A 57,671-nucleotide genomic window follows, 5' to 3' on the forward strand; every position below is an offset into this window, starting at 1 on the left:
GTCGCGCAGTTCCTGCAGCGCCTGGCGGGCTTCGGGCTTGACGCTGTCGGCGAGCAACAGCCAGGCGACGAATTGCCCCTTCAGCGCCAGCCCGGCAATCGGGCCGTCGTGGTCAGGAACAGGCGTCGCGACGATACCCAATTGCTCGAACAACTCCGGACGCCCCAGCGCCGCCTCGCCCTGTTCGGTCTGTGCCACCACGCCCAGGCCCTGGCGCTCGCGGATATCGCTGAGCGCCAGCCGTTGCTCCGGCGTCGCCAGCCCCGCCAACGCGCGGCTGACCTGGTGGCTGCTGGCCGAGCCGAGGCTGGCCGCCAGGTTGAGCAGCGCCTGGCGATCCGTCGATGCGCTCTCGATGGACTGCAAGCGCAAGGTGCCAAAGGTCAGGGTGCCGGTCTTGTCGACCACCAGCGAGGTCAGGTCCGCCAACTCTTCGAGGAAGGCCGAGCTGCGAATCAGAATCCCATGCCGTGCCGCCACGGCAATTCCGGCAATCGCCGTGGCCGGGGCCGACAACACCAACGCACACGGGCACGCCGCCACCAGCACAGCCAACATCGCCTGGGCGTCATTGGTCACAAACCAGGTCACCGCCGCCAGCAACAGCACCAGCACCATGTAGCTGCCGGCGTAACGCTCCAGCAGCCGCGTGATCGGTGGCTTGGAACGCTCGGCGTTCTGCATCAGCGCAATCACCTTGCCCAGCGTCGACTCATTGCCGGTGCGGGTCACTTGCAAACGCAACAGGCCGTCGAGGTTGATCGCGCCACCAAACACTTGGACGCCGACATGGGCCTCCAGCGGCACCGACTCACCAGTGATCGGCGCCGTGTCCAGGCTGGCCTGGCCCGACAGCACTACGCCATCGGCCGGCACGCGGTCACCGGCGCGCACTTCAACGATATCGCCGGGGTTCAGCGTGCCGTTATCCACCTCATGGATGCTGCCATCGGCGTGCACCCGACGGGCATGGCTGCGCGTCAGTTTACCCAGGGCGTGGATCGCCTCCTGGGAGCCGATGACACTGCGCTCCTCCAGCACATGCCCGAAAATCATGATGATCGGCAGCAGTGCGGCGGTCAGCAGGTCACCGGTGGCCCACGCCCCCATCATCGCGAGGGCGATCAACTGGTCGGTGATGCCATGCAGGCTGGGGAAGCGCAGGCTGTACCAGGCCGAACGCATTACCGGCACAGCGACCAGCAAGGACGCCGCGCCGAGCAGCAATTGACTGACGCCACTCTGGTCCGGCGCCAGCCAGCGCCAGACCAGGCCCAGCACCAGCAAACCCAGGGCGAGCATCGCTAGGGTCAATTGCCGGGCGGCGCTGCGCTGCTCGGCGGAGGTCAACATGGGTGCACTCATTGTTCGGCTCCCTGGATGATCAAGCGGGAGTCGTCTTTAGGATCGACGGTGGTCACAGCGCCGGCCTGGCCGAGAATCTTCGGCAGCCGCTCGCGGTACAAACGCAGCAGCAAGCCGGGGTCTTTCACCTGGGCCAGGCTCGCGACGGTAGCAGTCTGCGCCTGCGCATTGGCCAGGCGTTCGCTGGCCTGGGCATGGGCAACCGGCACCAGGCGGTCGGCCTCTTGATTGGCGGTCTGGGTGAGTTTTTCCGCGTCGGTACGCGCATTGGCCACGGCTTTGTCGGCCTGCTGGCTGGCGGTGAGCACGGCGTTGAAAGCATTTACCGCCGGGCCCGGCAGGCTTGATTGCACGTCGACGCGGGTGACCTGGATGCCCAATCCCAGGCCAGTGGACGTCAACTCCGCGAGGCGCTTGTTGATGCCTTGCACCAGGTCTCCACGCAGCCTTTCGCGCCGTTGCGCGGCGCCGTTGTCAGTGCCGATCAGTTCCGGGCGCGCCACCAGGATCGTGTCCAAGTCACGCGCGGCGGTCAGGGCCACCGCGCTGCGGGTCACCAGGCGGTCCAGCGCCGGCAGCACATGCTCGCCCTGCAACACAAACGCATAGGGCTCGGTGACTTTGTAGAACACCCGCACATCCAGCTGCACCACGCCGGCATCGCCGGTCAGCAGGTAGCCGGAGCCGGCCAGTGCGTCGCTCAACGGGGTGGCGAAACTGGCCACGCGGTCGGCCTGGATCGCAGCGTCGGAACGCAGCAGGTTCTCCACGCGCCGCTCGATCACGCGATCCGCCGCCGGCAACAGCACCACTTGCTCGAACGGCTGCGGCCAGGCCAGCAACAAGCCGGCATTCTGGATGCGATCCAGCGCGCCGAAGTGCAACACCACGGCTCGGTTCTGCGGGTCGATCTGCCGCACATTGGAAAACGCCCAGGCCAATGCCGCCAAAACCGTCACCGCGTACAGCGCCAGAAAGGTCAGGCGCCCAGCCTGGATCCACGGGCTGTCCGGGCTGCCACGCTCGATCATGGCTGGACGTCCTTCGGCCCGTCCACCAATGCACGGAACGGCGCCGCGTCGGTGCGCAGGATGATCCTGGTACCCGGCGTCACGACGGTGCCCAAGGTATCCAGCGAGCGCAGCAAGTTGTACAGCTGCGGGTTGCCGGCGTAGGCACGCCCATAGATCTGCGCTGCTTCGACGCGCGACTGTGCTTCGATGTCAGCCGCTTTCACCGTGGCATCGGCCTGCACGATGCGCGCATCACGCTCGGCGGCGGAACGGATCTGCGCCGCTTCACGCTTGCCCACGGCGGTGCGTTCGGTCGCGATGGTTTCGCGTTCGGCACGCATGCGGTCGACCGTCGCGGTGAGGGTGACCGACGGCAACGTCAGCCGCTCGATGCCGACCTGGGCCACGCGCACGCCATAAGTAGTGAGCAATTGTTGATCAATCTGCTGGCGCAACTGAGCCTCGAAATCGGCAATGCGCACCTGGCTGGCATCCGTATTGATCAGGCTCGACAAGTCAAAACTGGCGGCCGTGGTCTCCAGCGCCGAGCCGACAAAGGTGCGAATCTGCCGCGCTGCTTCATCCGGCTGGTTCTGCACCGCGCGCATGAAGCGCTGCACATTGTCGGCATCGCCCTGCACCTGCCACGCCACATAGGCCTGCACGATGATGCGCAGGCCGTCGCGGGTGCCTACATCCTGCAAGCCACTGGACGTGGTGCGCAGGCGCAGGTCCACCGGGATCGCCGCTTCGAACGGCGCCGGCCAGCGCCAGCCCAGGCCCGGCTCCAGCAATACCCGCGACGGGTTGCCGAAGCGGGTAATCACCGTGGCTTCACCGGAACGCACCTGCACCAGGCTCGCCGCCGCTACGGCAAACAGCACCAGCAGCACCGCCCAGGCCATGCGCCGCCAGGGGAACGGGCCTGCCGCGTGTTCATCACCATGATGAGCGTGGTGATGATGGCCATGATGATGATCGTGAGAATGAGCGCTCAACAGACAGACTCCTTATTGAACGGCTTTACGCGGCACCGAAGGATCGGCCGGTAAGGTAAAAGAACGCAGATCGATCGTCGGCGCGCCATCGGCACCCAGGCGGTGATCCAGAATAAGCAGCTTGGCGTGGGCCAGGCCCTGGCTGAGTTGGCCGAGGTACTGCTCGAGCACAAAGGCCTGGCCGGCCGTGGCGTAGGCCTTTTGTTCGGCAGCAAAGCGCAGGTCGGCCGCCTGGGCCCCGGCCTTCACTTCACGCGCGCTGGCCAGCGCCTGGTCGCGCGCAGTACTGGCTTGCAGCAAGGCCTGGTTGGTTTGTTCGCTGGCGGCACCGCGCTCGCGGGAGATCAGGGCCTGGGCGCCAATCTGCGCGGCTTGCACGCCGTGGTAGGCATTGGCGGCACCGGCCGGTGGGTGGATGGCTTCCACGACCGTGGCGAGGATTTCCACGCCGCTGTCGAGTTTTTGCAGGTCCGCCTGCACCGCGCTGCCAATTTCGTCAGCGAGGCGAGTGCGTTGCTCGCCGAGCAATTCGTCGAGAGTGCGCGAGGCAAAGTCGTGGACCAGGATACGGCTGGCGGTGCTGCGAATCAGCGTCGGCACGTCCGCGCTGTGGTAGGTGGCGGCTAGCGCGGCCTGGTCGGTGAGGCCGATGCGGTAGACAAACCGCACATCCATATTGACGATCTGGAAGCTCTGCTTGTCGCCGCTGCTGCTGGCGATCACCTGGGATTTGTCATTCACATGGCTGGCGTCCCACAACCGATTGGCGATCAACGGCGCCGGGCCCTCGGCAGGCGCCAATTCCGGTGCAGCCGCTTCGCTGACGCTGGTGGCCAACTCATGCACCACGCCATTTTCCACGTTGATGACACGGCCCAACGGCCAGGGTAGACCGGCATGCAGGCCGGGCCCGAGCACCTCGACGGGCTTGCCAAAGCGTTCATAAATCCCACGCCCCTGCAGCGGCACTTCATGCACGCCGGTCAGTGTCCAGCCGACAGCCAGCACCACCAGCAGCACCGGGAAGAATGCACGGCGCATGTAGGTAAACGCCCAGATCTGGCGCAGGTCGATGCCGAAGCGGTTGTGCAGCTCATGCTGCAAGGCGAGTAACGGTTGCGGCGGCCAGCGCAGCAGGTCGGCAATAAAGCTCTGCGCCATCAAGCGCGGCTCAAGGCGCGGTTGGCGCGGGCTGAACAGCGACAGCACGGCCCGAAGCAGAAACTCCAGCGCCACCAGGGCGGGCAACAGGCCGATCAGTGTGGCGAGGCGCAGCGGCCAGACAGACGCTGCGCCGGCAAACAGCAGGCAGATCGCGCTGACCACCAGGCACACAATCGCCACCCGGTTCAACTGTGCCAATTGCGCGGCTTCCGGCCATTGCGTGGCGGTTTCCTGAGCCAGGCGCCGCTCGAACACCAGCAGACCAAACGCCAGTGCCAAGCCGAGCGCGGCACCGACACTGGCCGACTGCCCCACCGCCGCGGCGGGCAGCGCCAGGTTCCAGAACTCGATAACACTCACCAGCGCCAGCAGCGCCCAACCGCACAGCCACAACACCGGCGCACCGATCTGGGCCAGCAGGCCACTGCCCAGGCGGTTGGCCAGGCTTCGATGCCAGGTGACGGGGTCATCGGGCTGTTCGGTCAACGCCGCCACCGGTTCTTCCAGCGCTTGGGCACGCCAATCGGCGACCCACCACGCCGACTGCAACCCGGCCACCAGCACCAGCAGCGCCGACGCACAGTTGATCAACACCACCGGCCAGATCGACAGCGGCGCAAACAGCGCGACAAACAGCGCCAGCACCCAACCGGCAACGGCCAGGGCCGTCAGGCTGATGCCGGCCTGGCGCAATCGACGGGCATGGAACAGCCCTTGCTGAAAACGCGGCAGGCCTTCCACCGAAGCGCCGTCAGCCTCTAGATCCACTTGCATCTACTTAACGCCCAGTTGTACACAATTCGTTACGATATAACACGCAGCGTGAAATTTTTGTTCGAAACCCGTGTAAAACCCCTGCGGGAGTGGGCTTGCCCACGATGGCGGTGTGTCAGTTATCGCTGTTCACCCTTACCCACCGCATTCGCGAGCCGGCCCGCTCGCTGATTTGTTCGGCGACGCCTTCGATAGCGTGACAAAACCCCCATAAACACGCGCCATCACTGGTGCAGGCCATGAATAATCGGCACACTCCAAACCAGTTTTTCGCGGGCTCACGGACAAGGAAGCGTCACTCCCCATGATTTCGATCTATCAGCTCAAGCCGCGTTTTCAAAACCTGCTGCGCCCCCTCGTGCAGCGCCTCTACGACAACGGCACCACCGCCAACCAGATCACCGTCCTGGCCGGCGTGGTTTCCCTGTTGGTCGGCCTTCTGATCGCCAGCTTCGCTCAACACCTGTGGCTGTTTGCGCTGATCCCGTTGTGGATGATCCTGCGCATGGCGCTGAACGCCATCGACGGCATGCTCGCGCGTGAATTTGGCCAGCAGTCGCGCCTGGGCGCCTACCTCAATGAACTGTGCGACGTCATCGCCGACAGCGCGCTGATCCTGCCTTTCGCGCTGATCCCCGGTGTGAGCCTGGCGCCGGTGCTGCTGGTGGCGCTGCTGGCGGTATTCAGCGAATACGCCGGCGTGCTCGGGCCCATGGTCGGTGCGTCGCGCCGCTACGACGGGCCGATGGGCAAGAGTGACCGGGCCTTCGTCCTCGGCGTGTTGGCCACCGGTGTTGCACTGGGTTGGCTCGGCGCGGGCTGGGTCGACACCGTGATGTGGCTGGTCGCCGCCCTGCTCGCCTACACCCTGGTCAACCGGGTGCGCCAGGGCCTCAAGGAACACTCAGATACTCCACCGATTGCATAAGGATTTTTGCGATGCGCGAACAGCAAGAGCACACCTTCAGTACCCATGATGGCGTCGAGCTTTTCTATCGGCACTGGCCGGCTACTGCGCCTGCGGGCGATGAGCCGCGCAAGGCGATCCTGCTGTTCCATCGCGGTCATGAGCATTCGGGGCGCATCGCGCACCTGGTGGATGAACTCGACCTGCCGCAATTCGACTTCTTCGCCTGGGACGCCCGCGGCCACGGCCAATCACCGGGCGCGCGCGGCGACAGCCCGAGCTTCGCCACCAGCGCCCGCGACGTGCAGACCTTCTGCGAGCATATCGGCGCGGCTTACAGCATCGAGGAAGAAAACTTCGCGGTGGTCGCGCAAAGCGTCGGCGCGGTGATCGCAGCCACTTGGGTGCATGACTACGCGCCGAAAATCCGCGCGCTGGTACTCGCCTCGCCGGCGTTCAAAGTCAAGCTGTACGTGCCGTTCGCACGGCCAGGGCTGGCGCTGATGCGCAAGTTTCGCGGCAACTTTTTCGTCAACAGTTACGTCAAGGCCAAGTTCCTCAGCCATGACCCTGAACGCGTGGCGTCCTACGACAGCGACCCGCTGATCACCAAGGCCATCTCGGTCAATGTGCTGCTTGGCCTGTACGAAGCGGCCGACCGCGTCGTAGCCGATGCCCAGGCAATCCAGGTGCCGACCCAACTGCTGATCTCCGGCTCCGACTTTGTGGTGCACCGCAAACCCCAGCAGCAGTTTTTCGACCGCCTTGGCAGCCTGAAAAAAGAGCTGCATATCCTTCCCGGGTTCTTCCATGACACCCTTGGTGAACGCGACCGCGCGGTGGCCGTGAGCAGTGCCCGGCGCTTTATCCTGCAGAATTTCACCCAGCCGCTGGACCGCGCTTGCCTGCTGGACGCCGACAAACTGGGTGCCACCTGCGCCGAGTCCGAAGCCCTCGCCGCGCCGCTGCCGCGCAATTCCCTGCGCGACCTGTACTGGCGCCTGACCCGCGCCAGCATGGGCCTGGGCAAGAACCTGTCGGACGGGGTGAAACTCGGTTTCGACACCGGCTTCGACTCCGGCAGTACCCTGGATTACGTGTACCGCAACAAGCCCACCGGCAAGGGCGGGCTGGGGCGGATGATCGACACCAATTACCTCAACTCCATCGGTTGGCGTGGCATTCGCCAGCGCAAGTTGAATGTCGAAGAACTGCTGCGCCTGGCCATGATCCGGCTGCGCGATGAGCAGCGCGAAGTGCGCATCGTCGACATCGCCGCCGGCCACGGCCGCTACATCCTGGAAGCCTTGCAGGGTGTGTCGCCGCTGCCGGAGTCGATCCTGCTGCGCGACTACAGCGACATCAACGTGCGCGACGGTGGCGCGCTGATCCGCGAGAAGGGCCTGGGAGATATCGCGCAGTTCGTCAAAGGCGATGCATTCGACCGACTGGACCTGGCCGCACTGGACCCCAAGCCGACGCTGGCGGTGGTGTCCGGGCTGTATGAATTGTTTGCCGACAACGGCATGGTCGGCGGCTCACTGGCGGGTCTCGCCGAGGCCGTGGAGCCTGGCGGTTATCTGGTCTACACCGGCCAGCCGTGGCACCCGCAGCTGGAACTGATCGCCCGTGCGCTGACCAGCCATCGCCAGGGCCAGGCCTGGGTGATGCGCCGCCGCAGCCAGGCGGAAATGGACCAATTGGTGGAAGCCGCCGGTTTCCGCAAGATCACCCAGCGTGTGGACGAGTGGGGCATCTTTACCGTGTCCCTGGCACAGAAGATCTGAACATGCGCGAACCCGGCCTGTTAAAGCCAGCGGTGCTATGGCTGCTGCTGTTGGCGCCGCTGTTTTTCAGTACCTATGGCTTCGCCACCTGGGTCACCAGCCAGCGCAGCGATGTCGGCACGCTGGTGTTCGACTGGGAAACCCATATGCCCTTCTGGGCGTGGACCATCGTGCCCTACTGGTCCATCGACCTGCTCTACGGTTTCTCGCTGTTGCTGCCCAATAGCCGTCACGAGCTCAAGCAACATGCCCTGCGCCTGTTGACGGCGCAGGTCATCGCGGTGAGTTGCTTCCTGATCTGGCCGCTGCGCTTCACCTTCGAACGCCCGGAACTGGACGGCGTGTTTGGCTGGCTGTTCGCCGTGCTGGCGGGGTTCGACAAGCCGTTCAACCAGGCGCCCTCGCTGCACATCGCGCTGCTGGTGATCCTGTGGGTCATGTACCAACGCCATACGCAGGGCTTCTGGCGCTGGGTGGTGCATGGCTGGTTCGCGTTGATCGGGATTTCAGTGCTGACCACTTATCAACACCACTTTATCGACTTACCCACAGGCGCCCTCGCCGGCTGGCTGTGCGTGTGGCTGTGGCCGCTGGAGCACCCCAGCCCGCTATTGAATACGCGGCTGACGCGAGACCCCAAGCGCTGGCGGTTGGGCGCGCGCTACGGCCTCGGCGCCCTGGTGTTGGTCATCCTGGCCTTTGGGCTGGGCGGCGGTTGGTTGTGGCTGCTGTGGCCAGCGGTTTCATTGGGTCTGATCAAGGCCAATTACTTCGTGCTCGGTGCTGCAGGCTTCCAGAAACGCGCCGATGGCCGGCTCACACCCGCCGCCCGCTGGCTGTACGCGCCTTACCTCGCGGCCGCGTGGGTCAATTCACGTCTGTGGACGCGCAAACATCCACAGCCTGATCTCATTGTGGATAACGTCTGGCTCGGCAGGATTCCCAGCGCCCGCGAGCAGGAGCCGTTCAAGGCTATCGTCGACCTGTGCGCCGAATTGCCGATTAATCCACAGAGCCGCGCTTATCAGAATGTGCCGGTGCTGGACCTGATCGCACCGACACCCGAACAATGCCTGCAAGCCGCACACGCCATCGAACGTCTGCGCCACAGCGGGCCGCTGCTGGTGTGCTGCGCCCTCGGCTACTCACGCAGCGCCACCGCCGTCGCTGCCTGGCTGCTGCACAGCGGCCGTGCGGCCACAGTAGATGACGCGCTGGCTATTATTCGTGCAGCGCGTACCCGTGTAGTCCTGCACCCCGCTCACCGTAAAGCTCTGGAGGGTTTGCCCCATGCCCGCTGATATGGAACTGCAGGTCGTCGCCAGCCTGCTACGCCGTGGTCGTTCGCTGGATCAGTTATCCACAGGCCTGACCGTGGTCGGTGTGTTATTCGGCTTGGCCCAGTTGTTGATGGCGAGTATTTCGACCATCTGCCTGCTGCTCAGCCTGTGGATGATTATCCTCGGGCTGCTGCAAAAGTACTGGGCACTGCGCGTGGCCTTTGATGCCGACCTCTTCGCCCTGCTCGCCCGCGACACCGATCGCACCGCAGACCTCGACCAGGCCCTGCAAACCCTTGGCCTGCAATCGGCCAAGCGCGCGGGCCGCCCCTGGACCGAGCGCCGTCGCGGCGCCCTCAAACTGCTGCGCAAACAAGCCTGGCTGCTGGGCGCGCAAGCGTTGCTGACCCTCGCCGTGATCCTCGCCAGCCCCTGGCTGCCCTTCGCCGGATAAGGAATCCCCATGTTCGAACCCGTGGTCGCCACGCTGATTACCTCCATGGCCCGCACCGTCACCGGCGCCCGCAGCCTGTGGCTGGGCTGCGCGCCGGTGCCGGTGCAGCGCATCTACTTCGCCAACCACAGCAGCCACGGCGATTTCGTGCTGTTGTGGGCGTCGTTGCCGCAAAACCTGCGCAAATTCACGCGCCCGGTAGCCGGCAGCGATTACTGGAACAAAAGCGCAGTGCGCCGCTACATCATCAACCGCGTGTTCAACGGCGTGCTGATCGACCGCGAGCGCAAGGACCCTGTGGATAACCCCTTGCAGCCCATGCTCGATGCGCTGGAGGGTGGAGACTCGCTGATCATCTTCCCCGAAGGCACACGCAATCTGGAAGACGGCCTGTTGCCGTTCAAAAGCGGCCTGTATCACCTGGCGAAAAGTTACCCACAGGCCGAGTTGATCCCGGTGTGGATCGCCAACCTCAACCGCGTCATGCCCAAGGGACGCGTGCTGCCGCTGCCTCTGCTGTGCACCACCAGCTTCGGCGCCCCGCTGCAATTGGCCGAAGGCGAAGACAAAGCCGCGTTCCTCGCCCGTACCCGCGATGCTCTGCTCGCCCTTGCCCCGGAGCATTCCTGAGATGGATAGCCAAACCCTGATGTTGTTCGGCGGGATCGGCGCGATCCTGGTACTCGCCTCGCTGATCGGCCTGGTCCTCAAACTGCGCACGCGTGGCACGCCGAATGCGGTGATCGAGAACCTCAACGCGCGCATCAACGCCTGGTGGGTGATGGTGGTCGTGATCGGCATCGCCTTCTGGCTCGGTACCGGCGCGGTGATCCTGCTGTTCTACGCGGTCTCGTTCTACGCCCTGCGCGAATTCCTCACCCTCACGCCTACCCGCCGCAGCGACTACCCGGCCCTGGTGGCCGCGTTCTACCTGGCCCTGCCGCTGCAATACCTGTTGATCTACTCGGACTGGTACGGGCTGTTCTCGATCTTCATCCCGGTGTACGTGTTCCTGCTGCTGCCGATCCTCGCCTCCCTTGGCGGCGACACCACGCACTTCCTGGAGCGCGCCTCGAAGGTGCAGTGGGGCCTGATGATCGCGGTGTTCTGCGTGTCGTTCGTCCCGGCCCTGCTGACCCTCGACATCCCTGGCTATGAGGGCCGCAACCTCTTGCTGATCGCCTACCTGGTGATCGTGGTGCAACTCTCGGACGTGCTGCAGTACGTGTGCGGCAAGCTGTTCGGCAAGCACAAGATCGCGCCCAACCTGTCGCCGTCCAAGACCGTTGAAGGGTTTATCGGCGGGGTTTTGCTCTCCTCGCTGATCGGCGCCGCGCTGTGGTGGACCACGCCGTTCAACCCGTGGCAGTCGTTTTTGATCGCATTGCTGATCAACCTGCTGGGCTTTGCCGGCGGCATCGTGATGTCGGCGATCAAGCGCGACCGCGGCGTGAAAGACTGGGGGCACATGATCGAAGGGCACGGCGGCATGCTGGATCGGCTGGATTCGGTGTGTTTTGCCGCGCCGATCTTCTTCCACCTCGTGCGCTACTGGTGGACCTGAAAAATCCTAAGGAGCCGGCTTGCCGGCGATGACGGTCTTGAACACTGCGTGAAATTCGCAGGCCTCATCGCTGGCACTCCGACGCCTACGGATCATTAGCCTGGCAAATGCCCGAGCGGCAACGCCCCCGGGGTTTTCACGGTCTGGATCGCGAAGTTGCTGCGGATATCCCTCACGCCCGGCAGCTTCAACAGGCTGCCGGTGACGAACCGCTCATAGCCACGCAAGTCCGGCACCACCACCTGCAGCAGAAAGTCCGACTCGCCCGAGACCAGGAATGCCGAGATCACCTCGGGCAGCGCAGTGACCGCCTCGCGAAAGGCGTTGGCCTCGGTGTCGTTATGCCGTTCCACTTTCACCCCGACAAATACCATCATGCCCAGCCCCACTTCATCGCGGTCGAGCGTGGCCTGGTAGCCGCGAATCACGCCAGCCTCTTCCAGCAGGCGCACACGCCGCAGACACGGTGAGGCAGACAGGCCGATTTCGTCGGCCAGTTGCACGTTGCTCAGGCGGCCGTCGCGTTGCAGGGCCTCGAGAATCTTGCGATCAAACGTATCGAGTTTGAGAGTTGGCATAAGTGAATGGCTGTTAGCTTATTCAGTGGCAGAGAATGCCAAGACTAGACGCTTTTCTGGCTTATTGCGCAAGCACCTGCCCCGCCCTCGCGCCCTAGAATCAGTCGACCAAATACGGGGGTGGAACATGGCGGAACTCTGGTTGTTTTTGATGGCCCTGTCGGTGGCGTATCTGTTGCCGGGGCCGGACATGATCCTGTTGCTGCAGACCGGCGCACGCCAGGGCAAGGCCCTCGCGCTGACCACGGCGATCGGGCTGGGGATTGCCCGGGCGTGCCATGTGGCGCTGGCAGGCATGGGCCTGGCGACCTTGTTCAAAGTGGCGCCGTGGACATTCGATGTGGTGCGCCTGGGCGGCGCGGCCTATCTGCTATGGCTGGGGGTTCAATGCTTGCGCGCGAATATGCTGCCGTCCCTCGCCAACGCGAACACGCCGCCAACGCTGCATGCCTGGCGCACGGCGTTTCAACGCGGCCTGCTCACCAACCTGCTCAACCCCAAGGCGCTGTTGTTCTGCTCGGTATTGCTGCCGCAATTCATCAACCCGCAGGCTGGGCCGGTGGCAATGCAGTTTGCGTGGTTGGGGGTGATGCTGGTGAGCGTAGGTTTCGCCTTCGACTGTTGTTATGCCCTGACGGGTGCGCGCATCGGCCATTGGCTGGCGCGTAATCGCTCGGCGCAGCGTATGCAGCAGTGGTTGTTCGGCAGTCTTCTGATCGGTTTTGCGGTGCGCCTCACTTTTGTGCAACACGCCTAGCGGTACGGCGTATCGGCGTCATCTTTTGTATCAAAGACGCGTGTAAGATACGCCGCACTTAGCCAGGGATGCTCACCATGTTCGATTCGTTCAAAGCGATCAGCCGCCGTATCAGCGCTGTGTTGTTGACTGTGGTGGGGGCCGTTTTCGGCCAATGGCATCCGCCGCTCTGGCTCCGTGCGATCGGCCGTGGCGTGGCGAACCTGGGGCACAAGGCGCGTGCCTATCCGCGTCAGGCCGGCGCCGGCCTAGTGGGCCTGGTGTTGCTGGCGGCCGCGGGGTTCTACGGCTGGCACTGGTATTCCAACCTGCCGCAGCCCCACACCGTGGGGTATTCGCTGCACAAGCCCAACCTGACCGACTACACCCAGCAGCCGCCGGTTGTGGATAACCTGCAAGTGCGCTTCGCCGAATCCGTGGCACCGCTGGCCGCCATTGGCAAGCCGGTGACCGAAGGCATCACCCTGAACCCCTCCGTGGCCGGTGCCTGGCGCTGGTCCGATGACCGCACCTTGCTGTTCGTGCCGGAAAAGGACTGGCCGGTAGACGCCCATTACACCCTCGACCTGGCCAAGAAAAACCTGCTGGCCGATGGCGTGCTCCTCAGCCAATACAGCAGCCAGTTTTCCACCCAACCGTTCCGCGCCACCCTGACGCAAAACGAGCTGTACCAGGACCCGTCCAACCCGACGCTGAAACAGCTGGTGGCAACCTTCCACTTTTCCCACCCTGTTGATGAAGACAGCCTGCGCAAGCGTGTCTCGGTGACCCTCGGCAAAGGCCTGGCCTACCGCGACGCCCAATTGCCCAACCGCCCGGAAATCACCTTCGACGAGAAAAAACTCAACGCCTACGTACGCTCCGCCGCCCTGGCCACACCGCTGGAAAGCACGCCGGTCAGCGCCAAGCTCGACGAAGGCATCAAGGCGCGCGACGGCGGTAACGCCAGCGCCGCAGCGCTGGTGGCGGAAGTCACCGTGCCCGGCCGCTACCGCCTGACCTTTACCGGCGCCGACGTCAGCTTTGTGGATAACGCGCGCGGCGAGCCCGAGCCGGTGCTGATGTTCAGCAGCTCCAGCGCCGTAGCCGATGACACCATCGCCGGTAAGGTGCAGGCCTGGCTGTTGCCGGAAAAAGCCCAGGACGACACGCGCCCCTACAACAGCAACGACATCGACGACGCCCTGCTCGCCCGCAGCAGCAAAATCACCTTGACTCACGTGCCCAGCGTCGAACCGTTGAACACCCTGCACGCCTTCAAATTCAAGGCCCCGGCCGGTCGCGCCGTGTATGTGCGCGTGCCCGCCAACCTCGAAGCCATCGGTGGCTACCTGGCGAAAAATCCGACAGCGTCGCTGCTCAGCATGCCCGCGTATCCGCGCACCTTGCAGTTCCTGTCCGACGGCGCGCTGCTCAGCCTCAATGGCGAAAAACGCCTGGGCTTCATGGCTCGCGGCGTGCCCGGCGCGCATGTGGAAATCGCCCGCCTGCTGCCCAACCAATTGCAACACCTGGTGGACCAGAGCAGCGGCAGCTTTGCGCGGCCTAACTTCGGCAACGAATACTTCGACCGTATGGTCGAGCGTCAGGCACTGGATATTCCGCTGTCGTCCTCGGACCCTGCGAAAACTGTCTACGACAACGTCGATCTCAGTCACTACCTCACCGCCAATGGCGGCCGTCGCGGCATTTTCGTACTCAAGCTCAGCCCGCAGGATGACCCCGCAACGCGCACATTCGAGTACGAGCGCAGCAGCACCAGCGATCTGCGTTTTATCGTGGTGACCGACCTTGGCATCATCGCCAAGCGCTCCAGCGACGGCAGCCATGATGTGTACGTGCAGTCCATCGGCAGCGGTTCGCCGGTGGCGGATGCGCAAGTCGACATCATTGGCCGCAACGGTTTGCCGGTGAGCAGCGGCCATACCGACGCCGAAGGCCACGTGCATTTCGCCAAGCTGGATGAACTGCGCCGTGAGAAAACGCCGCTGATGTATGTGGTCACTCGCGGCAATGACCAGTCGTTCCTGCCGATTGCCCGTCAGTCCCAACAACTGGATTTATCGCGTTTCGACGTCGGCGGTCTGGAAGAAGACGGTGCGGTTGATCGTCTCAGCGCCTACCTGTTCACCGACCGTGGGCTGTACCGGCCCGGCGAAACCGCGCACCTGGGCATGATCGTGCGCAGCGGCAACTGGAAAGGCGTCCTGCAAGGCCTGCCGGTGGAGTTGCAAATCACCGACCCGCGTGGCCTGGAAGTGATTCGCCAGCCGCTGAAGCTGTCCGCCAGCGGTTTTGAAACCTTTGATTTCCCCAGCAGCGAAGTGGCCCCCGCCGGCGACTACACCGCGACCTTGCAGTTGATCGGCGAGAAGCAGACCCGTACCGACCTGGGCAGTGTCAGCTTCAAAGTCCGCGACTTCGAGCCGGACCGCATGAAGGTCAGCCTGAGCCTGCACGACACCCCGGTGCAGGGCTGGATCCCACCTGACCAGGTGGTGGCCAAAGTCACTGCGATGCACTTGTTCGGTGCCCCGGCATCCGGTCGGCGTGTCACCGCGAAAATGTCCCTGAGCCCCACGCTCGCGGCCTTCGACCGTTACCCCGATTACCGCTTCCGCCTCAACGATGCCCTGGAGGAAGCCAGCACCGAAGACCTGGCCGAGACCACCGTCGACGACAACGGCCAGGCCGTGCTCGACCTCAACCTGCAACGCTTCGCCAACAGCACCTATCGCCTGCAGGTGATGACTCAGGTGTTCGAGGCTGAAGGCGGCCGCAACGTGGCCGCGCAAAGTGCCGTGCTGGTGTCATCCGCGCCCTACCTGGTGGGTGTGAAAAGTCAGGATTCGCTGTCGTACGTCGCCAAGGACGCCCCACGCCAGGTGCAATGGCTGGCCGTCGCGCCGGACCTCACGCCACTGGCAGTGGACGGCCTGACCAGCGAAGTGGTCGAGCACCGCTACGTGTCGGTGCTGGTGAAACAGTCCAACGGCACCTACAAATACGAGTCGCGCATCAAGAACATCAGCCAACCTGCCTCACCGCTGGTGATGACCCAGGAAGGTGCCAAGCAGACGCTGAACACCGGCACGCCGGGTGATTTCACCCTGCAACTCAAAGACGCCAACGGCAACCTGCTCAACCAGATCGACTACAGCGTGGCCGGCCGTGGCAACACTTCGCGCTCGCTGGAACGCAACGCCGAGCTGCAATTGCGCCTGGATAAACGCAGCTACGCCACCGGCGATGAGATCGCGATCAGCATCCGCGCGCCGTACACCGGCGCCGGCTTGATCACCATCGAGCGCGACAAGGTCTACACCCAGCAGTGGTTCAAGGCCGACAGCACCAACAGCGTGCAACATATCCGCGTTCCGGCAGGGCTTGAAGGCAATGCCTACGTCAACGTGCAGTTCGTGCGGGACATCGGTTCGTCCGAGGTCTATATGAGCCCGCTGTCCTACGGCGTGGTGCCCTTCAGCATCAACCTGGATGCGCGGCGCATGGCACTGAAGGTCGAAGGCCCGGCGAAGATCGAACCGGGGCAGACCCTGGACATCAAGGTCAACGCCGACCGTCCGGGCCGCGCGGTGGTGTACGCGGTGGACGAAGGCATCCTGCAAGTGGCGCGCTACCAGACGCCGGACCCGCTGGGCTTCTTCTTCCAGAAGCGGGCGCTGGAGGTCGGCACCAGTCAGATCCTTGACCTGATCCTGCCGGAATTCAGCCGCCTGCTCAGTGGGGCAGCGCCGGGTGGCGATACCGAAGGCGCCCTGGCCAACCACCTCAACCCGTTCAAGCGCAAACACCAGCCGCCAGTGGCCTGGTGGTCGGGCCTGGTGGACCTGCCAGCGGGTGAAACCGTGCTGCATTACCAGGTGCCGGACAGCTTCAACGGCAAGTTGCACCTGTTTGCGGTGGCGGTGGATGCCGACAGCGTCGGCGTCAGCGAGGCCAACACCGAGGTGCGCGGGCCGATTGTGATCACCCCGAACGTGCCGGCCTTCGTGGCCCCGGGCGATGTGTTCAACGTCAGTGCCGGGGTGTTCAGTAACCTCGACGCGGCGGCGGACGTGAAGTTTGAAGTGCAGACCAGCGCCGGCCTGGTGGTACAGGGCGACAATGGCAGCACCTTGTCCCTGCAACCGCGCAAGGAAGGCACCGCCGAGTTCAAGATCAAGGTCGGCGACACCCTCGGTTCGGCGGACCTGCGTTTTGTCGCGGTGCTGCCGGATGGCAAACGTATCCAGGTCGCCGAAACCACCTCGATCCGCCCACTGAGCGAGCATCGCGTGGCCCTGAGCCTGGGCCGCTTCGACAGCGCCAGCAAAGAGCTCAAGCCCACCCGCGAACTGTTCAGTCAATTGCGCGACGTGCAACTGGGTGTGGCGGCCTCGCCATTGGTGTGGGCCAACGGCCTCAAGCATTACCTGGATGACTACGGCTATGCCTGCACCGAGCAACTGGTGTCCAAGGCCATGCCGGCATTGATCTGGGGCGGCAATGCACCAGAGGCCGAACAGGCCTTCGGCAGCGCGGTACGCATGCTGCGCCAGCGCCAGAACCAGGCCGGCGGCTTCGGTTTGTGGGCGGCCAACCCGGACGTGGCGCCGTATGCCAGCCTGTACGCCACCGACTTCCTGATCGAAGCCCGGGAACGTGGGCTGCCGGTTCCCGAAGACCTGCTAGTGCGCTCGAATGCGTATCTGACAGACCTGGCCAACGGCCCGAGCGAAGGCCTGTCGGAATTGCGCAACCGTGCCTACGCCAGTTACCTGCTGAGCCGTCAGGGGATTCTCGTCAGCGGCGCCTTGAGCGATATCCGCGAACGCTACGAAAGCTACTTCAAGGACACCTGGCAGAACGACCTCGGCGCCGCTTACCTGGCCGCCAGTTACAAACTGCTCAAGCAGGATCGCCAGGCCGATACGTTGTTCCGCAAGATCCCATGGCGTTCGCTTGTGGATAAGTGGGAAAGCGATGGCCTGTACTACGACCCGCTGGTGCATGACGCCGAGCATCTGCACCTGCTGGCGCGGCACTTCCCCGAACTGCTGGACGATGTGCCGGTGGCGTTGCTGGATAAACTCGGTAAGCGCCTCAACGAGCAACGTTACAACTCGCTGTCGGCCGCCCTGTTGCTGCGCGCTCTGGACAACTATGGCCAGCGCGCGCAAAGCGACATGACCCTCAAGGCCACCGCCTGGCTGGGCGACAAGCAGCAACAGCTGCTGGAAATGGCTGGCCAGCCGCCACGCGCTGCCGTGCCGGGTGCCACGCAAAAGCTAGTGATGGAAAAATCCGACGGCCCGGCGGCGTTCTACATGCTCAGCGAGGCCGGTTTCGACAAGGGCGCCAAGCTCAAGCCAATCACCAATGGCCTGGAGATCATCCACGAATACCTCGACCTCAAGGGCGAGCCGGTGAGTAAAGTGGCGGTGGGCGACGAGTTCCTGGTGCGCTTGCGCCTGCGCGCCACCGACCGTGACCAAGTGCAGCAAGTCGCCGTGGTCGACTTGCTGCCGGGTGGCGTCGAGCCTGTGTATAACTTGCCGCCGGAGCCGGAAGCCGCCAGTGCCGAGGAAAGTGAAGGAGAGGAATCCGAGTACGTGGAAGCCAGCGACGAAGAGGCCGACACCTGGCAGGCGCCGATCGGCGAAACAGATCTGAGTAACTGGCAGCCGGAGTATGTGGATGTCCGCGATGATCGGGTGGTGTTGTACGGCACTGCGCTGCGCGACGTAGGCACTTTCGTTTACCGCGTGCGCGCCACCAACGCAGGCACCTTCAATACACCTCCGGCCTACGCCGAAGGCATGTACGAAACCACCCTGCAAGGGCGCGGCAAAGTAGGCCAGCTTGAAATTACCAAGCCTTAAACGCCTGACGCCGCTGCTGGCAGCGGCGGTGGTGCTGGCGGGGTTGCGGCTGTGGCCCCATGCCCCGCTGGAGCAGGCCGTGACCTCATCACGGGTGGTATTGGCCGACGACGGCTCGCTGTTGCGCATGACCCTCGCGCAGGACGGCCAATACCGTTTATGGCTGCCGCTGGAGCGCATGTCGCCATCACTGGTCGAGGCCCTGCTGCTCAAGGAAGACCGTAATTTCTACTGGCACCCGGGGGTCAATCCTCCGGCGTTGCTGCGCGCAGCCATGGCGACCTACACCGGTGGCCAGCGCCAGGGCGGCTCGACCCTGAGCATGCAACTGGCGCGGCGCCTGTGGGATCTCAACACCCGGCAAGTACCGGGCAAACTGCAGCAGATCGCCTTGGCCCTGTGGCTGGAAGCGCGCTACAGCAAGCACGACATCCTCGAGGCTTACCTGAACCTGGCACCGATGGGCGGCAATATTGAAGGCGCCGAGGCGGCCAGCCGGATTTATTTCGGCAAGTCGGCGGCGCAGTTGTCGCTGTCCGAAGCCCTGGCGTTGGCGGTGATCCCCCAGCAACCGGGGCGGCGTGCGCGCTTTGGGCCGTCGCTGCAAAACGCGCGGCTGAGGCTGATGGCCGACTGGCGCGAAACTTATCCACAAGACGCGCGCAACACCAGTCTGCTCGACCTGCCCCTGGAAGCCCGCAACCGCCAGCAGATCCCGTTTCTGGCACCGCACCTGAGCGAGCAACTGCTGGCATCCCAGACCGGTAATGAGCTGAACAGCACCCTTAACCTGCCACTTCAGCAATTGCTGGAACGCTTGATCACCGGCTTTATCGCCGAGCGCCGCAGCACCGGGGTGGAGAACGCCACCGCGATCCTGATCGACAGCCGCGACCAGAGCGTCAAGGCCCTGGTGGGCTCGGCGGATTACTTATCCACAAGCCTGCATGGCCAGGTCAACGGCGTGCTGGCGCGGCGCTCGCCGGGCTCGACCCTCAAGCCGTTCCTGTATGGGCTGGCGCTGGATCAGGGGGTGATTCATCCGATGAGCATCCTCAAAGATCTGCCGAGTAATTTTGGCTACTTCCAGCCGGAAAATTTCGACGGCAGTTTTGTCGGGCCGCTGACGGCGCGGGATGCCTTGATCCGTAGTCGCAATATCCCGGCGGTGTGGCTGGCCAGCCAGGTGAGGTCACCTTCGCTGTATGGCTTGTTGCAACGGGCCGGTATCAAGGGCCTGCGGGGTGAAAGCCATTACGGCCTGGCCTTGGCCCTCGGCGGTGGTGAGATGACCCCGGAAGAACTCGCGGGGCTGTATGTAATGCTCGCCGGCGATGGACATCTACGGCCATTGCGCTATCTGCAGGAGCAACCGCAGACCACCGGTGCGCAACTGCTTACCCCCCAGGCTGCGTTTATGGTACGCGACATGCTGCGCCGCAATCCGCGTCCGGATGGCTTGCCCGGCCGCCATTGGCGCACCGCCTGGAAAACCGGCACCTCCTGGGGCTTTCACGATGCCTGGAGTGCCGGTTTGGTCGGCCCGTATGTGCTGGTGGTATGGGTGGGCAACTTCGATGGGCGGCCGAACCCGGCGTTCATCGGCGCCAAAACCGCCGCGCCACTGTTCTTCCGTATCGCCGACGCCCTGCCCCTGGCCTTGCCCAATGTGCTGATCAAGCCTGACAAGCCGCCCCCCGGGCTGGTGCGTATCGACGTGTGCGCAGCCTCCGGCGAGCTGCCCAACCGCTGGTGCCCGCAAACCCGCAAGACCTGGTACATCCCCGGCGTCTCACCGATACGCGTCTCCAACCTGCACCGCCCGGTGCTGATCGACACCCGCACCGGCAAGGCCGCGTGCCCGCCGTTCGAGGCGCAGTACACCCGCGAGGAAGTCTTCGAGTTCTGGCCCAGCGACATACAACGCCTGTACCGCGCCGCCGGCCTGCCGCGCCGCACGCCGCCCACGGTGATGAAAAACTGCCAGCCCAACCGCCTCAGCGATCAGAGCGAAGCGCCGCAGATTCGCTCGCCCCTGACCCAGGTGAGCTACCAGTTACGCCTGTCCCAGCCCCAGGAAAGCATCCCACTGAACGCCAACGCCGCCAGCGATGCGGCGACCCTGTACTGGTTCGCCGACCAGACCCTGATCGGCCAGGGCCCGCCGCAAACCACGCTGAATTGGCGACCGGGCAAGTCGGGGGAATACCGGCTGCGGGTCAGTGATGATCAGGGCCGCAGCGCGAGTCGCGGGCTAAAAGTGGAGTTTGTGCCCTGATCAGGCGTCTTCGTCGCCGAAACTGGCTTTGCCCACGCGTTTGGCAAAATGGTTGTACGCCGCGCCCAGCTTGCGCTGCTCGAAGATCGAGAACACCAGGGTGCCGACCAAGATCAGCATCCACACCAGAAACAACTTCAGCGTATCCACCTGGGCCACGAACAGCAGCAAGGTGACCACGCCGCCAATCACCATGCCCAGCCCGGTCCACGCACCCAACACCCGGGCCACGGCCATGCGGATGCCCTTGGGCAGCACCAGGCGGGTCGCCATCAGCACCACGATCATCGCCAGGAAGAAGCCAAACGCCGCCATGAACGGAATCTGGAAACCGCCCTCGCGATATAACCAGGCCAGCAATTTATACACAGGGCCAAGCTCGGCCATCTGTTGATAAGTGTCCGGCCCCGGCAAATGCAGTTGGGCAATGTGTTCGGGCGTGAGGGCCATGATGCCCACGCCGATCAGCCCCACGCAGGCCGCGTAGAAGCCAGCGGCGCGCCACAGCGGCGCGAGGACCCGACGGTTTTCCACATCCTCAGTCAGCGCTACACCGAACACCGCCTTGGGCTGTTTGCCCTGGGCAATCACGCGCAGGCCGTCGCGTTCGCAGGCGTCGCCGATAAGCATCACATCAAGGCCCTGGCTCAGCAGGATTTCACCCTGGCGGCGGGAGCTGCCCATCGGCTGGTAATCGTCAGGCGACTTGTTGCCGAACAGATCAATGCCCTCGGCAATCACCCGGATTTCGCCGCTGGCGTCCTGCAGGCTGAAGTCATTACAGCGCGCCTCGCCCGAAGCCCGGCTCCAGCTCCAGTGCCCGTCGTCGTCCTTCTTGCCGTCTTCGATGATCAACACGTAGCCCGCGCAAGGCTTGCCATACACCGGCGACACCAGCGGCTTATCCACAACCACCTTGCCGCGCAGTTCCACCAACCCCATCGCCAGCGAGCGGATCTGGCTGGTGGCCAGCCGCTGTTCCGTCTTGTAGAAACTGGGGCCGAAGCTGGCCAACAGGCCGAGCAGGATCAACGTCGGGAAAAACAACGCGATCAGGATGTTCGGCGCATAGACCATCAAGCCAATAAAGCCTGCGAGTATCAGCAGCGCCAGCAGGGTTTTCCATGCCTGCTTTTTCTTGATGGCGCCAGCCTGGGTGGTCTTCATGTGCCCGGCACTTCGAGCTTCACGCCTTCGTAGCGGGTTTCTTCAGCACTGATGGCCAGCAACGGAATACGCTGGTAACTGAGCATTCGCGCAAAGAACAGGTCGGGAAACACTGCGATGGCGATGTTGTAGAGGTTGACCGACTCATTGAAGAATTCACGCCGGTCGGCAATCCGCTCCTCCACCGCCGAGATCGCCTGCTGCAACGCGACCATGTTGGGTCCCGAGATCAGCGCGGGGTAATTCTCCGCCACCGCAATCACCGACTTCAGCGCAGCATTGAGCTGGTTGGAGGCGTCGACCTTGTCGTTGAGGCTGCTGGCGTTGAGGTATTGCGTACGCGCGTCGCTCAAGCGGGTGAACAGCGCGTTCTCATGGTTCATGGCGGTCTGGACCACGCGCATCAGGTCCGGGATCTGATCGGCCCGCTGCTTGAGCAATACGTCGATGTTGGCGAAAGCCTTGTCCACATCGTTACGCCGCATCACCAGCCCGTTGTAGACCCCCACCATCCAGCCCACGACGCCCACGACAATGATCAGCGCAACAATGCCGGCGATTAGCAGTTCGATATTCATGGTGAAGGCGTTCCCTGGCTGAGTTATCCACAGGGTCGCATTCTAGGGGGAAAACGATGTCACGCGACGGGCACTGGCCCACAGAACCGACAAGAGGTGCTTAACCCGAGGAAAGCTCCACGTAGCTCGACTCGCCACCGCCAGCGGCACCTGACAACCAGCCCCACTCGAAGCTCAGCGTAGTGCGTCCGACAGGGTCTACAGCGACCGTCCCACGCGACCAACCGGACAGCAGCTGACCGTCCAGCGTCAGGCACTGATACAGCAACTCGATGGTATCGGGGCCTGTCACGCGTCCCACTTGCGTACCCAGCCGGATGCGACCGCCTTGGTAGGTGCCGGAGATGGCATCACCTTCGACAAGGTAATGAAACACCGTACCCGTACCCGACAGCCCTTGGGCGTTGTTGGCGACAGTGAATCGGCGGTTGTGCAGACGTGGATGGATCTGGGAGGGCGTGTGCATCGAGGTCGCATCCTTTCGCAGGGACCTGGAGACCCGGGCGGGTCTCCAGGGCATGGCGGGTTACTCCACGGTCACCGATTTCGCCAGGTTGCGCGGCTGGTCGACGTCGGTGCCCTTGAGCACGGCGACGTAGTACGACAGCAGCTGCAACGGGATGGTGTAGAGAATCGGCGACAGGGTGTCGTGGATGTGCGGCATATTGATGACGTGGGTGCCTTCACCGTTGACCATGCCGGCTTTCTCATCGGCAAACACGATCAACTGGCCACCACGGGCGCGCACTTCCTGCAGGTTGGATTTGAGCTTTTCCAACAGCTCGTTGTTCGGCGCGACGGTCACCACCGGCATGTCGTCGTCCACCAGGGCCAGTGGGCCGTGCTTCAATTCGCCGGCCGGGTAGGCTTCGGCGTGGATGTAGGAGATTTCCTTGAGCTTCAACGAGCCTTCCATCGCCACCGGGTATTGCGCGCCACGGCCGAGGAACAGGGTGTGGTTCTTGTCGGCGAACAGTTCGGCGACTTTTTCCACTGTGCTGTCCATGGCCAGGGCTTCACCCAGGCGGGTCGGCAGGCGACGCAGTTCTTCTACCAGGGTGGCTTCGACACCGGCGGCCAATGTGCCGCGAACCTGGCCCAGGGACAGGGTGAGCAGCAACAAGCCGACCAGTTGGGTGGTGAAGGCTTTGGTGGAGGCCACGCCGATTTCGCGACCAGCCTGGGTCAGCAGGGTCAGGTCGGATTCGCGCACCAGCGAGCTGATGCTGACGTTGCAGATCGCCAGGCTTGCGAGGAAGCCCAATTCCTTGGCGTTGCGCAGGGCGGCCAGGGTGTCGGCGGTTTCGCCGGACTGGGAGATGGTCACGAACAGGGTGTCAGGCTGCACCACCACCTTGCGGTAGCGGAACTCGCTGGCGACTTCGACCTGGCACGGGATGCCGGCCAGCTCTTCGAGCCAGTAACGCGCAACCATGCCGGCGTGGTAGCTGGTGCCGCAGGCGACGATCTGCACATTGCGCACTTTGGCGAACAGCTCGGCAGCTTGCGGGCCGAACGCGTTGACCAGCACCTGGTTCTGGCTCAGGCGACCTTCCAGGGTGCGCTGCACCACCGAAGGCTGCTCGTGGATTTCCTTGAGCATGAAGTGGCGGAACTCGCCCTTGTCGGCGGCTTCGGCGCCATCACGGTATTGCACGGCTTCGCGCTCGACGGGATTGCCGTCGACGTCCCAGATCGACACGCTTTCACGGCGGATGTCGGCGATATCGCCTTCTTCCAGATACATGAAGCGGTCGGTGACCTGGCGCAGGGCCAGTTGGTCGGACGCGAGGAAGTTCTCACCCAGGCCCAGGCCGATCACCAGCGGGCTACCACTGCGAGCGGCCACCACACGGTCCGGTTGGCTGGCGCTGATCACCGCCAGGCCGTAGGCGCCATGCAGTTCCTTGACCGTGGCCTTGAGGGCGGTGGTCAGGTCGCTGTGGTCCTTGAGCTTGTGGTTGAGCAGGTGGGCGATGACTTCGGTATCGGTGTCCGAGGTGAACACGTAGCCGAGGCCCTTGAGTTGTTCGCGCAGTACTTCGTGGTTTTCGATGATGCCGTTGTGCACCACGGCCAGGTCACCGGAGAAGTGCGGGTGGGCATTGCGTTCGCACGGCGCACCGTGGGTGGCCCAGCGGGTGTGGGCAATCCCCAGGCGACCGACCAGCGGCTCGCCGAGCAGGGCTTGCTCCAGCTCGGCGACCTTGCCCGGGCGGCGCATGCGCTCAAGCTTGCCGGCGTTGGTGAAGACCGCCACACCGGCGCTGTCATAGCCGCGGTATTCCAGGCGCTTGAGACCTTCAAGCAGGATGGCGGTGACGTTGCGTTCAGCGACTGCGCCTACAATTCCACACATGGTATTTCTCCTAGATGATTGCCGCGCATATCAGCGTAATGCCGCGGGCTTGGATCTGGTCGCGGGCCTCAAGCGGCAGGCGATCATCGGTAATAAGGGTATGGACGCTGCTCCAGGGCAGTTCCAGGTTGGGAATCTTGCGGCCGATCTTGTCGGATTCGACCATCACCACCACTTCACGGGCGACCTCGGCCATCACGCGGCTCAGACCCAACAGTTCGTTGAAGGTAGTGGTACCGCGTTCTAGGTCGATGCCATCGGCGCCAATGAACAACTGGTCAAAGTCGTAGGACCGCAGCACCTGCTCGGCAACCTGGCCCTGGAATGAGTCCGAATGCGGGTCCCAGGTGCCGCCGGTCATCAACAGCACCGGCTCGTGTTCCAGTTCGCTCAAGGCGCGGGCCACGTGCAGGGAGTTGGTCATCACCACCAGGCCGGGCTGGTGGCCCAGTTCGGGGATCATGGCCGCCGTCGTGCTGCCGCTGTCGATGATGATGCGGGCGTGCTCACGCAAACGCATCACGGCGGCCCGCGCGATGGCGCGCTTGTAAACCGAGATGGGTTGGGCGGCGTCGCCGACCAGTTCCTGCGGCATGGTGATCGCGCCACCGTAGCGGCGCAGCAGCAGGCCGTTGCTTTCGAGGGCAGCGAGGTCCTTGCGGATGGTCACTTCCGACGTTTCGAAACGCTTCGCCAATTCGTCCACGCTGACTTCGCCCTGTTCATTGAGCAAGGTCAGGATGTTGTGGCGTCGTTGGGGTGTATTTCGTTTCGACATGGTGATGATAAGTTTCGCTTCGAAAGATAACGAAGGCAATCAAAACCTATTGGCGAAAGATCGTCAAGCGCGGGAATGAGCTTTTTGAATACTCGGAGCAAAAATGTGGGAGCTGGCTTGCCTGCGATCGCGGCGTGTCAGGCGACATTCATGGTGAACGCCAGACCGCTATCGCAGGCAAGCCAGCTCCCACAGGAGATAGCGTTTGCCGATGAGGGTGTGGATAACTCAGGTCTTGTTGATTTTGACCGGACGTTTCCAACCGTCGATGTTGCGCTGGCGGGCGCGGGCGACGGCCAGTTGAGATTTATCCACATCCTGGTTGATGGTTGAGCCGGCTGCTGTGGTGGCGCCATCGTCGAGGGTGACCGGAGCAACCAAGGAGTTATTGGAACCGATAAACACGTCCGCCCCAATGGTGGTCTGGTGCTTGTTGGCGCCATCGTAGTTACACGTGATAGTGCCGGCGCCAATGTTGGTTCGCGCGCCTACAGTGGCGTCACCCAGGTAGGTCAAGTGGCCGACTTTAGCTTCCGCGTCCAACTTGGCATTCTTCAATTCAACGAAGTTACCCACATGGGCCTTGGCTCCCAGCACGCTACCTGGACGCAACCGCGCGAACGGGCCAGCGTCACTGCCCTCGCCCATCACGGCACCGTCGATATGGCTGTTGGCCTTAACCACCACACCTTTGCGCAGGGTGCTGTCCTTGATCACGCAGTTCGGGCCAATCACTACGTCGTCTTCGATGACCACACGGCCTTCGAGGATCACGTTGATGTCGATCAGCACGTCGCGGCCAACGGTGACCTCACCGCGTACATCGAAGCGCGCCGGGTCGCGCAAGGTCACGCCCTGGGCCATCAGGCGACGGCCTTCGCGCAGTTGATAGTGACGTTCGAGTTCGGCCAGTTGCTTGCGGTCGTTGGCGCCCTGCACTTCCATCGGGTCGTGGGGTTGCTCGGTGGCGACCAGCAGGCCATCACTCACGGCCATCTCGATCACGTCGGTGAGGTAATACTCGCCCTGGGCGTTGTTGTTGGACAGACGACTCATCCAGTCGGCGAGTTTGTTGGCTGGCACCGCAAGAATGCCGGTGTTGCCCTCGGTGATCGCGCGTTGGGCTTCGCTGGCATCCTTGTGTTCAACAATGGCTGCAACCTTGCCGTCGGCGTTGCGCACGATGCGGCCATAACCGGTAGGGTCGTCCAGCTCAACGGTCAGCAGGCCCATCTGGCCAGGCACTACGTGTTTGAGCAGGCGCTGCAAGGTTTCCACTTCGATCAGCGGCACGTCGCCATAAAGGATCAGCACGGTGTCGGCGGTAATGAACGGCACGGCTTGCGCGGTGGCGTGGCCAGTACCCAGTTGCTTGTCTTGCAGAACGAAATTCAGGTCATCGGCAGCCAGGCGCTCGCGCACCACATCGGCACCGTGGCCGATCACCACGTGAATTCGCTGGGGGTCCAACTGCCGAGCGCTGTGGATAACATGACCCAACATCGAATTGCCGGCGACCGGATGCAGCACCTTGGGCAGGGCTGAACGCATGCGGGTGCCCTGGCCTGCGGCGAGAATGACGATTTCAAGAGACATGAATGGCTACCAATCCTGAGCGGTCCTGCTTCAGACCAGAGATGTGTTTTGCTGAAAAAGAAAAAGGGTAGCCGAGGCTACCCTTTTTAATCAATCGCGCATAAGTATTACGGCGTGGCCGCTTACTTCTTGCGGATCTGCTGGAGCGTGCGCAGCTGGGCTGCAGCCTCGGCCAGACGTACAGCAGCAGCGCTGTAGTCGAAGTCCGCACCCTTTTCATTCAGGGCCTTCTCGGCAGCCTTGACGGCTTCCTGAGCGGAGGCTTCATCCAGGTCGCCAGCACGTTGCACGGTGTCGGCAAGTACCTTGACCATGTTCGGCTGAACCTCGAGGAAACCACCGGAGATGTAAAACACCTCCTTTTCCCCGCCTTGCTTGGTCAGAGTGATCGGACCTGGCTTCAAGCTGGTGATCAACGGCGCGTGGCCCATGGCAATACCCAGGTCACCGAGTTCGCCGTGTGCAATCACCATTTCTACCAGACCGGAGAAGATTTCCCCTTCCGCGCTGACGATATCGCAATGGACTGTCATAGCCATCTGATTGCCTCAACCTGATGAGCGCCCGTTTCCGGGCGCCTGGATTACAGTTTCTTGGCTTTCTCGATCGCTTCTTCGATGCCGCCGACCATGTAGAACGCTTGTTCTGGCAGGTGGTCGTAGTCACCGTTGAGGATGCCTTTGAAGCCAGCAATGGTGTCTTTCAGGGAAACGTATTTACCCGAGGCACCGGTGAAGACTTCAGCCACGAAGAACGGCTGCGACAAGAAGCGCTGGATCTTACGAGCGCGGGATACCAACTGCTTGTCGGTTTCCGACAGCTCGTCCATACCCAGGATCGCGATGATGTCCTTCAGTTCTTTGTAACGCTGCAGCACGTACTGGACGCCGCGAGCGGTGTCGTAGTGCTCCTGGCCGATCACGTTCGGATCCAGCTGGCGCGAAGTCGAGTCGAGTGGATCGACCGCTGGGTAGATACCCAGGGAAGCGATGTCACGGGACAGTACGACGGTGGCGTCCAAGTGGGCGAAGGTGGTCGCAGGCGATGGGTCGGTCAAGTCATCCGCAGGTACGTATACCGCTTGGATCGAAGTGATCGAACCTTCCTTGGTCGAAGTGATACGTTCTTGCAGAACGCCCATCTCTTCAGCCAGGGTCGGCTGGTAACCTACTGCCGAAGGCATACGGCCCAGCAGTGCGGATACTTCAGTACCGGCCAGGGTGTAACGGTAGATGTTGTCGACGAACAGCAGAACGTCGTTACCTTCGTCACGGAACTTCTCGGCCATGGTCAGGCCAGTCAGTGCTACGCGCAGACGGTTTCCCGGCGGCTCGTTCATCTGACCGTAAACCAGTGCCACTTTGTCCAGAACGTTGGAGTCCTTCATCTCGTGGTAGAAGTCGTTACCCTCACGAGTACGCTCACCCACACCGGCGAACACGGAATAACCGCTGTGCTCGATGGCGATGTTACGGATCAGTTCCATCATGTTTACGGTCTTGCCTACACCGGCACCACCGAACAGACCAACTTTACCGCCCTTGGCGAACGGGCAAACCAGGTCGATAACCTTGATGCCGGTTTCCAGCAGGTCGTTGCCGCCAGCTTGTTCGGCGAACGAAGGTGCTGGACGGTGAATGCCCCAGCGCTCTTCGGTGTCGATCGGGCCAGCTTCGTCGATCGGGTTGCCCAGTACGTCCATGATCCGGCCCAGGGTCGCTTTACCGACCGGTACGGAGATGGCAGCGCCAGTGTCGACAACGTCCAGACCGCGCTTCAAGCCTTCGGTGGAACCCATCGCAATGGTACGAACTACGCCGTCGCCCAGCTGCTGCTGAACTTCCAGAGTAGTTTCCGCGCCTTGTACTTTCAGCGCGTTGTAGATGCTCGGTACGCTGTCGCGTGGAAATTCCACGTCGATAACGGCGCCGATGATTTGAACGATACGTCCGCTACTCATAGCTGGATCCTCTGAATATTTGAACCGTTAAACCGCGGCAGCGCCGCCGACGATTTCCGAGATCTCTTGGGTGATCGCAGCCTGACGCGCCTTGTTGTAGATCAGCTGCAAATCGCTGATCAGATCACCGGCGTTATCGGTAGCGTTTTTCATCGCGATCATCCGCGCCGCTTGTTCAGCTGCGTTGTTCTCGACCACCGCCTGGTACACCTGCGACTCCACGTAGCGCACCATCAAGCCGTCAAGCAGCTCTTTGGCGTCTGGTTCGTAGAGGTAGTCCCAGTGGTGCTTGAGTTCCTGATCCGGAGTCGCCACCAGTGGAATCAATTGCTCCACGGTTGGCTGCTGGGTCATGGTGTTGATGAACTTGTTGGATACCACGGACAGGCGGTCAATCCGGCCTTCCAGGTACGCATCCAGCATCACCTTCACACTGCCGATCAAATCATTGATCGACGGCTCTTCACCCAGGTGGCTGATAGCTGCAACGACGTTACCGCCGAAGTTGCGGAAAAAGGCCGCACCCTTGCTACCAACAACACACAGATCGATCTCGACGCCGTTTTCGCGGTTTACCGCCATGTCCTTGACCAGGGCCTTGAACAGGTTGGTATTCAGACCACCGCACAAACCACGGTCACTGCTCACTACCACATAACCCACACGCTTGACTGCGCGGTCGATCATGAACGGGTGGCGGTATTCCGGGTTGGCGTTGGCCAGATGCCCAATTACCTGGCGGATACGCTCCGCATAAGGACGGCTAGCAGCCATGCGCATTTGTGCCTTGCGCATTTTGCTGACCGCCACTTTTTCCATGGCGCTGGTAATTTTTTGCGTGCTTTTGATGCTCGCAATCTTACTGCGAATCTCTTTTGCGCCTGCCATGTAACACCTATCAGGTTAGCAAGCGGGAGCCTTGCGGCTCCCGCTGCGGCTTACCAGGTTTGGGTGGCCTTGAACTTCTCGATACCGGCTTTCATGCCAGCGTCGATATCGTCATTGAAGTCACCCTTCACGTTGATCTTCGCCATCAATTCGGCGTGATCGCGGTTGAAGTAAGCAATCAGCGCTTGTTCAAAGCTGCCGACCTTGGCGATTTCAACGTCGGTCAGGAACCCACGCTCAGCGGCATACAGCGACAACGCCATGTCAGCGATCGACATCGGGGCGTATTGCTTCTGCTTCATCAGCTCGGTAACGCGCTGACCATGCTCAAGTTGCTTACGGGTCGCTTCGTCCAGGTCAGAAGCGAACTGGGCGAATGCCGCCAGTTCACGGTACTGAGCCAGAGCGGTACGGATACCACCGGAGAGCTTCTTGATGATCTTGGTCTGAGCGGCACCACCCACACGGGATACCGAAACACCGGCGTTCACTGCAGGGCGGATGCCCGAGTTGAACATGGCCGATTCCAGGAAGATCTGACCGTCGGTGATGGAAATCACGTTGGTCGGAACGAACGCGGAAACGTCGCCAGCCTGGGTTTCGATGATCGGCAGTGCGGTCAGGGAACCGGTTTTGCCGGTCACTGCGCCGTTGGTGAACTTCTCTACGTACTCTTCGGAAACGCGGGATGCGCGCTCCAGCAGACGGGAGTGGAGATAGAACACGTCGCCTGGGTAGGCTTCACGGCCTGGTGGACGGCGCAGCAGCAGGGAAATCTGGCGGTAAGCCACTGCTTGCTTGGACAGATCGTCATAAACGATCAGCGCGTCTTCACCGCGGTCGCGGAAGAATTCACCCATGGTGCAACCGGAGTACGGTGCCAGGAATTGCAGCGCAGGAGATTCCGAAGCACTGGCAGCCACGATGATCGTGTTGGCCAGGGCGCCGTTTTCTTCCAGCTTGCGAACCACGTTGGCGATGGTCGATTGCTTCTGACCGATAGCTACGTAGACGCAGAAAATGCCGCTGTTCTTCTGGTTGATGATCGCGTCGATCGCCAGAGCGGTTTTACCGATCTGACGGTCACCGATGATCAGCTCACGCTGGCCACGGCCGACAGGGATCATGGCATCGACAGCCTTGTAGCCAGTCTGTACAGGCTGGTCTACCGACTTACGCCAGATCACGCCTGGAGCAACTTTCTCGACCGCGTCGGTCTCGGTGTTGCCCAGTGGACCTTTGCCGTCAACAGGGTTACCCAGTGCGTCGACTACGCGGCCCAGCAGTTCCTTACCAACCGGAACCTCCAGGATGCGGCCGGTGCACTTGGCGCTCATGCCTTCAGCCAGACTGGTGTACGCGCCCAATACAACGGCACCTACGGAGTCTTGCTCCAGGTTAAGGGCCATACCGTAGACGCCGCCCGGAAACTCGATCATCTCGCCGTACATAACGTCGGCCAGACCGTGAATCCGCACGATGCCGTCAGATACGCTGACGACAGTGCCTTCGTTACGGGCTTGGGAGGTCACATCGAGCTTGTCGATGCGGCCCTTGATAATTTCACTTATTTCGGAAGGATTGAGTTGCTGCATTGCTCTGCTGCCCCTTCAAACTCAAGATTTCAATGCTTCGGCAAGTTTCGCGATTTTGCCGCGAATCGAGCCATCGATAACCAGGTCGCCGGCACGGATAACAACACCACCAATCAGGGATGCGTCCTCCGAAGCTTGCAGGCGCACTTCCCGATTGAGTCGTGCACTGAGAACCTTGGCGAGTTTGTCTTGCTGTTCTTGGTTCAATGCAAAAGCACTGGTCACTTCAACGTCTACCGATTTCTCTGCTTCGGCCTTGTACAGGTCGAACAGAGCGGCGATCTCCGGCAGTAGCGGGAGACGGTCGTTTTCGGCAACGACATGGATGAAGTTCTGCACTTTCACATCAAACTTGTCGCCGCACACTTCAATAAAAGTGGCGGCCTTGTCTGCGCTCGTCAGGCGCGGGGCCTTGAGCACGCGCTGCATGGTGTCGTCTTGCGACACTGCTGCAGCCAGGCCGAGCATGGCTGACCAAGAGGCCAGCTGCTGGTGGGCCTGGGCGTGCTCGAAGGCTGCCTTAGCGTAAGGTCGGGCCAACGTGGTCAGTTCTGCCATGATCGCCCTCGCTTAAATTTCAGCAGCCAGTTTGTTAACCAGCTCCGCGTGCGCGTTTTGATCGATTGTGGCACCGAGGATCTTCTCAGCACCGCCGACCGCCAGAGCACCCAGTTGGGCACGCAGCGCGTCTTTGACGCCGTTCAGTTCCTGTTCGATCTCGGCATGAGCCGAAGCCTTCACACGGTCAGCTTCGACGCGGGCTTTTTCAACAGCCTCTTCGACGATCTGGTTACCGCGTTTCTTGGCTTGCTCAATGATTTCAGCTGCCTGTGCTTTAGCATCGCGCAGTTGATGACCCACTTTCTCTTGGGCCAACTCCAGGTCGCGAGCTGCACGGCTGGCAGCGTCCAAACCATCCGCGATCTTCTTCTGACGTTCGTGCAAAGCCGCGATGACCGGAGGCCACACGAACTTCATGCAAAACACTACAAAAATGAAGAACGCAACGGATTGGCCAATCAGGGTTGCATTAATGTTCACGCCAACACCTCGCTCATTCGTTGTCCATCACCCCAATCACTCGAAAAGTCGAGTGATTAGCCAGCGAGTTGACCAACGAAGGGGTTCGCGAAGGTGAAGAACAGTGCGATACCAACGCCGATCATGGTCACGGCGTCGAGCAGGCCGGCGACGATGAACATTTTAACTTGCAGCATTGGAACCATTTCTGGCTGACGCGCTGCGCCTTCCAGGAATTTGCCGCCCAGCAGGCCGAAACCAATGGCAGTACCCAGGGCGCCCAGGCCGATCAACAGTGCAACAGCGATAGCGGTTAGACCAACTACAGTTTCCATCTTTCCTCCCGACTTTTACGTCGTATGGTTTAGGTTTTTTAGATTTTAAAGCGGTAAAACAAATCGTTTCATAGGCCGTTAGAGCCCACCTTCCCGGGTGACCGGGAAGGACATCAGACTAGTCGAGACTGGTCTTAATGGTTCTCTTCGTGCGCCATCGACAGGTAGACGATGGTCAGCATCATGAAGATGAAGGCCTGCAGGGTGATGATCAGGATGTGGAACACAGCCCACGCCCACTGCAGAACCACGCCCAGGCCGCTGAGCCAGAGCAGACCGCTGCCGAACATCACAGCGATCAGAATGAACACCAGTTCGCCGGCATACATGTTGCCGAACAGTCGCAGGGCCAGGGAAATCGGCTTGGCGACCAGGGTCACGAACTCCAGCAGGAAGTTCACCGGGATCAGCAGGGCTTGAACGAAGATGTTCTTGCTGCCGAACGGGTGCAGGGTCAGTTCGCCGATGAAGCCGCCGATGCCCTTGACCTTGATGCTGTAGAAAATGATCAACGCGAACACCGACAGGGCCATGCCCAGGGTGGCGTTAGGGTCCGTGGTGGAAACCGCACGGAATGGAATGTGATGATCGCCCGAGATCAGGATGGCCAGCTGAGGAATCCAGTCGACCGGGATCAGGTCGACGGCGTTCATCAGGAACACCCAGACGAAGATGGTCAGTGCCAGCGGTGCAATCACCGGGCTACGGCCATGGAAGCTGTCTTTCACGCTGCCATCGACGAATTCGACCAATACTTCAACGAAGTTCTGCAGGGCACCTGGTTGACCGGAAGTCGCCTTCTTTGCCGCCATGCGGAAAATCAGGACGAAAATCAGGCCCAGTGCGACCGACCAGCCCAGAGTATCCAGGTGGAAAGCCCAGAAGCCCATTTCTTTGGCTTCTGCTGCGGTGTGGGCGAAGCCCCAGCCGCCGTTGGGAAGCTGACCGAAGGTCAGGTTCTGCAAGTGGTGCTGGATATAGCCCGAAGCGGTTGTTTCTGCCATGGTTGCCTCAAACGCCCTAAGGTTTCGAAAGTCTTGTTTTCATTAGCAGGGGAGCGAACCAGCTGACCAGTTGGGTCAACACGAAGACGCCGAATACAGCCAGCGGCGCCAATGGCTTCACACCTGCAAAGGTCAGTGCAAACAGCACTGCCGTCAAAATCAGTTTCCCTGCTTCGCCGGCATAAAAGGACCGGACGATAGCCTGGGCTGCTCGGGCGCCGGAAAACCGAAAGGCCCTGTGAGCAAAATACATATTGGGCAGCAAGGCTATCAGGCCTCCGCAAAGTCCTGAATACCCGGCTACGACTCCATGCCAATACCAAAGCGCCAATGCGGCGATCAGCAAAATGACTAACTGAGCCAATAAAACCGGGAAAACGGCCAAGCGATGGAACGGCAACGTGTTTGGCGTGCGGGTTTCCATCACTCTTGCTCCTCAATGGTCGGCTGCCGGAAATCAATAACTTGGCATAATTTGTGCCGACAAAATGCGCGCAGAGTATAGGGGCGGTTCTGCCCCTATTCAACTGCCGGGTAGTGATTTCCGATCACGCGCTACATAAGCAAATGTTTCAGCGGATGTGGGCAAGGACGCCCTGAAGCTCATCGAGAGAGTTATATCCGATGACCAATTGGCCTTTGCCTTTCTTGCCGTGGCGAATTTGCACCGCAGAGCCCAGGCGCTCGGCCAGGCGCTGCTCCAGACGTGCAATATCCGGATCAGGTTTGGCCGTTTCGACCGGTGCAGGTTTACCACTGAGCCATTGGCGAACCAGGGCCTCTGTCTGACGAACGGTGAGCCCTCGTGCGACAACGTGTCGCGCCCCCTCAACCTGTTGATTTTCCGGCAATCCGAGCAAAGCACGGGCATGGCCCATCTCCAGGTCACCGTGGGACAGCATGGTCTTGATGACTTCCGGCAACGCGATCAGGCGCAGCAGGTTGGACACGGTGACCCGGGATTTACCCACAGCCTCGGCCACTTGTTGCTGGGTCAGCTGGAATTCCTGCTGCAAACGCTGCAACGCGATCGCTTCTTCGATCGGGTTGAGGTCTTCACGCTGGATATTCTCGATCAACGCCATGGCGATGGCCGTTTCATCCGGCACATCACGCACCATCGCCGGGATGGTGTCCTTGCCAGCCTGCTGGCTGGCACGCCAGCGGCGTTCACCGGCGATGATTTCGAAGCGTCCGCCACCGATCGGGCGTACCACGATCGGCTGCATCACGCCCTGGGCCTTGATCGAATTGGCCAGTTCTTCCAGCGCCTGGGGGTCCATGTCCCGGCGTGGCTGGTATTTGCCGCGCTGGATCAGGTCCAGGGGCAGGTGTTGCAGCTCGCGCTCGTCGGCCTGCACCGCTTGTTCTTCAAGCGATGTGACGGTCGGACCACTCAACAGTGCATCCAGTCCACGTCCGAGACCTCGTTTCTTGACGGCCATGGGGATTCCTTAAGTTGGCTGGGCTGCAGCGGTGCGTGAGTTGCGGCGCTGGCGACGAACCATTTCGCCGGCCAGTGCCAGGTAGGCAATGGCACCCCGCGATTGTTTGTCGTACGCCAGGGCCGGCATGCCGTAGCTCGGGGCTTCGGCCAGACGGATGTTGCGCGGGATCACCGTGTCGTACAGCTGATCGCCAAAGTGTTCCTTGAGCTGCGCTGACACATCGTTCATCAGGCTCAGGCGCGGATCGAACATGGTCCGCAGCAGGCCTTCGATCTGCAGATTCGGGTTGAGCAACTCGGCGATGCGCTTGATGTTATCCACAAGGTCGCTCAAACCTTCCAGCGCGTAGTACTCGCACTGCATGGGGATAATCACCCCATCGGCGGCGACCAGCGCGTTCAGTGTCAGCATCGACAGTGACGGCGGGCAGTCGATCAAAATGTAGTCGTAATTCTCGCGGATCGGCGCCAAGGCGCTGCGCAGACGGCTTTCTTTCATCTGCATTTCCAGCAGCACCACTTCCGCCGCGGTCAAATCGCGGTTGGCCGGCAGCAGTTGATAACCGCCGTGTTCGGAATAGTGCATGGCCTGGGCCAGGTCGCACTCGCCAATGAGCAAGTCGTAGACCGAGTTTTCCAGGCCGTGTTTATCCACACCGCTACCCATGGTGGCGTTGCCCTGTGGATCGAGATCGATCAACAGCACCCGACGCTTGGTGGCGACCAGGGATGCTGCGAGGTTGATGCAGGTGGTGGTTTTACCCACGCCACCTTTCTGGTTCGCTATCGCGAATACCTTAGCCATTCTTGCTTGTGTTCCCAATCATGCCGTGCGGCGCAGTATCAGCAGATGGCGTTGGCCTTGGCAACCGGGTACGGCCAAGGCGTGTTCGCTATCGAGGTGGAAGTCTGCCGGCAATGCTAACAGCTCGTCGCTTGGATGAACGCCCTTCATTGCCAGCCAGCGGGTATCGCGGTCGCCCAGGTGGCGAGTCCAGTTGCTGAAGTTCTCCATGCTGCTGAACGCCCGGGAAACAATTCCGTTGAAAGGCTGTTCAGGCGTGAAGGCTTCGACCCGGCTGTGGATAACTTGCAGGTTATCCAGCTTGAGTTCGAGTTTGACCTGGGTCAGGAAGCGGGTTTTCTTGCCGTTGCTGTCCAGGCACGTCACTTGCGCGTCCGGAAACAGGATGGCCAGCGGAATACCGGGCATGCCGCCGCCACTGCCTACGTCGAGCCAGCGACCGTTTTCGATAAACGGCATCACGCTCAAGCTGTCGAGCAAATGACGCGAGACCATTTCATCGGGGTCGCGCACCGCGGTCAGGTTGTAAGCCTTGTTCCATTTGATCAACAGGGCCAGATAACCCAGCAGCAAAGTGTGCTGGGCTTCGGTCAGGTCCACGCCCAACTGGCGTGCACCTGTGGATAACTCTTCGGCGTGTTGCGAGGTGACCAACGAACTCAAGCGCTTTGCTCCAACTGACGGCCCGCGCCGCGTTTTTTCAAATGAATCATCAACAGCGAAATGGCCGCCGGGGTGACGCCAGGAATACGTGAAGCCTGGCCGAGGGTCTCAGGTCGAGTTATCCCCAGCTTGCTCTGGATTTCTTTCGACAGCCCGGAAATCCCGGTGTAGTCGATATCCACAGGCAGCTTGGTGTCTTCACTGGCGCGCAGGCGAGCAATCTCGTCCTGTTGGCGATCAATGTAACCGGCGTACTTGGTCTTGATCTCGACCTGTTCGGCGACCTGTGGATCTTCTGCGCCCTGGCCGGTCACTTCGACCAGACCAGCGTAGTCGATTTCCGGACGGGACAGCAGGTTCAGCAGGTTGTATTCGTGGGTCAGCGGCGTGCCGAATTTTTCCGCGATCGCGTCGCCCTGCTCGGTGCCCGGGCGAACCCAGGTACTTTTCAGGCGCTGCTCTTCGAGCGCGATGCTTTCGCGTTTTTTGCAGAAGGCCGCCCAGCGCGCGTCATCGACCAAGCCCAACTCGCGACCTTTTTCGGTCAGGCGCAGGTCGGCGTTGTCTTCGCGCAGGATCAGGCGATATTCCGCCCGGGAGGTAAACATCCGGTACGGTTCCTGGGTACCCAGGGTAATCAGGTCATCAACCAGTACGCCGATATACGCTTCATCGCGACGCGGGCACCAGCTGTCCTTGCCCTGCGCGCGCAATGCCGCGTTGGTTCCGGCCAGCAAACCCTGGGCGCCGGCTTCTTCGTAACCGGTGGTGCCGTTGATTTGGCCAGCAAAGAACAGACCGCCGATCACCTTGGTTTCCAGGCTGTACTTCAGGTCACGCGGGTCGAAATAGTCGTACTCGATGGCGTAGCCCGGACGCACGATGTGAGCGTTTTCCATACCACGGATCGATTGCACGATCTGGATTTGCACGTCGAACGGCAGCGAAGTGGAAATCCCGTTCGGGTACAGCTCGTGAGTGGTCAGGCCTTCCGGTTCGATGAAGACCTGGTGGCTTTCCTTGTCGGCAAAGCGGTGGATCTTGTCTTCGATCGACGGGCAATAGCGTGGGCCAATGCCCTCGATCACCCCGGAATACATCGGCGAGCGGTCGAGGTTGGCCGCGATGATTTCATGGGTGCGCGCATTGGTATGGGTAATCCAGCAGCTCACCTGTTTCGGGTGCTGCTCTTTGGAGCCCATGAACGACATCACCGGAATCGGCGTATCGCCGGCTTGTTCGGTCATCACCGAGAAATCCACAGAACGCCCGTCAATACGCGGCGGGGTCCCGGTTTTCAGGCGCCCGACGCGCAGTGGCAGTTCACGCAGGCGATGCGCCAGGGCAATCGACGGCGGATCACCGGCGCGACCGCCCGAATAATTCTGCATACCGATGTGGATAAGTCCGCCGAGGAACGTGCCGGTGGTCAGCACCACGGATTCTGCGAAGAACCGCAGGCCCATTTGCGTGACAACACCGCGGACCTGGTCCTGTTCGACGATCAGGTCATCGGCAGCTTGTTGAAATATCCACAGGTTCGGCTGGTTTTCCAGGGTTTCGCGTACCGCCGCCTTGTACAGGATGCGGTCGGCTTGTGCCCGAGTGGCACGCACTGCCGGGCCTTTGCGGCTGTTGAGCACGCGAAATTGAATACCACCCTTGTCGGTTGCTTCAGCCATGACGCCACCAAGGGCATCGATTTCCTTGACCAGATGGCTTTTGCCGATCCCACCAATAGCGGGGTTGCAACTCATTGCACCGAGGGTTTCCACGTTATGCGTGAGCAACAGGGTTTTTACGCCCATGCGTGCTGACGCCAGTGCTGCCTCGGTACCGGCATGACCGCCGCCGATGACGATCACTTCAAAACGGGAAGGGAAATCCACCACGCACCTCGTGCCTGCTTATGTAGGTAATTAGGAATTGATTGGTTGAGCTGGTTTTAGAGCTTTGGCGGCAAGTATAGGGACTTAGCCCTTCCTAAAGAACCCTTTGCACAAAATTTAACCAGCTGTGGATGAATCACAGACAATAGAAATTAAAAGAGAGAAATTTATTAAATCTTTGTTTTTATGTTTATTTCTACTGAGCACGGTTTCTGTGGATAGATCTCTACAGGCCTTTATTTACGTTGTGTACAGCGTTTCAAAAGTCTGTGGTCATGTGCCAAGGAGGCCCTTGGATAAGTGCTGTAAGCCTGTGGATTAAACAGGTGGTTATCCACAGAGGGGTTTTTGCTCAGGTTTCAAGCCCTGTTATCAACTGGGCACAGGGGCGGTTATTCACAGGGCTTAATCCACAGAAATTGCTGGATCCGAGTGAATAGCGCCCACGACGAAGCCACCAGAATCCTCCGACTGCGGCAAAAACAGAGCTATTGTGAGAAAACCACGGCGCAGTTAATAATAGCGATTATCATTAACCTCGCTTGTCATGCCCTATGTCCCCTTCTTCACACACCGTTGCCGTCCAGCACATCTATGAGCAACATCACTCGTGGCTGCACGGATGGCTCAAAGGTAAATTGCATAACGCCTGCGATGCCGCTGATGTTGCGCACGATACGTTCGTGCGCATTCTGGGAGGGCGACATGCGGGGCAGATCCTCGAACCGCGCGACTACTTGGCGACCATTGCCAGGGGGTTGGTGATTGATCGTTACCGCCGCCATGCCATCGAACAGGCTTATAAACAGACCCTGGCCGAACGTCCCGAAGCCACCGCCATCAGTGAAGAAGACAAGGCGATCATCATCGAGACCCTGGTGGCTGTGGATAAAGCGCTGGCTGGCCTGGGTGAACGGGCACGGCGGATCTTCATGCTCTCGCAGATCGACGGGCTGACTTATCAACAGATTGCCGACCAGTTGCAGGTCTCGTTGACCACGGTGAAGAAACACATGATCCGCGCCCTGACCGAATGCTCGCTGATCATGGCCAGTCTTTGATGGCTACGCCCGATCGCAAGACCTTCGAGGCGGCCGCCAGTTGGTTTGTGCAATTTCAATCCCAGCCGCCGACCGCCGCCGAGCGTCATGCCTGGCAGCAATGGCTCAATGGTGATCCGTCCCACTTGGCGGCGTGGAATCAGATGGAGCAGTTGCAGCGCAGCCTCGGCGCCCTGCCCCAGGACCTCACGCGCCGCGCATTGTCGACCACGCAACAACGCCGCCAGGTGCTCAAGTGGATGCTGGTACTCGGTGGAACCGGCTACCTGGGCTGGAATGTCCAGCAACATACTTCCCTGGGCAATGTCTGGGCTGACTACCGCACACCGGTGGGCACGCGACGGCGCATCGAGCTGGCGGATGGCACGCGGATAGACCTGAATACCAACACCGCGATTGATGTGCTATTCGACGATCGCCAGCGTTTGATCCGCCTGCGCGAAGGTGAAGTGCTTATCCACACCGGCAAGTCCGGCGGGCAGACGCCCTTTTATGTGGACACGCGCCAGGGCCGGATTCAGGCATTGGGAACCCGGTTTACCGTGCGCCAATTGCCGGACGCCACGCGCGTTGGTGTGCTGGAAGATCGAGTCAGTGTGGCGCCGGGTGACCAACCCGATCATGTCCGACTGCTCGGAGCAGGTGAAAGCGTCGACTTCGACCGACAGCACGTGGGGCTCAACCAGCCTTATGGCCGCACCCAGGCAGCCTGGGTCGACGGACAACTGATCGTGCTGGATGCACGGCTTGGGGATGTGATCGACGACCTCGCCCGCTATCGGCCGGGCATGCTGCAGTGCGATTCGGCCTCGGCACGCCTGCGTGTTTCCGGGACGTTTCGCCTGGACGCCACCGACGCGGTATTGGCCAACCTGCAAGCAACCCTGCCGATCCAGGTGAAATACTTCACCCGTTATTGGGTATCGGTGAAGCGCATCGGTTGAGGAAAAAATTATCCACAAGGGGGTTATCTTTTTTTTACCTGGCGCGGCCCTACAGGTAATCACGACGCTACCTTCAGGGCTTATCCACCTATGCGCCTTCCTACCAAGATCCGCCAACGACTCTCCTACCACGGCATGAGCTGCGGTTTGCTGCTCACGTCTGCCGCCGCCACCAGCATGTTGCTCTGCACGGGCGCGATGGCTGCCAGCGCGGTGCAGCACTACACCATTGGGGCTGGCCCGCTGGACGGCGCCTTGAGCCAGTTTGCCGCCCGGGCCAATGTGATTCTGTCCTTTTCGCCCCAGCAAACCGCGCAATTGAACACCCCAGGGCTGGAGGGGGACTATTCGGTGGATCAGGGCTTCGCACTGCTCCTGCAAAACTCGCGACTGCAGGCTGTCGCCCAGGCCCCCGGCAGCTATGTCCTGCAGGCGGCTCCCGAAGGTCAACTGACCCTCGCCCCAACAACCGTGAGTACTTATCAACAGGCGGGGTTCAATCAGGACATCGCCGCGGATGTTGGCTACAAGGCGCAAAACAGCCGCATCGGTACCAAGACCAGCACGCCGCTGTCGGAAACACCGCGCTCGGTCTCGGTGGTCACCGGCCAGCGCATCAAGGACCAGAAATCCCAGAGCCTGACTGAAGTATTGGGCTATGTACCCGGCATCTTCGCTCCACCCTTTGCGGCCGGCGACAGCCTGGCGGGCGACCTGTTCTTCATTCGCGGTTTCAACGCCACGGATTATGGCTACGGCCTGCTACGTGATGGCTTACGCGTACAAGGCAATCGGTACGACACCACCAGCGAGCCTTATGGCCTGGAGCGGGTCGAGATTTTCCGTGGTCCGTCTTCCCTGCTCTACGGTGAAAACGCCCCAGGTGGCTTGGTCAACCTGGTCAGCAAACACCCGACTTCTACCCCGCAAGGCGAGGTGCAGTTGGGGTATGGCACGAACAACCGTCGCCAGGTGGGTGTGGATATCTCCGGTCCGCTCAATGACAACGAGAATATCCTTGGCCGCGTGGTGATGCTGGGTCGCAAGTCCGACACCCAGACCGATCACGTCCCGGATGATCGGCTCTATATCGCGCCCTCCCTGACCTTGAATTTCGACGACTACAACACCCTCACCCTGCTGGCCAACTATCAGAAAGACCACACCAACCTGGAACTCGGCCTACCGGCTGCCGGCACGTTGCTTAAAAACCCCAACGGTAAGCTGTCCAAGCACACCATGCTCGGTGATCCGGACTGGAACACCTTCGAACGCGAAGCCTGGAGCACCGGCTACGAATTCAGCCACACCCTCAACGACGACTGGCAGTTCCGCCAGAACTCGCGCTATATGCAGTCACGCATCAACCGGCATGAAACCTGGCCAAGCGCGCTGAATAATCGTGGTTTCGGTACCCAACTGAACATGACCGCCTACGACCGCTACAACAAGTCGATGGTCTACTCCCTGGATAATCAGCTTGAAGGCAAATTCCAGCTGGGCGAACTGGAAAATACCCTGTTGTTCGGCGCCAGCTACGACCGCACCTCATTCAACCAGGACTGGGACGCTGGCTTCGCCGGCACCATCAATGTGTATAACCCGGTATACCTGCGCGACCCGCTTACGCCGGTCGCGGTGCAAAACACCTTGCTCGAACAGCAGATGAAAGGGGTTTATGCACAGATCCAGAGCAAGTATGACCACTGGCTGTTTCTGCTGGGAGGCCGCCAGGACTGGGTCGACAGTGACTTCCGTGACAAAGTGAACAAGGCCAGCAATACCGACTCGCAGGATCGCAAGTTCACCTATCAGGGCGGGGTGATGTATCAGTTCGACAACGGCCTGACGCCGTATGTCAGCTACTCCACCGCGTTTGTACCGGTGCAGCAGATTTCCAATGCCGGCTCCCCCTTGAAGCCGATCACCAGCAGCCAGTACGAAGTGGGTGTGAAATACGAGCCGATCGGCTGGGACACCGCGATGACATTATCGGTGTATGACCTGCGCAAGCAGGACGACACCTACCTCGATGCCACCACCAACAGTTATCGCCAGGTTGGCGAGAGCCGAGCCAAGGGCGTGGAGGTGGAGGTCAACAGCAACATTACGCCCAACCTGAACCTCACTGCGGCCTACACCTACACGGACGCACGTATTACCAAGGACTCGGCCACGTCGCTGGTCGAAGGACACCAGATGAGCGGAGTTCCACGCAACCAGGCGTCGCTGTGGAGCAAGTACCGGTTCCTCGACGGCCAGTTGAAAGGCGTGTCCCTGGGCGGCGGTGTGCGTTATTTCGACAGCACCTTTTCCTACACGGGGCCATCGCTGTACGGAAAACTCGACGCGGGAAGTGTCACCTTGGTGGATGCGTCAGTGGGTTATCAGATAGACAAACACTGGTCTGTGGATCTGAACGCGAAGAACCTGTTCGACAAGGAATATGTGTCCGGCTGTAACGATGCGGGCCGCTGCTATTGGGGCGACAGCCGTACACTGCTTGGGACAGTTTCGTATAACTGGTGATGGATGAGGCCTGAAGCATCTGGACGTCTTCAGGCCACTGTCGCCGGCAGGGGTTGTGGATAACCTGGTTATTTGCCGATGCAGAAGCTGGAAAAGATCCGTCCCAACAAATCATCGGAGCTGAATGCACCGGTGATTTCCCCCAGCTGCTGCTGCGCCTGGCGTAAATCCTCAGCCAGCAGCTCTCCCGCCCCCGCCAGGGTCAGCTGCGCTCGACCATGCTCCAACGCCGCGCTGGCGTGGCGCAGTGCCTCCAGGTGCCTGCGGCGCGCACTGAAGCTGCTTTCCGACGTCTGCTCGAAGCCCATGCACGCCTTGAGATGCTCACGCAGCAATTCCAGGCCTTCGCCTGCCGACTTGGCGCTCAGGCTGATGGTGACGTGGCCATCCTCGCTGGTTTCCAGGGCGATGGCTTCGCCCGTCAGGTCGGCCTTGTTGCGGATCAAGGTGACTTTGGCCGGGTCCGGCCGTTGCTCGAGGAATTCCGGCCACAGTGCAAAAGGATCCACAGCCTCCGGTGCCGTGGCATCCACCACCAGCAGCACGCGGTCAGCTTCGCCGATTGCCTTGAGGGCGCGTTCGACGCCGATCTTTTCCACCTGGTCTTCAGTGTCGCGCAGGCCGGCGGTGTCGACCACGTGCAACGGCATGCCGTCGATGTGGATATGTTCGCGCAGGATGTCACGGGTGGTGCCGGCGATCTCGGTGACAATCGCGGCTTCGCGACCTGCCAGGGCGTTGAGCAGACTGGATTTGCCCGCATTCGGCCGGCCGGCAATCACTACGGTCATACCGTCACGCAACAACGCGCCCTGCCCGGCCTCACGCAGTACTGTGGATAACTCATCGCGGACTTTATCCAGCATTGCCAGGACATGGCCATCGGCAAGAAAGTCGATTTCCTCTTCCGGAAAATCGATCGCAGCCTCCACGTAAATGCGCAGGCTGATCAATTGCTCGGTCAAGTTATGCACACGCAGGGAAAAAGCCCCCTGCAATGACCGCAACGCATTGCGTGCCGCCTGTGCAGAACTGGCTTCGATCAAGTCCGCAATGGCTTCAGCCTGGGCCAGGTCGAGCTTGTCGTTAAGGAAGGCGCGCTCGCTGAATTCGCCCGGGCGAGCCAGGCGGCAACCCAATTGCAGGCAGCGCTGCAGCAACATATCCAGCACTACCGGGCCGCCGTGGCCCTGCAATTCAAGGACGTCTTCACCGGTGAATGAATTCGGGCCCGGAAAATAAAGCGCCAGGCCCTCGTCCAGCACACTATTGTCAGCGTCCAGGAACGGCCCGTAATGGGCATACCGCGGCTTCAACTCGCGACCGCTGATCGCCTGTGCTGCCCTGCCGGCAAGCGGCCCGGAAATACGAACGATACCGACACCGCCGCGACCTTGAGCGGTAGCGACAGCAGCGATGGTTTCACGAGGAGCGCTCATCAGCAGGTTCCAGAACAAAAGTGACAGAAAGCAAAACGCCCCACTAGGGGGCGTCTTGAGTGGTTATCCACAGAGTAAATTACGCCGCAGCTTTTTTGGTAGCCGCTTCGATTTTACGAGTGATGTACCACTGTTGAGAGATCGACAACACGTTGTTGACCACCCAGTACAGCACCAGACCAGCAGGGAACCACAGGAAGAAGAAGGTGAAGATGATTGGCATCATTTTCATTACCTTGGCCTGCATCGGATCCGGCGGAGTCGGGTTCAAACGCTGCTGGATAAACATGGTCGCGCCCATGATGATCGGCAGGATAAAGAACGGGTCTTTGATCGACAAGTCAGTTATCCACAGCATGAACGGTGCCTGGCGCATTTCCACGCTTTCCAGGAGTACCCAGTACAACGACAGGAATACCGGCATCTGCACCAGAATCGGCAAGCATCCACCCAGCGGGTTGATCTTCTCTTTCTTGTACAGCTCCATCATGGCCTGCGACATTTTCTGCCGGTCATCACCATGTTGCTCTTTCAGCGCGGCCAGTTTCGGTGCAACGGCACGCATACGCGCCATCGACTTGTAGCTGGCGGCCGACAGCGGGAAGAAAATCCCTTTGATCAGCATGGTCAGGAAGATGATCGAGAAGCCCCAGTTACCCACAATGCTGTGGATATGTTGCAGCAACCAGAAAATCGGCTGGGCAATGAACCAGAGGAAGCCGTAATCCACAGTCAACTCAAGACCTGGGGACAACTCTTTCAGCACGGCCTGACTTTTCGGACCGGCGTACAGGGTAGCGCTGGTCTCGGCCTTGGCACCTGGAGCGACGGTCAACGCCGGGCCAGTGAAGCCAATGATGTAGTTACCCTGGCTGTCCTTGCGGGTTTGAACCAGGTTCGCGTCACCCTTGTTCGGGATCCAGGCGGTCACGAAGTAGTGTTGCAGCCAGGCAACCCAGCCACCTTGGACGGTTTCTTTCAGCGAGCCCTTGTCGATATCTTTCATCGACACTTTTTTGTACGGCTCGTTACTTGTCCACAGGGCAGCGCCCAGATAAGTCGCGGTGCCAGTGGCGGTGCTGGAAGAAGGATCGGAACTGGCGTCACGCTTGAGCTGTGCAAACAGGTTGCCGCTCCATGGCTTGTCGCTTTCGTTGTCGATCAGGTAAGTGACCTTCAAGTCGTACAAACCACGGGTGAAGCTGAAACGCTTGATGTAATTGACGCCGTCGTGGCTGAATTTCAGGTCGACGTTCAACTGGTTCTGGCCGTCAGCCAGTTGATAAGTCTTTTGCTCGGTCGAATAAACCGGACGACCGGTAGCACGTGCATCCGGACCGTTGGTGCCGGTCAGGCCACTTTGCGCCAGATAAGTCCGTTCACCACCGTTATCGAACAGTTGGAACGGGACATCCGGATGGTCTTGGCGACGTGGGTACAGCGGCAGTTTCAACTGCGCGATATCACCACCTTGGGGGTCGATAGCCAGGTCGAGCACATCCGTTTTCACGTGGATGAGGTCTTTATTGGTGACCACTGGCGTTTCTAAAGGGGCGCTTGTCTCGCCATTCGCGCTGGGAACATCGGCACTCGCGGACGCATTGTTACCCAGCGGGGTGTCCGGAATAGCCGGCGCAGCCTGATTGGTAGCAACATTCTGAGTCGGCAGGGCAGCCTGGCCGTAGTCCTGGTTCCACTTAAGAACCATGACGTAGGACACGATTGCCAGGGCGACGATCAGGATCGTGCGTTTAATATCCATGATTACTCGGCCATCGAAGAAGAACGGGAGGTAGGGATAGGTGGAACCGGGTCATAACCACCGGGATTCCACGGATGACAGCGACCTAAACGACGAAAGGTCAGCCAGCCACCGCGCAGAAGACCATGATTTTCTATGGCCTCTAACGCGTAGCAGGAACAACTGGGGTAGAAACGACAGTGGCTGGCCATCAGAGGACTAATGGCATAGCGATAAAACTGGATCGGAACGAGGGCCAGTTTACGCATCAAGGCTGTCTACCCCTACAGTTTCGGTGCTGACTGCTGGTGCTGGCTTGTGGGTACGCGCCAAACGTTTCCAGAGCTTGCCGAAATGCTGAATCAATTCGGGGTTTTCTACATCACCCAAGCCTTTGCGCGCGACGATAACAATATCCCAACCAACCAGAGTGTCCTGGTGGAGGCGAAACGATTCGCGCATCAGACGCTTGAGGCGATTGCGCTCAACGGAGAGCTTTACGCTCTTCTTGCCGATCACCAACCCGAGACGGGGATGATCAAGATCGTTGTTACGCGCAAGGAGCAGGAGATTTTTCCCCGGAACCTTGCCGGTGGGGGAGTCAAAGACTGCCTTGAAGTGCCGGGGGGTTAGCAGACGCTTTTCCCGACTGAAGTCCTGACTCACCACCAGTACCGGATTATCAAACTGCCAGACGCGCACGACCTTTGGCGCGGCGACGCGACAGGACAGCACGGCCGTTCTTGGTAGCCATGCGAGCACGGAAGCCGTGGGTACGGGCGCGTTTGATGGTGCTTGGTTGGAAAGTACGTTTCATGGCGTTGTTACCTGGTTCGTCCACAACGGGCCGGAATGGCCCCCGTTTTAAGAGACCGGCGATTCTAGAGAAAGCAAGCCTCTAGGTCAATTTCCAACCAGCTTTTCCTTTAATTAGATCTTTACCGGCCATCCGCCGTTTTCCATGCGCTCGGCTTTCACGAGCAATGCCATAGATATAAAAATAAAGAAGGAAGTTATTTAAAGCTTTTCTGTAAAGCTTATAAAAGCTAGGCAGGCGATCCTCTGTGGATAAGTGCCCTGAGGCCATGAGCTGCCTACTGTACAGAGAATGACAACTACGGGGGAAAACGGTGCTCTGCCTGTGCTGCACTGTCGGATAAGCTGTGTGTGGAATAGGTTGTTATCCACAGGCCAGTTACCCACAGACTTTCGACCCCACTTGTACAACGAGCTTAGGTAGGCTTATCCACAGAGCTTATGCACAGACCATTGGTCGCCTTTTTCTTACTTAACGCGTTGATTTTGGGCCTCCTGTGCGCAACCTACATGTGGATAAGTGGACGGCTGGCCGCTACAATGGCGGCTGTTTTTGCCTCACCGGCTTTCAACTTAGGGGATATCCGTGTCAGTGGAACTTTGGCAGCAGTGCGTGGAGCTTTTGCGCGAAGAGCTGCCTGCCCAGCAATTCAACACCTGGATCCGTCCGCTACAGGTCGAAGCCGAAGGCGACGAGTTGCGTGTCTATGCGCCTAACCGTTTTGTCCTCGACTGGGTCAACGAGAAGTACCTGAGCCGCGTTCTCGAATTGCTCGATGAACATGGCAATGGTCTCGCACCGGTGCTCTCCTTATTAATAGGCAGCAAACGCAGTTCAGTCCCGCGTGCTGCGCCGAACGCGCCATTGGCGGCTGCGGCATCGCAGGCTCAGGCGGCGACCTCACCGGTCAACAACACGCCAGCTCCTGCGCCGACACCTTCGAAATCCGCCGCGCAAAAAAATGCGCCCGAACACGAAGAACCGTCCCGCGACAGTTTTGACCCGATGGCGGGCGCCAGCTCCCAGCAGGCGCCGGTCCGCGCCGAACAGCGCACCGTGCAGGTCGAAGGCGCGCTCAAGCACACCAGCTACCTGAACCGCACCTTTACCTTCGAGAACTTCGTCGAAGGTAAATCCAACCAGCTGGCCCGCGCGGCCGCCTGGCAGGTCGCCGATAACCCCAAGCACGGCTACAACCCGCTGTTCCTTTATGGCGGCGTCGGTTTGGGTAAGACCCACTTGATGCACGCTGTGGGTAACCACCTATTAAAGAAGAACCCGAATGCCAAGGTCGTGTACCTGCACTCGGAGCGCTTCGTGGCTGACATGGTCAAGGCCTTGCAGCTCAATGCCATCAACGAGTTCAAACGGTTCTACCGTTCGGTTGATGCGTTGCTGATCGATGACATTCAATTCTTCGCGCGTAAAGAACGTTCCCAGGAAGAGTTTTTCCACACCTTCAACGCCCTGCTCGAAGGCGGCCAACAGGTCATCCTGACCAGTGACCGTTATCCGAAGGAAATCGAAGGCCTGGAAGAACGCCTGAAATCACGTTTCGGCTGGGGCCTGACGGTGGCGGTCGAGCCGCCAGAGCTGGAAACCCGCGTTGCGATCCTGATGAAAAAGGCCGACCAGGCGAAGGTCGACCTGCCGCATGATGCTGCTTTCTTTATTGCCCAACGCATTCGTTCCAACGTGCGTGAGCTGGAAGGCGCGCTCAAGCGGGTCATTGCGCACTCGCACTTCATGGGCCGCGACATCACCATCGAGTTGATTCGCGAATCCCTGAAAGACTTGCTGGCCCTGCAAGACAAGCTGGTGAGTGTGGATAACATCCAGCGCACCGTGGCCGAGTACTACAAGATCAAGATCTCCGACCTGCTGTCCAAGCGCCGTTCGCGTTCGGTGGCACGTCCCCGTCAGGTGGCCATGGCCCTCTCCAAGGAGTTGACCAACCATAGCCTGCCGGAAATCGGTGATGTGTTTGGTGGTCGCGACCACACAACGGTCTTGCACGCATGCCGCAAGATCAACGAACTTAAGGAATCCGACGCGGATATTCGCGAGGACTACAAGAACCTGCTGCGTACACTGACAACTTGATGACACCAGCGCAGCTTATTAAGGCAAGGGACTAGACCATGCATTTCACCATTCAACGCGAAGCCCTGTTGAAACCCCTGCAACTGGTCGCAGGCGTCGTCGAGCGCCGACAGACCTTGCCGGTGCTCTCCAACGTATTGCTGGTGGTCGAAGGCCAGCAATTGTCCTTGACCGGTACCGACCTGGAAGTCGAGCTGGTGGGTCGTGTGCAGCTGGAAGAGCCCGCCGAGCCTGGCGAGATCACCGTACCGGCGCGCAAGCTGATGGACATCTGCAAAAGCCTGCCCAACGACGCGCTGATCGACATCAAGGTTGATGAGCAGAAGTTGGTGGTCAAGGCCGGTCGCAGCCGCTTTACCTTGTCCACCTTGCCTGCCAATGATTTCCCGACCGTGGAAGAAGGTCCTGGCTCGCTGACGTGCAGCCTGGAGCAAAGCAAACTGCGTCGTTTGATCGAGCGCACCAGCTTCGCCATGGCGCAGCAGGACGTGCGTTACTACCTCAACGGCATGCTGCTGGAAGTCTCCGAAGGCATCATCCGCGCCGTGGCCACTGACGGTCACCGCCTGGCCATGTGCTCGATGAAAGCCGACATCGGCCAGCCCGATCGCCACCAGGTTATCGTGCCGCGCAAAGGTATCCTCGAGCTGGCGCGTTTGCTCACCGAGCCGGATGGCAACGTCAGCATCGTCCTGGGTCAACACCACATCCGTGCGACCACCGGCGAATTCACCTTCACCTCCAAGTTGGTTGACGGTAAATTCCCGGATTACGAACGTGTACTGCCTAAGGGCGGCGACAAGTTGGTGATCGGTGATCGTCAGGCCCTGCGCGAAGCGTTCAGCCGTACCGCGATTCTGTCCAACGAAAAGTACCGTGGCATCCGCCTGCAACTGGCCAATGGTCAGCTGAAGATCCAGGCCAACAACCCGGAGCAGGAAGAAGCGGAAGAAGAAGTGGGCGTCGACTACAACGGCGGCTCGCTGGAAATCGGCTTCAACGTGAGCTATCTGCTCGACGTGCTGGGTGTGATGACGACCGAACAGGTTCGCCTGATCCTGTCCGACTCCAACAGCAGCGCCCTGGTGCAGGAATCCGACAACGACGACTCGGCTTACGTTGTCATGCCGATGCGCCTGTAATCATGCTCAGCAGAAGCTAGATGTCCCTCAGTCGCGTCTCGGTCACCGCGGTGCGCAATCTGCACCCGGTGACCTTCTCCCCCTCCCCCCGCATCAATATTCTCCACGGCGCCAATGGCAGTGGCAAAACCAGCGTGCTGGAAGCCATTCACCTGTTGGGTCTCGCCCGTTCATTCCGCAGTGCGCGCCTGTTACCGGTGATTCAATACGAGCAACTGGCGTGCACGGTATTTGGCCAAGTCGAACTGGCGGAAGGTGGGCATAGCAGCCTGGGGATATCGCGTGATCGCGGTGGGGAGTTCCAGATTCGCATCGACGGGCAAAATGCCCGCAGCGCTGCGCAGTTGGCGGAAATCCTGCCACTGCAACTGATCAACCCCGACAGCTTTCGGCTGTTGGAAGGTGCACCGAAAATCCGCAGGCAATTCCTCGATTGGGGAGTGTTCCACGTGGAACCGCGTTTCATGGCCACTTGGCAGCGCCTGCAGAAGGCCCTGCGGCAGCGGAACTCGTGGCTGCGGCATGGTACACTTGACGCCGCTTCGCAAGCGGCCTGGGACCGGGAACTGTGCCTGGCCAGCGACGAAATAGATGAATACCGCCGCGCCTATATCAAAGCCTTGAAACCAGTCTTTGAGCAGACCTTGAGCGAGTTGCTAGATCTCGAGGGGCTGACGCTGAGTTATTACCGTGGTTGGGACAAAGAGCGCGACCTGAGTGCCGTGCTCGCCACGTCTTTGCAGCGGGATCAGCAAATGGGTCATACCCAGGCCGGCCCACAACGGGCTGATTTGCGTCTTAGATTGGGCGCACACAATGCCGCGGACATCTTGTCCCGGGGTCAGCAGAAGTTGGTGGTGTGTGCACTGCGGATTGCCCAAGGCCACTTGGTTAGCCAAGCCCGCCGCGGTCAGTGTATTTATCTGGTGGATGACTTGCCGTCCGAACTCGACGAGCAGCACCGCCGCGCGTTATGCCGCTTGTTGGAAGAATTACGCTGCCAGGTGTTCATCACCTGTGTAGACCACGAATTATTGAGGGAAGGCTGGCACACGGATACGCCAGTCGCTTTGTTCCACGTGGAACAAGGCCGTATCACCCAGACCCACGACCATCGGGAGTGAAGGCATGAGCGAAGAAAACACGTACGACTCGACCAGCATTAAAGTGCTGAAAGGTTTGGATGCCGTACGCAAACGTCCCGGTATGTACATTGGCGACACTGATGACGGTAGCGGTCTGCACCACATGGTGTTCGAGGTGGTCGACAACTCCATCGACGAAGCTTTGGCCGGTCACTGCGACGACATCAGCATCATCATCCATCCGGATGAGTCGATTACCGTGCGCGACAACGGTCGCGGTATTCCGGTAGACGTGCACAAAGAAGAAGGCGTTTCGGCGGCAGAGGTCATCATGACCGTGCTCCACGCCGGCGGTAAGTTCGACGACAACTCCTATAAAGTCTCCGGCGGTTTGCACGGTGTGGGTGTGTCGGTGGTGAACGCACTGTCCGAAGAGCTGATCCTGACCGTTCGCCGCAGTGGCAAGATCTGGGAACAGACCTATGTCCACGGTGTACCGAAAGAGCCGATGAAGATCGTTGGCGACAGCGAATCGACCGGTACTCAGATCCACTTCAAGCCATCGGCTGAAACCTTCAAGAACATCCACTTCAGCTGGGACATCCTGGCCAAGCGGATTCGTGAATTGTCCTTCCTCAACTCCGGTGTGGGTATCGTCCTCAAGGACGAGCGCAGCGGCAAGGAAGAGCTGTTCAAGTACGAAGGCGGCCTGCGTGCGTTTGTTGAATACCTGAACACCAACAAGACTGCGGTCAACCAGGTGTTCCATTTCAACATCCAGCGCGAAGACGGCATCGGCGTGGAAATCGCCCTGCAGTGGAACGACAGCTTCAACGAGAACCTGTTGTGCTTCACCAACAACATTCCTCAGCGCGACGGTGGTACTCACCTGGTGGGTTTCCGTTCCGCACTGACGCGTAACCTGAACACCTACATCGAAGCCGAAGGCTTGGCAAAGAAGCACAAAGTTGCCACTACCGGTGACGATGCGCGCGAAGGCCTGACCGCGATTATCTCGGTGAAAGTGCCGGATCCAAAGTTCAGCTCCCAGACCAAAGACAAGCTGGTATCTTCCGAAGTGAAGACCGCCGTCGAACAGGAAATGGGCAAGTACTTCTCGGACTTCCTGTTGGAAAACCCGAACGAAGCCAAGCTGGTTGTCGGCAAGATGATCGACGCGGCTCGTGCCCGTGAAGCGGCGCGTAAAGCTCGCGAGATGACCCGCCGTAAAGGCGCGCTGGATATCGCCGGCCTGCCAGGCAAACTGGCTGACTGCCAGGAGAAGGACCCTGCCCTCTCCGAGCTGTACCTGGTGGAAGGTGACTCTGCTGGCGGTTCCGCCAAGCAGGGTCGTAACCGTCGCACCCAGGCGATCCTGCCGTTGAAGGGCAAGATCCTCAACGTCGAGAAGGCGCGCTTCGACAAGATGATTTCCTCTCAGGAAGTCGGCACCTTGATCACAGCGTTGGGCTGCGGTATCGGCCGTGACGAGTACAACATCGACAAGCTGCGCTACCACAACATCATCATCATGACCGATGCTGACGTCGACGGTTCGCACATCCGTACCCTGCTGCTGACGTTCTTCTTCCGTCAGCTGCCGGAGCTGATCGAGCGCGGCTACATCTACATCGCCCAGCCGCCGTTGTACAAAGTGAAAAAGGGCAAGCAAGAGCAATACATCAAAGACGACGACGCCATGGAAGAGTACATGACGCAGTCGGCCCTGGAAGATGCCAGCCTGCACTTGAACGACGAAGCCCCGGGCATTTCCGGTGAGGCGCTGGAGCGCCTGGTTAACGACTTCCGCATGGTGATGAAGACTCTGAAGCGTCTGTCGCGCCTGTATCCGCAGGAGCTGACCGAGCACTTCATCTACCTGCCATCCGTAAGCCTGGAGCAGTTGGGTGACCACGCTCACATGCAGGATTGGCTGGCCCAGTACGAAGTGCGCCTGCGCACCGTGGAGAAATCTGGCCTGGTGTACAAAGCCAGTCTGCGCGAAGACCGTGAACGTAATGTCTGGCTGCCAGAGGTCGAACTGATCTCCCACGGCCTGTCGAACTACGTCACCTTCAACCGCGACTTCTTCGGCAGCAATGACTACAAGACCGTGGTAACCCTGGGCGCGCAACTCAGCACCCTGCTGGACGACGGCGCTTATATCCAGCGTGGCGAACGCAAGAAGCAGGTCAAGGAATTCAAGGAAGCCCTCGACTGGCTGATGGCTGAAAGCACCAAGCGTCACACCATCCAGCGATACAAAGGTCTGGGCGAAATGAACCCGGATCAGCTGTGGGAAACCACCATGGACCCGGCTCAGCGTCGCATGCTGCGCGTGACCATCGAAGACGCCATTGGCGCAGACCAGATCTTCAACACCCTGATGGGTGATGCGGTCGAACCTCGCCGTGACTTCATCGAAAGCAACGCATTGGCGGTGTCCAACCTGGACTTCTGATCAGGCAAGACCGCTGAAAACAAAAAGGCCAACGCTCAGCGTTGGCCTTTTTTATTGGGCAGATTTTAAATGCTCCACGTGGAACATCGCCATTTCAGTTGGGCGATGGCGCCGTTGCGACACTCTCCAACCGATACCCATACCCGTAGATCGTTAACAGCTGCCAACCCCGATCCGCCGTCAGCCCAAGCTTGTTACGCAGCCGGTAGATATGCGTATCCAGTGGGCGAGACGAGACCATTTCTTCATGAGTCCAGAAGCGCTCATAGAGGTACTCACGGGACAGCGGTCGGGCCAGGTTGGCGAACAGGCAACTGGCCAGGCGGTATTCACGCTCGGTCAGGTTGATCGGTTTGCCGGCTCGGGTCACCGTCAGTTCAGCGTCGTCAAAGGTCAGGTCGTTGAAGCTTTGCACCTCTTGGGTTGCCGACTTCTGCAGGCCGTGGCGACGCAACACTGCAAAGACACGGGCTTTCAGTTCGTTAGGACGAAAGGGTTTGCTGACATAATCATCGGCGCCGCTGTTGAGTGCCGTGACGATATCGCTCTCGGCATCGCGGCTGGTGAGCATGATGACGGCGGGGGGCGATTCCATGTGTTCGCGGGTCCAGCGCAGCAAGGCAATGCCAGTGATATCGGGCAGTTGCCAGTCGAGTATCAGCAGGTCAAAGGTTTCCCGGCGCAGTTGGCGTAGCAGGTCTTCACCACGCTCGAAGCAATGCAGGGACCAAGGCTGTTCCGCGGTGCCGGGGATCTGTCGCAGTGTCTGTTCCACCCGCCGCAACTCGGCAGGTTCGTCATCCAGTATTGCGACACGCATGTCGAGGGTCCTTTGTTCTTAATATAGGGCAGCCGACGGCCAATGAATAACGGCACATACTGCGCAGTTGCCGGCCATTGAATCTGAATAATTGTGGTCAGATTCGACGACCCCTTGGATCTCTCGGTACGCTGATATCAAAGGGCCGTAACCCCCTGAAAGTCCTGGGTACCTCTGTGGGAAAGATACCGGCTCCCGAGGGTAAGTAAAAGGATCAGCCGACACATGCGCTGCCGTAAATGCCCGCGTGCCGATGTCAGACGTCCTCTGGAACCTGGACATTGATGAGAACCATGTCGCTTTCCCCCCATTCAATGCTTCGCGCCCTTCCCTCCCTGTTGATCCTGGCGGTAGGGGTTGCGGGTGCATCGGCCAAAGCGCGGCCGGCCTATATTGATGACCATACCCTGTGCCGTGCGCAGCCGTTGCCGGCTGTTGTCCAGCACCTGACCGGGGAAGCCTGGAAGCTCGATGTACGCGGCAAGGTGACGCCTTTGCAGGAGGGCATGACTATTGATGAGCAGGAGGGGGTGAGAACATCCGCTGCGGCATTTGTCAGCCTGTTGCTCGGCGACGGTTCTCGGGTGGTGCTGCCGTCCAGTTCCCAGGTGCGCCTGCACCTCGACGAGAAGCAGTTGATCCCCCAAGTGATGCTCGAACAAGGCCAGGCCGAAGCGTATGTGATCAAGCGGGCCACCGATTATGATCGCTTCCAGATCGCCACGCCGGTGGGCGTGCTGGGGGTACGTGGCACACATTTTCGAGTGCGCGACGATGGTGAGCAATCGGTGCTCGAAGTACTCGACGGCCAGGTCGCGGTCAACCGTGACAGCAAGGCTGGCCCGTCTGACAGCGAAGTAAAGGTCGGCGCGCGACAAGGGCTGCTGTTCAAGAAACAAGGCGAGCTTGAGCCGTTAGCGTTGCTGACCGCGCCGAAACTCATTGGCCAGGATGGGCAGAAAGGCGACGCGCCCGTCTGGCGTCTATACCTGCGGCCATTGGCGGGCGCGCAACGTTATCGCGCCCAGGTGGCGACTGATAAAGCCTTCATGAACATCAAGCAGGAAAACTTCTCCAGTGAGCCGAAAATGAGCTTCACTGGGCTCAAGGCGTCGTTTTATCACGTGCGTTTGTCGGCGTATGACGCCCACGGACTGGAAGGAGAAACCGGGGTCTATGACATTTTCTACTACCCGCCGGCAGCACAGGCGCAGGCTACCGGTGGCTGACCGATGATGCTCTGGGGCAAGCCCGAGAAACGCCAGCCCACCCACGCCCAGCGCTTGTTCCATGGCCTGGTCCGCGAGTGGCTGTGGATCGGTTTACTGCTGCTGCCGATCACGGCCTATCTGTCATTGAGCCCCGGCCTTGCCTTGAACAACCCGTTGTATGACAGCCTGCGTCGGCTGACCCCACTGCCGGTGGACCCGCGTATTTTGCTGGTGACGATTGACGATCAAAGCCTGAAAAAGCTCGGTCAATGGCCTTGGCCGCGCAGTTTGCACGCCGACCTCATCGACCGTCTGAATGCCGCACAACCCGCCGGTATCCTGTTTGATGTGATCTTCAGCGAGCCCGGCAACCCAGCCAATGACAAACGCCTGGCCGATGCCGTGTGCAACGCCGGTAACGTGTTGTTGCCACTGTTGCGCGATAGCACCGCCAGCTACAGCCGGCCAGGCGAGCAAATGTCCGCGCTGCTGAAATGCGCCAGGGGCGTTGGCCATATCAACGTGGAAGCCGACAACGACGGCGTGGTGCGCAGCTTGTATATGCGCGAGGGCCCACCGGATGCTGCCGTTGCGCAGTTGGCATGGCTGGCCTATGAGATGAGCGGTGAGAAGTCGCCGATGCCGGGAGAGGCACGCGAGGCGGTCGATCAACACTGGCACCGGGAGCATGCCATTCGCATCCCGTTCATTGCGCCGCACACGCATTTCCCTAGTGTGTCCTACGTCAGTGTATTAAACGGTGAGGTGCCTCCCGAGCAACTGCGCGACCGTCTGATTCTCGTTGGCGCCACGGCCTCCGGAATGGGCGATCGATTCGTCACGCCCCTCTCCTCCACCGTTGGCACCACGGCCGGCGTAGAGATCCAGGCCAACGTGCTCAATGGCTTGCTGCAAGGGCGAAGCATCGTTGACGTGCCCGCATGGCTGGCGGCAACCCTGGCGACGTCGCTGGTCGCATTGTTGCTGGGATTGCTGCTGTACCGCCCGCGCTATGCGCTATGGATGACCCTGGGCTGCATGGCCACGGCGTTGTTCGGTGCCTGGGCGCTGCTGCGCCTGGGCCACTGGTGGTCGCCGGCGGCCTGCTTGATTGGTTTGTTACTGAGCTACCTGATCTGGAACTGGCGGCGCCTGAGCGCGATCCTCGCCTATTTCGGCTGGGAGCTGGCGCGGCTGGATAACGAGCCCAAAGTGCTGCCCGAGCGCCGGCGCGCGCCCGCCAGCCATGGCGATGTGTTGCAGGGGCGTATCTTCGCGCTGGAGCAAGCCGTGAGCCGCACGCGAGATACGCGGCGCTTTATGGCCGATGGCCTGGAGTGCTTACCGGTAGCCACCCTGATCACCGATCCCGGCGGCAATATTTTGCTGGCAAATCGTATCGCCCGTGAGGTGTTCGGCAATGACCTGGTCAA

The 57,671-nt window shown here is 60.6% G+C and carries 48 protein-coding genes (2 of these 48 running past the window's edge); 18 read left to right on the top strand and 30 right to left on the bottom strand.

Annotation, left to right across the window (positions count from 1 at the left end):
• The 4 genes in view from JFU04_RS29370 to hflK (JFU04_RS29385) are tightly spaced (at most 9 nt apart) and all read right to left on the bottom strand, a layout consistent with a single transcriptional unit that may run on beyond the window.
• Positions 1-1,365: the 5' portion of a heavy metal translocating P-type ATPase gene (locus JFU04_RS29370; protein WP_201146199.1), read on the bottom strand. 522 nt of this gene lie to the left of the window's left edge; 1,365 of the gene's 1,887 nt are visible here — the first part of the coding sequence; the start codon lies at positions 1,363-1,365; the stop codon falls past the left edge of the window.
• Positions 1,362-2,396: a protease modulator HflK gene (hflK, locus tag JFU04_RS29375; protein WP_201146201.1), complete on the bottom strand. Its 1,035-nt coding sequence runs from the start codon at positions 2,394-2,396 to the stop codon at positions 1,362-1,364. The genes JFU04_RS29370 and hflK (JFU04_RS29375) overlap by 4 nt, the downstream gene beginning before the upstream one ends.
• The gene (hflC, locus tag JFU04_RS29380) at positions 2,393-3,379 is read right to left on the bottom strand and encodes a protease modulator HflC (protein ID WP_371920718.1); all 987 of its coding nucleotides are present in this window, start codon (positions 3,377-3,379) and stop codon (positions 2,393-2,395) included. The genes hflK (JFU04_RS29375) and hflC overlap by 4 nt, the downstream gene beginning before the upstream one ends.
• A 9-nt stretch (positions 3,380-3,388) precedes the next feature.
• Positions 3,389-5,314 (bottom strand): protease modulator HflK, encoded by a 1,926-nt coding sequence (gene hflK / locus JFU04_RS29385; RefSeq protein ID WP_201146203.1) that lies wholly within the window; start codon positions 5,312-5,314, stop codon positions 3,389-3,391.
• 304 nt (positions 5,315-5,618) lie between these two features.
• Between hflK (JFU04_RS29385) and JFU04_RS29390 the strand changes: the two genes are divergently transcribed.
• The 6 genes from JFU04_RS29390 to JFU04_RS29415 are packed head-to-tail and all read left to right on the top strand — an operon-like array spanning position 5,619 to position 11,306.
• On the top strand, positions 5,619-6,242 hold the full coding sequence (locus JFU04_RS29390) for a CDP-alcohol phosphatidyltransferase family protein (RefSeq protein ID WP_106805589.1): 624 nt from the start codon (positions 5,619-5,621) through the stop codon (positions 6,240-6,242).
• Between the two features lie 11 nt (positions 6,243-6,253).
• A complete protein-coding gene (locus JFU04_RS29395) occupies positions 6,254-8,008 on the top strand; it encodes a bifunctional alpha/beta hydrolase/class I SAM-dependent methyltransferase (RefSeq protein WP_106805588.1) in 1,755 nt (584 codons plus the stop codon).
• A 2-nt stretch (positions 8,009-8,010) separates the two neighbouring features.
• Positions 8,011-9,309, top strand: coding sequence for a phosphatase PAP2/dual specificity phosphatase family protein (locus JFU04_RS29400; RefSeq protein WP_201146205.1), 1,299 nt, complete (start codon positions 8,011-8,013; stop codon positions 9,307-9,309).
• Positions 9,299-9,742, top strand: a complete 444-nt coding sequence (locus tag JFU04_RS29405) for a hypothetical protein (RefSeq protein ID WP_065902655.1) — start codon at positions 9,299-9,301, stop codon at positions 9,740-9,742. Before JFU04_RS29400 ends, JFU04_RS29405 begins: the two co-directional genes overlap by 11 nt.
• 9 nt (positions 9,743-9,751) lie before the next feature.
• On the top strand, positions 9,752-10,372 hold the full coding sequence (locus JFU04_RS29410; RefSeq protein ID WP_065902657.1) for a lysophospholipid acyltransferase family protein: 621 nt from the start codon (positions 9,752-9,754) through the stop codon (positions 10,370-10,372).
• 1 nt (position 10,373) lies between these two features.
• Complete coding sequence (locus JFU04_RS29415; RefSeq protein WP_065902659.1) at positions 10,374-11,306, top strand: phosphatidate cytidylyltransferase; 933 nt, start codon at positions 10,374-10,376, stop codon at positions 11,304-11,306.
• 95 nt (positions 11,307-11,401) lie between these two features.
• On the opposite strand, the gene JFU04_RS29420 is transcribed toward JFU04_RS29415, so the two are convergent.
• A complete protein-coding gene (locus JFU04_RS29420) occupies positions 11,402-11,884 on the bottom strand; it encodes an Lrp/AsnC family transcriptional regulator (RefSeq protein ID WP_065902660.1) in 483 nt (160 codons plus the stop codon).
• Positions 11,885-12,011: 127 nt separating this feature from the next.
• Between JFU04_RS29420 and JFU04_RS29425 the strand changes: the two genes are divergently transcribed.
• The 3 genes from JFU04_RS29425 to pbpC all read left to right on the top strand — a co-directional run bounded on the left by JFU04_RS29425 (position 12,012) and on the right by pbpC (position 20,801).
• A complete protein-coding gene (locus JFU04_RS29425; protein WP_065902661.1) occupies positions 12,012-12,641 on the top strand; it encodes a LysE family translocator in 630 nt (209 codons plus the stop codon).
• Between the two features lie 77 nt (positions 12,642-12,718).
• Entirely contained in the window at positions 12,719-18,523 is a 5,805-nt protein-coding gene (locus JFU04_RS29430; RefSeq protein WP_201146207.1) for an alpha-2-macroglobulin, read from the top strand.
• The gene (pbpC, locus tag JFU04_RS29435) at positions 18,504-20,801 is read left to right on the top strand and encodes a penicillin-binding protein 1C (RefSeq protein ID WP_201146208.1); all 2,298 of its coding nucleotides are present in this window, start codon (positions 18,504-18,506) and stop codon (positions 20,799-20,801) included. Before JFU04_RS29430 ends, pbpC begins: the two co-directional genes overlap by 20 nt.
• On the opposite strand, the gene JFU04_RS29440 is transcribed toward pbpC, so the two are convergent.
• The 19 genes from JFU04_RS29440 to mnmG form a co-directional block, all read right to left on the bottom strand.
• Positions 20,802-21,968 carry a hypothetical protein gene (locus tag JFU04_RS29440; protein WP_201146209.1) on the bottom strand — a complete coding sequence of 389 codons (1,167 nt, stop codon included), beginning with the start codon at positions 21,966-21,968 and terminating at the stop codon, positions 20,802-20,804.
• Positions 21,965-22,546 (bottom strand): LemA family protein, encoded by a 582-nt coding sequence (locus JFU04_RS29445; protein ID WP_106805580.1) that lies wholly within the window; start codon positions 22,544-22,546, stop codon positions 21,965-21,967. The genes JFU04_RS29440 and JFU04_RS29445 overlap by 4 nt, the downstream gene beginning before the upstream one ends.
• Positions 22,547-22,646: 100 nt before the next feature.
• Positions 22,647-23,012, bottom strand: a complete 366-nt coding sequence (locus tag JFU04_RS29450; protein WP_065902669.1) for a hypothetical protein — start codon at positions 23,010-23,012, stop codon at positions 22,647-22,649.
• Positions 23,013-23,072: 60 nt separating this feature from the next.
• The gene (glmS, locus tag JFU04_RS29455) at positions 23,073-24,905 is read right to left on the bottom strand and encodes a glutamine--fructose-6-phosphate transaminase (isomerizing) (RefSeq protein WP_065902670.1); all 1,833 of its coding nucleotides are present in this window, start codon (positions 24,903-24,905) and stop codon (positions 23,073-23,075) included.
• A gap of 10 nt (positions 24,906-24,915) precedes the next feature.
• Positions 24,916-25,683: a DeoR/GlpR family DNA-binding transcription regulator gene (locus JFU04_RS29460; RefSeq protein ID WP_028618576.1), complete on the bottom strand. Its 768-nt coding sequence runs from the start codon at positions 25,681-25,683 to the stop codon at positions 24,916-24,918.
• A gap of 228 nt (positions 25,684-25,911) precedes the next feature.
• Positions 25,912-27,279 carry a bifunctional UDP-N-acetylglucosamine diphosphorylase/glucosamine-1-phosphate N-acetyltransferase GlmU gene (gene glmU / locus JFU04_RS29465; RefSeq protein WP_201146211.1) on the bottom strand — a complete coding sequence of 456 codons (1,368 nt, stop codon included), beginning with the start codon at positions 27,277-27,279 and terminating at the stop codon, positions 25,912-25,914.
• A gap of 122 nt (positions 27,280-27,401) precedes the next feature.
• Positions 27,402-27,818, bottom strand: coding sequence for a F0F1 ATP synthase subunit epsilon (locus JFU04_RS29470; protein ID WP_003177061.1), 417 nt, complete (start codon positions 27,816-27,818; stop codon positions 27,402-27,404).
• A gap of 44 nt (positions 27,819-27,862) precedes the next feature.
• Positions 27,863-29,239 (bottom strand): F0F1 ATP synthase subunit beta, encoded by a 1,377-nt coding sequence (gene atpD, locus JFU04_RS29475; RefSeq protein WP_015886645.1) that lies wholly within the window; start codon positions 29,237-29,239, stop codon positions 27,863-27,865.
• Positions 29,240-29,266: 27 nt separating this feature from the next.
• On the bottom strand, positions 29,267-30,127 hold the full coding sequence (gene atpG / locus JFU04_RS29480; protein WP_003233565.1) for a F0F1 ATP synthase subunit gamma: 861 nt from the start codon (positions 30,125-30,127) through the stop codon (positions 29,267-29,269).
• Between the two features lie 50 nt (positions 30,128-30,177).
• A complete protein-coding gene (gene atpA, locus JFU04_RS29485) occupies positions 30,178-31,722 on the bottom strand; it encodes a F0F1 ATP synthase subunit alpha (RefSeq protein WP_003177064.1) in 1,545 nt (514 codons plus the stop codon).
• Positions 31,723-31,743: 21 nt separating this feature from the next.
• Complete coding sequence (locus JFU04_RS29490; protein ID WP_015886646.1) at positions 31,744-32,280, bottom strand: F0F1 ATP synthase subunit delta; 537 nt, start codon at positions 32,278-32,280, stop codon at positions 31,744-31,746.
• Positions 32,281-32,292: 12 nt separating this feature from the next.
• Positions 32,293-32,763: a F0F1 ATP synthase subunit B gene (locus JFU04_RS29495; protein WP_015886647.1), complete on the bottom strand. Its 471-nt coding sequence runs from the start codon at positions 32,761-32,763 to the stop codon at positions 32,293-32,295.
• Positions 32,764-32,819: 56 nt separating this feature from the next.
• Complete coding sequence (gene atpE, locus JFU04_RS29500; RefSeq protein ID WP_002555987.1) at positions 32,820-33,077, bottom strand: F0F1 ATP synthase subunit C; 258 nt, start codon at positions 33,075-33,077, stop codon at positions 32,820-32,822.
• 134 nt (positions 33,078-33,211) lie between these two features.
• On the bottom strand, positions 33,212-34,081 hold the full coding sequence (gene atpB / locus JFU04_RS29505) for a F0F1 ATP synthase subunit A (RefSeq protein ID WP_034101609.1): 870 nt from the start codon (positions 34,079-34,081) through the stop codon (positions 33,212-33,214).
• Between the two features lie 16 nt (positions 34,082-34,097).
• Positions 34,098-34,505, bottom strand: a complete 408-nt coding sequence (locus tag JFU04_RS29510) for a F0F1 ATP synthase subunit I (protein ID WP_043048220.1) — start codon at positions 34,503-34,505, stop codon at positions 34,098-34,100.
• A gap of 148 nt (positions 34,506-34,653) precedes the next feature.
• Positions 34,654-35,526, bottom strand: coding sequence for a ParB/RepB/Spo0J family partition protein (locus JFU04_RS29515; RefSeq protein ID WP_015886650.1), 873 nt, complete (start codon positions 35,524-35,526; stop codon positions 34,654-34,656).
• A 9-nt stretch (positions 35,527-35,535) separates the two neighbouring features.
• Positions 35,536-36,333 (bottom strand): ParA family protein, encoded by a 798-nt coding sequence (locus JFU04_RS29520; protein ID WP_010207696.1) that lies wholly within the window; start codon positions 36,331-36,333, stop codon positions 35,536-35,538.
• An 18-nt stretch (positions 36,334-36,351) separates the two neighbouring features.
• On the bottom strand, positions 36,352-36,996 hold the full coding sequence (gene rsmG / locus JFU04_RS29525) for a 16S rRNA (guanine(527)-N(7))-methyltransferase RsmG (protein ID WP_065902677.1): 645 nt from the start codon (positions 36,994-36,996) through the stop codon (positions 36,352-36,354).
• Positions 36,993-38,885 carry a tRNA uridine-5-carboxymethylaminomethyl(34) synthesis enzyme MnmG gene (gene mnmG / locus JFU04_RS29530; RefSeq protein ID WP_065902900.1) on the bottom strand — a complete coding sequence of 631 codons (1,893 nt, stop codon included), beginning with the start codon at positions 38,883-38,885 and terminating at the stop codon, positions 36,993-36,995. The genes rsmG and mnmG overlap by 4 nt, the downstream gene beginning before the upstream one ends.
• A 554-nt stretch (positions 38,886-39,439) precedes the next feature.
• On the opposite strand from mnmG, the gene JFU04_RS29535 reads away from it, so the two are divergent.
• The 3 genes from JFU04_RS29535 (at position 39,440) to JFU04_RS29545 (ending at position 43,419) form a co-directional block, all read left to right on the top strand.
• Complete coding sequence (locus tag JFU04_RS29535) at positions 39,440-39,946, top strand: sigma-70 family RNA polymerase sigma factor (RefSeq protein WP_065902682.1); 507 nt, start codon at positions 39,440-39,442, stop codon at positions 39,944-39,946.
• Complete coding sequence (locus JFU04_RS29540; RefSeq protein WP_201146213.1) at positions 39,946-40,890, top strand: FecR domain-containing protein; 945 nt, start codon at positions 39,946-39,948, stop codon at positions 40,888-40,890. Before JFU04_RS29535 ends, JFU04_RS29540 begins: the two co-directional genes overlap by 1 nt.
• 90 nt (positions 40,891-40,980) lie before the next feature.
• Positions 40,981-43,419 (top strand): TonB-dependent siderophore receptor, encoded by a 2,439-nt coding sequence (locus JFU04_RS29545; protein ID WP_201146215.1) that lies wholly within the window; start codon positions 40,981-40,983, stop codon positions 43,417-43,419.
• A 68-nt stretch (positions 43,420-43,487) separates the two neighbouring features.
• Here JFU04_RS29545 and mnmE read toward each other — a convergent pair whose 3' ends face one another.
• The 5 genes from mnmE to rpmH all read right to left on the bottom strand — a co-directional run bounded on the left by mnmE (position 43,488) and on the right by rpmH (position 47,416).
• Positions 43,488-44,858 (bottom strand): tRNA uridine-5-carboxymethylaminomethyl(34) synthesis GTPase MnmE, encoded by a 1,371-nt coding sequence (mnmE, locus tag JFU04_RS29550; protein ID WP_201146217.1) that lies wholly within the window; start codon positions 44,856-44,858, stop codon positions 43,488-43,490.
• A 79-nt stretch (positions 44,859-44,937) separates the two neighbouring features.
• On the bottom strand, positions 44,938-46,620 hold the full coding sequence (yidC, locus tag JFU04_RS29555) for a membrane protein insertase YidC (protein ID WP_201146219.1): 1,683 nt from the start codon (positions 46,618-46,620) through the stop codon (positions 44,938-44,940).
• Between the two features lie 2 nt (positions 46,621-46,622).
• On the bottom strand, positions 46,623-46,868 hold the full coding sequence (yidD, locus tag JFU04_RS29560; protein ID WP_010207715.1) for a membrane protein insertion efficiency factor YidD: 246 nt from the start codon (positions 46,866-46,868) through the stop codon (positions 46,623-46,625).
• Positions 46,861-47,268 carry a ribonuclease P protein component gene (gene rnpA / locus JFU04_RS29565; protein WP_020302575.1) on the bottom strand — a complete coding sequence of 136 codons (408 nt, stop codon included), beginning with the start codon at positions 47,266-47,268 and terminating at the stop codon, positions 46,861-46,863. Before rnpA ends, yidD begins: the two co-directional genes overlap by 8 nt.
• A 13-nt stretch (positions 47,269-47,281) precedes the next feature.
• The gene (gene rpmH, locus JFU04_RS29570; protein WP_003213577.1) at positions 47,282-47,416 is read right to left on the bottom strand and encodes a 50S ribosomal protein L34; all 135 of its coding nucleotides are present in this window, start codon (positions 47,414-47,416) and stop codon (positions 47,282-47,284) included.
• Positions 47,417-48,001: 585 nt separating this feature from the next.
• Between rpmH and dnaA the strand changes: the two genes are divergently transcribed.
• Genes dnaA through gyrB form a run of 4 tightly spaced genes read left to right on the top strand, consistent with a single transcriptional unit; the run spans position 48,002 to position 54,207 of the window.
• Positions 48,002-49,519, top strand: a complete 1,518-nt coding sequence (gene dnaA, locus JFU04_RS29575) for a chromosomal replication initiator protein DnaA (protein ID WP_106805571.1) — start codon at positions 48,002-48,004, stop codon at positions 49,517-49,519.
• A gap of 38 nt (positions 49,520-49,557) precedes the next feature.
• A complete protein-coding gene (gene dnaN, locus JFU04_RS29580; RefSeq protein WP_053258802.1) occupies positions 49,558-50,661 on the top strand; it encodes a DNA polymerase III subunit beta in 1,104 nt (367 codons plus the stop codon).
• 20 nt (positions 50,662-50,681) lie between these two features.
• Positions 50,682-51,785 (top strand): DNA replication/repair protein RecF, encoded by a 1,104-nt coding sequence (gene recF / locus JFU04_RS29585; protein WP_065902696.1) that lies wholly within the window; start codon positions 50,682-50,684, stop codon positions 51,783-51,785.
• A gap of 4 nt (positions 51,786-51,789) precedes the next feature.
• On the top strand, positions 51,790-54,207 hold the full coding sequence (gene gyrB / locus JFU04_RS29590; RefSeq protein ID WP_065902697.1) for a DNA topoisomerase (ATP-hydrolyzing) subunit B: 2,418 nt from the start codon (positions 51,790-51,792) through the stop codon (positions 54,205-54,207).
• A gap of 94 nt (positions 54,208-54,301) precedes the next feature.
• On the opposite strand, the gene JFU04_RS29595 is transcribed toward gyrB, so the two are convergent.
• Complete coding sequence (locus JFU04_RS29595; RefSeq protein WP_201146221.1) at positions 54,302-55,027, bottom strand: response regulator transcription factor; 726 nt, start codon at positions 55,025-55,027, stop codon at positions 54,302-54,304.
• Between the two features lie 284 nt (positions 55,028-55,311).
• Between JFU04_RS29595 and JFU04_RS29600 the strand changes: the two genes are divergently transcribed.
• Both JFU04_RS29600 and JFU04_RS29605 read left to right on the top strand, forming a co-directional pair.
• On the top strand, positions 55,312-56,256 hold the full coding sequence (locus JFU04_RS29600; protein ID WP_446739690.1) for a FecR family protein: 945 nt from the start codon (positions 55,312-55,314) through the stop codon (positions 56,254-56,256).
• A 3-nt stretch (positions 56,257-56,259) separates the two neighbouring features.
• Positions 56,260-57,671: the 5' portion of a CHASE2 domain-containing protein gene (locus tag JFU04_RS29605; RefSeq protein WP_201146226.1), read on the top strand. The gene runs 868 nt beyond the window's last position; 1,412 of the gene's 2,280 nt are visible here — the first part of the coding sequence; its start codon is at positions 56,260-56,262; the stop codon falls past the right edge of the window.

Origin of the sequence: Pseudomonas sp. TH21 (assembly GCF_016651025.1) — a bacterium.
Taxonomy (GTDB): domain Bacteria; phylum Pseudomonadota; class Gammaproteobacteria; order Pseudomonadales; family Pseudomonadaceae; genus Aquipseudomonas; species Aquipseudomonas aylmerensis.

Excerpts from the sequence above, each read along its gene's own strand:
- mnmE (WP_201146217.1), bottom strand. The coding sequence starts at position 44,858 with ATGAGCGCTCCTCGTGAAACCATCGCTGCTGTCGCTACCGCTCAAGGT.
- dnaN (WP_053258802.1), top strand. The coding sequence starts at position 49,558 with ATGCATTTCACCATTCAACGCGAAGCCCTGTTGAAACCCCTGCAACTG.
- hflK (WP_201146201.1), bottom strand. The coding sequence starts at position 2,396 with ATGATCGAGCGTGGCAGCCCGGACAGCCCGTGGATCCAGGCTGGGCGC.
- rpmH (WP_003213577.1), bottom strand. The coding sequence starts at position 47,416 with ATGAAACGTACTTTCCAACCAAGCACCATCAAACGCGCCCGTACCCAC.
- JFU04_RS29395 (WP_106805588.1), top strand. The coding sequence starts at position 6,254 with ATGCGCGAACAGCAAGAGCACACCTTCAGTACCCATGATGGCGTCGAG.
- JFU04_RS29390 (WP_106805589.1), top strand. The coding sequence starts at position 5,619 with ATGATTTCGATCTATCAGCTCAAGCCGCGTTTTCAAAACCTGCTGCGC.
- JFU04_RS29520 (WP_010207696.1), bottom strand. The coding sequence starts at position 36,333 with ATGGCTAAGGTATTCGCGATAGCGAACCAGAAAGGTGGCGTGGGTAAA.
- yidC (WP_201146219.1), bottom strand. The coding sequence starts at position 46,620 with ATGGATATTAAACGCACGATCCTGATCGTCGCCCTGGCAATCGTGTCC.
- JFU04_RS29440 (WP_201146209.1), bottom strand. The coding sequence starts at position 21,968 with ATGAAGACCACCCAGGCTGGCGCCATCAAGAAAAAGCAGGCATGGAAA.
- JFU04_RS29445 (WP_106805580.1), bottom strand. The coding sequence starts at position 22,546 with ATGAATATCGAACTGCTAATCGCCGGCATTGTTGCGCTGATCATTGTC.
- JFU04_RS29510 (WP_043048220.1), bottom strand. The coding sequence starts at position 34,505 with ATGGAAACCCGCACGCCAAACACGTTGCCGTTCCATCGCTTGGCCGTT.
- atpD (WP_015886645.1), bottom strand. The coding sequence starts at position 29,239 with ATGAGTAGCGGACGTATCGTTCAAATCATCGGCGCCGTTATCGACGTG.
- recF (WP_065902696.1), top strand. The coding sequence starts at position 50,682 with ATGTCCCTCAGTCGCGTCTCGGTCACCGCGGTGCGCAATCTGCACCCG.
- JFU04_RS29600 (WP_446739690.1), top strand. The coding sequence starts at position 55,312 with ATGAGAACCATGTCGCTTTCCCCCCATTCAATGCTTCGCGCCCTTCCC.
- JFU04_RS29540 (WP_201146213.1), top strand. The coding sequence starts at position 39,946 with ATGGCTACGCCCGATCGCAAGACCTTCGAGGCGGCCGCCAGTTGGTTT.
- JFU04_RS29490 (WP_015886646.1), bottom strand. The coding sequence starts at position 32,280 with ATGGCAGAACTGACCACGTTGGCCCGACCTTACGCTAAGGCAGCCTTC.
- atpA (WP_003177064.1), bottom strand. The coding sequence starts at position 31,722 with ATGCAGCAACTCAATCCTTCCGAAATAAGTGAAATTATCAAGGGCCGC.
- JFU04_RS29405 (WP_065902655.1), top strand. The coding sequence starts at position 9,299 with ATGCCCGCTGATATGGAACTGCAGGTCGTCGCCAGCCTGCTACGCCGT.
- glmS (WP_065902670.1), bottom strand. The coding sequence starts at position 24,905 with ATGTGTGGAATTGTAGGCGCAGTCGCTGAACGCAACGTCACCGCCATC.
- JFU04_RS29420 (WP_065902660.1), bottom strand. The coding sequence starts at position 11,884 with ATGCCAACTCTCAAACTCGATACGTTTGATCGCAAGATTCTCGAGGCC.
- JFU04_RS29425 (WP_065902661.1), top strand. The coding sequence starts at position 12,012 with ATGGCGGAACTCTGGTTGTTTTTGATGGCCCTGTCGGTGGCGTATCTG.
- JFU04_RS29400 (WP_201146205.1), top strand. The coding sequence starts at position 8,011 with ATGCGCGAACCCGGCCTGTTAAAGCCAGCGGTGCTATGGCTGCTGCTG.
- JFU04_RS29470 (WP_003177061.1), bottom strand. The coding sequence starts at position 27,818 with ATGGCTATGACAGTCCATTGCGATATCGTCAGCGCGGAAGGGGAAATC.
- JFU04_RS29460 (WP_028618576.1), bottom strand. The coding sequence starts at position 25,683 with ATGTCGAAACGAAATACACCCCAACGACGCCACAACATCCTGACCTTG.
- JFU04_RS29450 (WP_065902669.1), bottom strand. The coding sequence starts at position 23,012 with ATGCACACGCCCTCCCAGATCCATCCACGTCTGCACAACCGCCGATTC.
- atpE (WP_002555987.1), bottom strand. The coding sequence starts at position 33,077 with ATGGAAACTGTAGTTGGTCTAACCGCTATCGCTGTTGCACTGTTGATC.
- hflK (WP_201146203.1), bottom strand. The coding sequence starts at position 5,314 with ATGCAAGTGGATCTAGAGGCTGACGGCGCTTCGGTGGAAGGCCTGCCG.
- JFU04_RS29410 (WP_065902657.1), top strand. The coding sequence starts at position 9,752 with ATGTTCGAACCCGTGGTCGCCACGCTGATTACCTCCATGGCCCGCACC.
- atpG (WP_003233565.1), bottom strand. The coding sequence starts at position 30,127 with ATGGCAGGCGCAAAAGAGATTCGCAGTAAGATTGCGAGCATCAAAAGC.
- gyrB (WP_065902697.1), top strand. The coding sequence starts at position 51,790 with ATGAGCGAAGAAAACACGTACGACTCGACCAGCATTAAAGTGCTGAAA.
- JFU04_RS29515 (WP_015886650.1), bottom strand. The coding sequence starts at position 35,526 with ATGGCCGTCAAGAAACGAGGTCTCGGACGTGGACTGGATGCACTGTTG.
- yidD (WP_010207715.1), bottom strand. The coding sequence starts at position 46,868 with ATGCGTAAACTGGCCCTCGTTCCGATCCAGTTTTATCGCTATGCCATT.
- atpB (WP_034101609.1), bottom strand. The coding sequence starts at position 34,081 with ATGGCAGAAACAACCGCTTCGGGCTATATCCAGCACCACTTGCAGAAC.
- glmU (WP_201146211.1), bottom strand. The coding sequence starts at position 27,279 with ATGTCTCTTGAAATCGTCATTCTCGCCGCAGGCCAGGGCACCCGCATG.
- JFU04_RS29430 (WP_201146207.1), top strand. The coding sequence starts at position 12,719 with ATGTTCGATTCGTTCAAAGCGATCAGCCGCCGTATCAGCGCTGTGTTG.
- JFU04_RS29545 (WP_201146215.1), top strand. The coding sequence starts at position 40,981 with ATGCGCCTTCCTACCAAGATCCGCCAACGACTCTCCTACCACGGCATG.
- JFU04_RS29535 (WP_065902682.1), top strand. The coding sequence starts at position 39,440 with ATGTCCCCTTCTTCACACACCGTTGCCGTCCAGCACATCTATGAGCAA.
- JFU04_RS29595 (WP_201146221.1), bottom strand. The coding sequence starts at position 55,027 with ATGCGTGTCGCAATACTGGATGACGAACCTGCCGAGTTGCGGCGGGTG.
- JFU04_RS29415 (WP_065902659.1), top strand. The coding sequence starts at position 10,374 with ATGGATAGCCAAACCCTGATGTTGTTCGGCGGGATCGGCGCGATCCTG.